Source organism: Clostridium pacaense, from assembly GCF_020709765.2.
GTDB classification, from domain to species: domain Bacteria; phylum Bacillota; class Clostridia; order Lachnospirales; family Lachnospiraceae; genus Enterocloster; species Enterocloster hominis.
In genome coordinates this window covers 57,672-115,342 of sequence record NZ_JAJFEB020000003.1, presented here as the reverse complement: position 1 = coordinate 115,342, position 57,671 = coordinate 57,672, and the positions used below count along the sequence as shown (strand labels likewise).

Sequence of the window (57,671 nt, the reverse complement as noted above, 5' to 3'; positions counted from 1 at the left end):
GCGCCCCCAGGAATCCATGCCCCAGGTCCAGGTCCCCTTTAAGCCCGGCAAAAGGAACGGTCCCATTGCATTCCTGCTGCCAAAGGGTGACAACAACAGCTCCCGCATCACCCAGCCATTTTATGCCCAGCTGTTTTACCGTGCTGAAAAGGAGTGCCACAAACAAGGCTACACCCTGATTTATTCAACCCTGGATGAGTCTGATGACTTTGACGGTCTGGTCCAGTCCCATGGTTTTTCCGGCATATTCTTTGTCAGCAATGTGGCCCACAGGCATCTGGACCGGGCAATCGGGCTGGGAATCCCGGCCATCCTGGTCAACAGCTATTACAACCAGATGACCTCCATCCTCTCCGATAATTTCTGCGGCACCTACAATGCCTGCCGCTATCTCATCGAAAGGGGGCACAGGACCATTGGAATCATCAACGGGGACAGCCGTTATACCACCAGCATTGAACGCCGCCGCGGCTGTGTCACCGCCCTGCGGGAAGCCGGGCTGACCCTGAAAAATGAATACTGCCTGGGCGGCACGTCCTGGGAGTTTGAGGCCGGACTTGCCGCCGTGGAGCAGATGCTGGCAAAAAACGCCTCTTACCCCACCGCCCTTGTGGCCTTCAACGACCGCCTTGCGCTGGGAGCCATCCAGGCCATCCGTCAGGCAGGCCTGAAGGTCCCTGATGATATCAGCATCATCGGATATGACAATTCAGACCAGGCAAAATACTCGGTCCCCAAGATAACCACAGTGGAAATCCACGCATCCCTCATGGCCCAGACCGCTGCCCGCATGCTGTTCCAGCAGATTGACGACTACGAAGTACTGCCCGTGAAGATATTGACACCGGTAGAACTGGTGGAACAGGACAGCGTATGCCAAAGGGAATCATAACAGAATATTACAGCACGATATAATGGGGAATGATATCCTCAAAGCTGCCGTCCTTCATCAGGAATCCGCCGGGTATGACGCCCAGCTGGGTAAATCCCAGCTTTTGGTACAGATGGAGGGCGGCTCCATTGCTTTTGACCACCGCGTTAAACTGGAGGATTCCATATCCCAGCGCTTTCCCCTGTTCCATACAGTGGCGTACCAGCTTTTCGCCAATCTGACAGCCGCGCATGTCCCATCTGACCGCGTAGCTGGCATTGCATATATGGCCGCACCTTCCCACATTATTGGGGTGCAGGATGTACAGGCCGGCAATCTCCCCACTGTCCCCGTCAACCCCAATCCCGGTATAGGACTGTCCCATGAAAAATTCCTCTCCCGTGGATTCTGTGAGACATTCCATTTGGGGAAATGCATTCCCCTCCTCTACGATATAGTTCCATATCCGGATTGCCTCTTTTGTGTCTTCCTTTGTATATTCCCTTATCTGTATGTCCATGTGATATCCCTCCCTGTGATGTGTCGTGATGCGCTGTAAGCTTTAACATATCGTGATGCGCCGTGATGTATCCCGATGTACTCCCATCCGTAATATATCATGGTGGGCCGTGATACATCATGAGGTATCACATCAAACATTTAAAAACACGATATGGTCAGCGGTACAGCACGTAATCGTTCATTTCCCTGGAAAACCCAGCCCTCTTCAAAGTCTCCCCTGTCCCTTCAGGATATTCCCGGACAATCAGCCGCTTCAGCTCCGGGAACAGACGTTTTCCCTTGAAATCGTTGACAAATACCTGAAGCGTCTGTTCCAGGCCTTGGGATTCAAACACCCGTAAAACCCTGCCCTGCCGCTCCAGAACAGCCGTTACCCGCCCGCAGTGAAGGGCAACGGCCGTGCCGGGCACATTGAGGAAATCCCTTTCCCCAGGCTGGACCAGTATTTTGCCCCATATCTGGGCCGGATCAGCGGCGTTCAGCCAGATAATCCCATCTTCCGGAGCCTTCAATGCCGCCGTCACTCCTTCATACTCTTCTTTTCTGATAAACTGGGCACCTGACATTCCTTCCACAAAGTACCCGCGGCGCACCTGGCCTGTGTATTCCCAGATGCGAAGAAGTTCCATGGCGTTCTGATAATTCATGTCTGACCAGGCAGCCCCGGCCTGACTAAATCCCGGCAGATAAGGCGAACCTGCAAGCCCTGCGGCCGCCCTTCGGAAAGTTTCCCTGCACATGACGGGCTGTTCCTGGAAAATAAGCTCCAGCCACTCTTCCATTTTCTTTGGCTTCAGCGGACGCACAATATCCCATCGGCCCGCGGAAAGCGCCATCACCCTGGCGCTGACCCGCTGTCTGGCCGTGGCCTTCTTTACTTTTTCCCGGTTCTGCCACTGCCTGACCGGGACAAAACTGTCCGCACAGACCAGGCCTTTTTCCGCCAGGCCAAGCAGCAGCTCCTGGGCGCTCTTTTCCTTTGGGATATCTGCCAGGAACTTTAAGAAGCAGGCCCCCCTTCTCTTCAGTTCCCTGTAAATCTGCAGTTCCTCCCCACCAAGGATTCCTTCCATATCCGGCAGCGGCGCGTCCCAGTCAATGTCCTCGTAGCGGCAAAAACAAAGGGCACCGTCCGGGGACATTTTCCAGTAATAATCCCCTTCCGCAAGCAGGCGGTCCAGCATTCCTTCCGAATAATTGCGGACACGGCGGGGCAGCAGGACATTTTCCCAGAAACGGACCGGGAACATCCTCCCGCAATACAACTCAAGTGTTTTCTTCAGCTGCTCATCGGCCTGGGTGTATGGCTTTGCCCTCCCGGCCAGAAGCGCGGCATAGTGGGCGCCCGGCTGGGTAGCTGTCTCACGGCGCAGGTTCTTAAGGGTGGACTGCCTGGCCCTGTCATAGAGTTTCCTGTGATAGTAAATCCCGTCTGCCTCCACGATTTCACCGCGGCTGCACAACAGCTCCAGGATTACCCCTACCTTTTCCTCCGGCAGGAAATACCGCTCCCCTATCTGCCCCGGTGTGTGTCCTTTGCGGTAACGCAGAAGACGGCGCACAATTGCCGCGGCTTCCTCCAGCCCGTCCATGGAAAATGCCTTTTCATACTCTTCTTCCTGTTCCGCGGCAATCCACAGGCCAGGTTCAATATAGAGGGCGCGCCCCTGGGCTGCCAGGCTTGCCAGCCACTCCACAGGCACGTCAAGCTCCCCTGCCTCCAAATCCCCTTCTGTCATCAGCAGGGAATGAAGCTGTGCCTCATCCTGGGGAAGTCTGGTGCGTTCCTGCTGTTTCTCCAGAGCCTCTGGCGCGGGACGGATTCCCTCCAGGTATTTAAGTTCATCATAAACAGCCTGGCGGATGCCGGGTGTGGCAGGGGCATATTCGTACATTTCCGCGGCCTCCACCTGCCATTGCAGGGGCAGGGACATGGGGGAAGGCACATCCGTGCAGACCTCCCTCACGTGAATCAGGCCGGCCCGTATCTCGTGAAGGATCTGGATGACGCCGTCTATATCCCACTGGTCTTCCAGACATTCGCGTTTTGTCTCCCGGATCAGGGGATGGTCCTTTTCGTTCATCAGCGAATCCAGCATTTCCGTGCTCTTTAAGCGCTGCATCCACAGCGGCTGCCGGCCCCCCTGCTTCATCCCCATCATCAGCGCCCTGGCAGCGTTATAGCGGAAGGCCATGCCGAACAACGGGGTGAGGGGAAGCATGGCTTCCAGGGTTTCCCTCACCTGGTCAGGTTCCAGCCGGTACAGCAGCCCCTCAGGCATCACCCCGCTGCCATAGGGATACAGAAGGAAGCCGTCCTCCTCGTCCACGCACCCGATATCAAAACCGCAGATATTCCTGACCATGTGCTGAAGCAGAAGCGACAGGGGGCCGTTCACCCTGCGCCCAAGCAAGGCGTGGAGCATGACCTGATGGCACCCGGTGTGGTCGGTAAAATGTTCCACCACGATGGTTTTATTGTCCGGAAGCCCGCCCGTTGACTGTATCTGGCGCTCCAGAAAACCGGATGCATTGATAACCGCCGCCTCATCCATTCCCAGCGCAGACAGTTCTTCCCGGAGCCGTCCCTGCTCATGGGCGGCTTCCAGGCCAGCCAGGATTTTCCCGAATTCCCGGCTGGTCTTTAAGGTGCGCCCCCTGATTTCCCCTTTCCAGAAGGGCAGCCTGGCACCCTCTGCCGGCACCTGTGACACATAGACCGTGTCCTTGTCAATCCCAGTAATCTTCCAGCCAAATGACCCCAGCATGAACTTGTCTCCCAATTGGGATTCATAGACAAATTCCTCATCCAGTTCCCCAAGCTTTACACCGTCCTCCGTCTTGGCAGTGTATAGGCCTTTGTCCGGTATGGTCCCTCCAGCCGCCGTGGCCAGCATACGGCTGTAGGCATCCCCTTCCACCCTGCCATGGATCCGGTCATACAGCACCCTGGGACGGACCGGGATGTCCCGCCTGTGTTCATAATCCCCGGCCAGCATGGACAGGACTGCCTTTATGTCTTCCCCGGTCACATCCCGGAAAGGATAGGACCGTTCCAGGACAGCCATGACATCTTCCACGCAGTAGCCTTCCCCATTTGCCATGGAAACCAGATGCTGTGCCAGGACATCCAGGCACATTCTTGGGGGCTTTGTGTGCTCCACACCGCCCTGTCTTGCCACCTGGGCCGTCATCCCGCAGTACACGCTCTCCGAAGCCGTCCTGGGATACATGTACATGACGCTGACCCGGCCTGGGCCATGACCCGCGCGTCCCAGCCGCTGCATGGTACTGGAAACCGTACGCGGACAGCCCACCTGGATTACCAGGTCCAGTTCCCCCACGTCAATACCCAATTCCATGGACGAGGTGGCGCACAGAAGGCGCAGCCTACCGTCCCTCAGGTCCTGCTCCACCTCTGCCCGCTGTTCCTTGGACAGGCTTCCATGGTGTACCCTGGCAAATCCGTCCCCGCCCAGGAGATTTACGTAATAGGCTAATTTCTCCGCATACCGGCGCCCCTCTGAAAAGGCAATGACACTGCGGCAGAACAGACACTGCCGGTACACGGCCTGTCCCAGTTCTTCCCACACAGGGTCCTTGCGCCTGCCCTGTGACGGTGTGGTTCCAAGGATTTCAATCCGAATCTGTTTTTCCATGGCCGGCGCGCAGATGACCGCCGGTTCCGGGGACAGGTACGCGGCCGCCAGTTCCAGAGGTTCTATGGTGGCGGACAGGCCGATGCGCTGAAGCGGCCTCCCGCAAAGGCGGTCCAGCCGTGCAATGGACAGCATGAGATGGGCACCCCGCTTCGTGTCAATCAAGGCGTGAAGCTCATCAATGATTACCGCCCTTGCTGTCCTTAATACCTTCTGCCCGGTCATGGAAGTGAGCATCAGGTACAGGGATTCAGGGGTGATGATCAATATGTGGGGCGGGTGTTTTACCATCCTCTGGCGGTCCTTCTGAGGGGTGTCCCCGGTGCGGATCCCAACCTGGATATCCAGGCTGGTGGTTCCTGCCGGATGGACATCTCCTGCCGGATGGATTTTTCCTGCCGGATGGACATTTCCTGCCAAATCAGCATATCCTGTCTGCCGGGCAGCACCCACACGGCGCTCCATCTCCTGCCGGATTCCCTCCAAAGGCCGGTTCAGGTTCTCCCGTATGTCTCCTGCCAGTGACTTTAATGGGGATACATAAATCAGGTACAGTTCCTCCTTAAGGGTCCCCTCTTCTGCCATGGCATACAGACGGTCTATGAAAACAAGGAAAGCAGACAGTGTCTTACCGGTTCCGGTAGGTGCGCTGACCAGGACCGGGTGCCCGGAAGCAATGGCTGGCCAGGTATCCTCCTGGACTTTTGTAGGCCTGCCCAGCGTATCCTTAAACCATTGGGCTGTGGGTTGTGAAAATAGGGTTAATGTATCTGTGGGCATAGTCCCTCCATTTTAGCTTGTATCTGTCAATCGTACCTCTTCCCGTTCCTAAAACATGCCGGTGCTTACCAGATTATATCATTCCCACATTAAATATTCAATCTGCATCAGACATGCAGAAAATCCCCGGCCAGCCGGAAGAACCACCTGTCTTCCGCCGCTGTCCGGGGATTATCATTGATAACCATATGATATCTTCGTTTTATAATTCTGGCTGAACCAGTTAAGGAAACAAACTTATATTACAGTGACTTCACAGCCTCCACCACGTTCTCAACCGTGAACCCGAACTTCTTAAACAGCAGTCCTGCGGGAGCGCTGGCGCCAAAGCCCTTCATGGTGACCGCAGCTCCGTCCAGGCCAACATATCTGCCCCATCCGAAGTCTCCCAATGCTTCCACTGCAACCCTCTTCCTCACTGCCTTTGGAAGAACCTTTTCCTTGTATTCCTCAGACTGCTCCTCGAATATATCCATACACGGCATGCTGACAACACGCACATCCATGCCTTCCTTAGCCAGCTCAGCCTTTGCGCCTACGGCCAGTTCAACTTCAGAGCCTGTGGCAATGATGATTGCGTCCGGAACTTCCTTGGAAGAATCCTCCAGGATATATGCCCCCTTCAAGGCTTCCTTGCTGGAGCCTGCCAACTGGGGCAGGTTCTGCCTTGTAAGCACAAGGGCGGTAGGTGTCTTCTGGGAGGAAACCGCGCTGTACCAGGCTGCTGCTGTCTCTGTCGCGTCAGCCGGACGGAATACGTGGAAGTTAGGCATGGAACGCAACATGGCCAGCTGCTCAATCGGCTCATGGGTAGGTCCGTCCTCGCCCACGCCAATGCTGTCATGGGTAAATACAAATGTCAGCGGCACGCCCATCAGTGCGGACAGCCTTGCCATCGGCTTGGTGTAATCACTGAACACAAAGAAGGTGGAGACAAATGCCCGCAGTCCTCCGTGAAGCATCAGGCCGTTTCCAATGGCTGCCATGGCCAGTTCGCGCACACCGAAGTGCAGGTTGCGTCCGGCATAGTTATCCTTGGAGAAATCCCCCATATCCGACATATAAGTCTTGGTGGACGGTGCCAGGTCTGCTGCGCCGCCAATCAGGTTAGGCATCAGGTTCTTAAGCTTCTGAAGCTGCTTGCCGGATAAGCTTCTGGTTGCATCCGGTTTCTCATCATATGCCCAGTATTCCTCACAGTCATATGCGGCCTTAGCCAGTTCCGGATTATGGAACTTGTCCCACATATCCTTCATCTCCGGATACTTCCGGCAATATTCATCAAATAAGGCATTCCACTCTGCCTCTGCCTTAGCACCCTTTTCAGCGTGTGCCTTATAATTGGCATACACCTCATCCGGTACATAGAACGGCTCCATGGATGGCCAGTTTAAATTCTCCTTCATGGCAGTAACATTATCTTCGCCCAAAGGCTCGCCGTGTGCGCTGGCCTTGCCCTGCTTAGCCGGGCAGCCGTAGCCGATCTGGGTCTTAACCGTGATGAAGGAAGGACGTGTGGTATCTGCCTTTGCCTCCTCGATGGCCTTGCCGATGGCATCCAGGTCATTGCCGTCCTCCACGGTCAGCAGCTGGAATCCAAATGCCTCCATGCGCTTTTGTACATTCTCTGTAAATGCGATGTCCGTGCTTCCCTCAATGGAAATCTTATTGGAATCGTAGAACACGATCAGCTTGCTAAGGCCCAAGGTTCCTGCCAGTGAAAATGCTTCTGAGGAAATGCCTTCCATCATACAGCCGTCTCCGCCCAGCACGTAAGTATAGTGGTCAACCACAGGATATCCGTCCTTGTTAAACACAGCAGCCAGATGGGACTCAGCCATAGCCATACCCACAGCCATACCCATGCCTGCGCCCAAAGGTCCTGTTGTGGCCTCAACGCCAACCGTGTGGCCGTATTCCGGATGTCCTGGTGTCAGGGAATCCATCTGACGGAAATTCATCATGTCTTCCTTGGTCAGGCCATATCCAAACAGATGGAGCAGGGAGTAAAGAAGGGTTGAGCCGTGGCCTCCTGAAAGGATGAAACGGTCCCTGTTCTTCCACTGGGGATTCTTAGGATTATGGTTCATATGGTTGGCCCAAAGCTCGTAAGCCATGGCTGCTGAACCCAGAGGAAGTCCCGGGTGGCCTGATTTTGCCTTCTGTACAGCGTCTGCTGCAAGAACGCGGATTGCATTGACTGACATGGTATCAATCTGATTCATAGTTCCCTCCATTCCGATGCACTGAGGCATCACAATACATCTCATTGTGTTATTTTTTTACCAACTGTCCTATATTATACCAACTGATGCAATGCAGGGCAATACCCTTTCTTGCATTTTTCTGTGCAATATTTTGCGCCTTTGTGCGTGATTCTGCGAATTTAGAAACTATTATTAAAAAAATAATATTTTCAACACAATTTTATCACATTTTAATTTTAAAACTATTTGGTAAATATGCGTATAAATAACAGACGGGAGGAAACAACCAGTGATTGAAGTGAAAAATCTTGTAAAGGATTATGGCGGCCATCTGGCAGTGGATCATCTGAGCTTTACAGTGGAGGACGGGCAGATTTACGGCTTCCTTGGTCCCAACGGCGCCGGAAAATCCACCACCATGAACATCATGACAGGTTATCTGGGCGCCACAGAGGGGGAAGTGTTAATCGACGGCCATAATATACTGGAGGAACCGGAACAGGCAAAAAAATGCATGGGTTATCTTCCTGAGGTACCGCCCCTGTATACGGACATGACCGTATATGAGTACCTTGTATTTGCCGCAAAATTAAAAAAGCTTCCAAAAGACAGCCTTAAGGCTTCCATTAACGAGGTCATGGAACTGGTAAAAATCGAGGACGTGAAAGGCCGCCTGATACGCAACCTTTCCAAGGGCTACCGCCAGCGGGTGGGTATGGCCCAGGCCATCCTCGGCAAACCGGATGTAATCATCCTGGATGAGCCCACCGTCGGACTGGATCCCAAACAGATTATCGAGATTCGGGATATGATCCGTGATTTGGGCAGGAAACATACGGTCATACTCAGTTCCCATATCCTCTCTGAGGTCAGTGCTGTCTGTGACCACATCATGATCATTTCCCAAGGGAAGCTGATTGCCAGTGACACGCCGGAGAACCTGGAGCGCCAGCTGGAGGGGTCCGCGGGACTGGAACTGGATGTAAAGGGCGCCAGGGATGATATCATGAACCTGCTGATGCCCATTTCCGCCATCACCGTAAGCAGCGCCCTTCAGGAGGAGGGAAATCCGGTCTGTCACCTGAGTCTCCAGGCGGACAGACATTCCCTTAACCAGACGGAAGATATACGCGAGACCTTGTTTTATACATTTGCACAAAACCACATGCCAATCCTCTCCATGTCCACATCAAAGGCATCTTTGGAAGAGGTCTTCCTGGAACTGACGGGGGAAGATTCATTTAAGGGAAAGAGTTCCTTGGAGGAAAAGAGTTCCTTGGAGGAAAAGAGTTCCTTGGAGGAAAAGAGTTCCTTGGAGGAAAAGAGTTCCCCAAAGGGAGAACAAGGCAGAGAGGAGGGCAACATCAATGAAAGCGATTTATGAGCGTGAACTGAAATCCTATTTCCATTCCATGACCGGTTATGTGTTCATTGCCTTTGTAACCATGTTCATAGGCATTTACTTCATGGTTTTCAACATGATTAACGGATATCCGTATTTTTCCTATACCCTTAGTTCCATCCTGATGATCCTGATGATTGCAGTGCCCATACTGACCATGCGCAGCATGGCGGATGAACGCCGTTCCCGCACCGACCAGATGCTGCTTACAGCGCCTGTGTCTGTATGGGACATTGTCCTTGGCAAATACCTTTCCATGGTCACCATTTTCGCAATCCCCATGGCCATTGCCTGTCTCTGTCCCTTAATCATCAAAGCAAACGGGACCGCATACCTGGCGGAAGACTACGCCTCCATACTGGCATTTTTCCTCATGGGCTGTGTATACATTGCCATCGGACTTTTCATATCCTCCCTTACGGAAAGCCAGCTGATTGCGGCAGCGGGAACATTCGGGGTACTCCTGCTTTTAATCCTGTGGCCCGGGCTTTTAAACTTCCTGCCCTCCACCGCCTATGGCTCCCTGACCGGGCTTCTGATTCTCTGGAGCCTTGTAAGCTTCGTCCTGTACCGTATTACGGGCCACGTTCCCCTGTCCCTTGGACTGGAAATACTGGGGGCGGCCGGACTTATCGGAACCTATCTGCTGAACCAGCGCCTTCTGGAACATGCGCTGAAAGATATCCTGGAGAAAATTGTCCTGACCGATGTATTTGATTCCATTGTCAACACCCATATCCTGGATATCGGAGGACTTGTGTACTATGTAAGCATGGCCGGCATACTTCTTTTTCTCACGGTGCAGGCCACCCAGAAACGAAGATGGAGCTGACAGACAGGTCAGGCAGCAAGGAGGAAGAAATGACAAGAAAACTAAAAAAGGGCAGTTACATGGCGGTCTTCACCATTGTGGTCATTGCCGCCATCATCATCATGAATATGATTATAGGGAAAATTCCGGCAAAATACATGAAGCACGACTTAAGTTCCAGCCAGATTCTTACCCTGGGGGACACTACCAAAGATCTGCTTAACCAACTTGACAAGGATGTGACCATCCATATCGTAGCCAGCCCCGATACCGTGGATGACCGGATTACGTCCTTTGTAAAGCTGTACGCAGACCAGTCCAGCCATATCAAGGTATCAGAGGATGACCCGGTACTGCACCCGGATATCCTGACCACCCTAGATACGCAAACCAACCAGATCCTGGTAACCTGCGATGCCACCGGCAAAAAAACCGCCATTCCTTTCAGCGATATCATCCAGATTGATTTAATGGCCTACTACCAGTACCAGCAGGTACGGGAGACAGCCTTTGACGGGGAAGGACAGATTACCAGCGCCATCAACTATGTGACAAATGAAACCCGGACCACCGTATATACCCTGTCCGGCCACCAGGAAGCAGCCCTGTCCCCAACGGTCAGCGATGCCATGGATAAGTCAGGCATGGAAACCAAAGAACTGAACCTCCTGACCGACAGCGCCGTCCCCGGAGACTGCAGCCTGCTGATCATAAACAATCCCCAAAAGGATATCAGCGAGGATGAGAAAACCACACTCACCGATTACCTGAAGAACGGCGGGCACCTGCTGCTCCTGGCAGGCACCACCCAGGACACACTTACCAACCTGACCTCCCTGTGTTCCATGTATGGAATGGATTTAAAGAACGGTTTTGTAGCAGATTCAGCGCCGCAGCATTTTTATAACAACAATCCGTTTAATGTGATTCCTGACTATGATTTCTCAAGCGGTCTTTTAACCGGAGTGGACTCCGGTCAGGCGGCCCTGGCCGTACAGCCCTCTGGCATGACCATCCAGGATAACCTGCGGGACGGTCTGACCGTTTCCCCGTTCCTCACCACCTCTGATTCCGGGATCCTGGTCGACCCTGTCACACAGGAAAAGACAGACGGCACCTACACACTTGGCGCCACCGCAGTAGAGACAGTCAATGAAGAACAGGATACGTCCTCCGTATTCACAGTCATCACAGCCCCGGCTTTCATTGACAATGATATACTGATGCGTTTCCCGAATATTTCCAACCTGGCCATATTCATGAATGTCGTATCCTACAAAATGCCGGGCATCACCATCCTGTCCATTCCAAGCAAAAGTCTGGATATTACCTATAATATGATAACATCCGGTGGACTCTGGAGCGCCCTGTTCATCATCGTCATTCCGGTCATCTTCCTGATTGCTGGTTTTGTAATCTGGATGAAGCGCCGTAAGCTGTAAGGAGGCAATCTGAATGAAAAAGAAAGTAAACCCACTGGTCCCTGCCGCCGTTGTCCTGGTCGTCCTCTGCGCCGCCTACGGACTTATAACCTGGAACCAGCACAAGAAGGCAGATGCGCTTGCAGGGCAGACAGAAGACAGCCAGATTTATGTGACCAATCTCCAGGGACTCACTTCCATCAGCTGGGAGAAGGATGGACAACCGGGCCTGGCTTTTAAAAAGGAGGGCGATACCTGGTATTACCAGTCTGATAAGGACTGTCCCATCCGCCAGTACACGGTTACCACGCTGGCGGATACGCTGGCACGTTTAAGTGCCGGGCGGCAGCTGGAAACACCGGACAGCCTGGATTCCTATGGACTTAACCCTCCTGCCGTAAAATTCTCCATGACATCAGAAGACGGGACATCCCAAACCCTGATGATTGGAAACCAGGTGGCTGGTACCGGTGACACCGCGGCCGGATATGCCAGTACTGCGGCTGAATACTATGCATGTCTGGAAGGCGGCAGCCAGGTATATACCATAGGAAACTATCTGACAGAAACATCCGGCAAAGGCCTCTATGACTTTGTGGAAACCGAATCCCTGCCCTATGTTGCCGGGACCGACATAAAGGAAATCACGGTTACCAGGAATGGCGCCACCAGGGTATTTTCCAAAAAGACTGTGGATGCGGATAACAATATTGCCTGGTATAAGGGTTCTCCTGATGATGAGGCAAACCGTCTCCCGGATAATTCCGACCTCAATAACCTGGCCGAGGCCATCAGCGGGCTGTCCATCCAATCCTGCACCACTTATAAGGCAACGGATGAGGAACTGGGAAGCTACGGACTCTCCACCCCCGACATGACGCTTTCGTGGACATACGAAAAGGGCGGGGATACCGGAACCGTCACCCTTTTCATCGGAAGCCCAAATGACGAAGGAACCGGATATTATACCAGGATGGATGACTCCCGGGCCATTAACCTGATTTCAAAGGATGCTGTTGAAAAATGCCTTAATGCCGTGTATCCGGAATAGGCTACTATATACGGAATAAGCTACCCTATCCGGGATAAGCTACCCTATCCGGGATAAGCTACGCTATGCAGAACAAGCCATTATATACAAGCAATGTCAAAAGACGCCCTGCTGAAAATGCTGAGCGTCTTTTCTTTTCCATTCACCCTTATACCGAGTCCTTATATCCTTATGTTTTTATATCCTTACGTTTTTTATATCCTTACGTTTTTATATCCTTATACCTTTACGTCCTTATGTCCTTTATCTCCCCCACCGTTCTTCCCCCATACGCTTTCACCTCAGGCACCTTCCCTCTGTTCCCCGTCATAACGGTCATACAGCACAAAATGGTTTTTCTGGAAATCCAGGATTCCCTCGGTGCGCATCTTGCTCAGTTCATTGGACATGGCGCTCCGGTCCACGCACAGGTACTCTGCCAGCTCCTGCCGGTTATGGGGAATATCAAAGGCCCTTCCCCCCTGGGAGATGGCCTGCTCCGACAGATAGGACAGCAGCTTTTCCCTGGTTGACTTCCTGCACACATGTTCCAGTTTGTTCTCCAGCTTCACATTATGTTCCGACACAAGCCGCAGCATATTATGGATGAACCTGGTATGGAACTCGCAGGCCAGGGAACAGAATGTAATCATCCTCTGATAGTTCAGGAACAATGCCTCACACGGCCCCTCGGTCACCACACTCACAGGCAGCACCGGGGTCCTTGCACATGAATAAGACTCCCCGAACAGCTCCCCTTCCCTGATATGGTAAATCATCTCCTGGTGTCCCCAGAAATTCTCCTGTATCACGCGCGCCCTGCCTTTTAACAGAATCAGCACCTTATTGACCGACTCCCCCATCCGGAAGATATATTCCCCGTCCTCATAGGGCACCTGCTCTGCTGCGCAGCACTTTAAAAGCGTGTAAAGCTCGTTATCATTAATCCCATAGAATAATGGAGATTTTTTCACACGGTGAAGATATTCCTCCATACTCTCCCCTCTTTCCGTTGTTTTTACAACTAGCGCGATGTAAATATTATATATTTAATTATAAAATACGTCAAGACAATGTTTTTTAAGGACAGTTATGTCTGTATAGCCGGCTATATCCACAGGACCAGCCACATCCATCCAACCAGCCATGTCCATCCAACCAGCCACACCAACACAACCAGCCACACCAACACAACCAGCCATACCAACACAACCAGCCATACCAACACAACCAGCCATACCAACACAACCAGCCACACCAACACAACCAGCCACACCAACACAACCAGCCACACCAACACAACCAGCCACACCAACACAACCAGCCATGTTTGCCAACCCCATCACCACACGGATATAGCCCCCATACATCCATAACCAAAAGACACCAAAGGGATAAAGCCCCTTAATCCCTCAAATTACAGATTCAGGTTCTTTACCCCTTTGTCTTTTGAATCACATTACGGCTTTAACCGTTTCAACTGTGACCGTTTCAGTCCTAATCATTTCAGTCCTAATCATTTCAGCCATAATCATTTCAGCCATAACAGTTTCAACTCCTGCCGCTACGGCTCCAGCTGCCACTTTTCATCCACACCTGCATTTCCATTGGCCGATATACCCGCCAACGCGCTCCCCAGGGCGGTTACTCTGCCAGCATTTTTTTATAGATCCCAATCACCTGCTTCATGGCATCCTGTCCCGGAGCGCCGATGGTGATACGCTTTTCCACACATGTTTTCATGCTGATGGCATCATACACGTCCTCCTCGAATACAGGGCTTATCTGCCTGTACTCCTCCAGGGAAAGGTCGTCCAGGGCAATGCCTTTCTGGATGCACAGAAGGACCAGCTGGCCTACGATTCCATGTGCATCGCGGAAGGGGACGCCTTTGCCCACAAGATAGTCTGCCGCGTCCGTTGCATTGGTGAAACCGTTCTTTGCGCTGGCCTCCATCACGTCCTTACGGAAGCTCATGGTGGATATCATGCCTGTGAATAGGGCCAGACAGCCTTTCACCGTATCAATGGCGTCAAAGGTAAGCTCCTTATCCTCCTGCATGTCCTTATTATAGGCCAGGGGAATGCCTTTCATGGTGGTCAGGAGGGATACCAGGGCGCCGTAGACCCTTCCGGTCTTGCCTCGGATCAGCTCCGCAATGTCCGGGTTCTTCTTCTGGGGCATGATGGAGCTGCCTGTGCTGTAGGAATCATCAATTTCCACAAAACGGTATTCGTTGGTGTTCCAGATGATGATTTCTTCACAGAACCGGCTTAAATGCATGGCAATGGTGGACAGGGCGCTTAACAGCTCAATCAGATAATCCCTGTCTGCCACGGAATCCATGGAATTCAGGGTCGGGCCGTCAAACCCGAGAAGGCTGGCTGTATATTCCCGGTCCAGGGGATAGGTGGTGCCCGCCAATGCGCCGGAGCCAAGGGGACAGTAGTTCATACGCCTGCGGATGTCCTGAAGCCTTGAGCGGTCCCTTGAGAACATCTCAAAGTATGCCCCCATGTGGTGGGCCAGTGTGATGGGCTGGGCTTTCTGGAGATGGGTAAATCCAGGCATGAAGGTATCTGTGTTGGCCTCCATGATGACCAGAAGTTCCTTTAACAGGTCTTTAACCAGCTTTTCTATCTCATCTATCTCATCCCTTGTATAAAGCTTCATATCCAGGGCCACCTGATCGTTACGGCTGCGTCCTGTGTGAAGGCGTTTTCCAGCCTCCCCCACGCGCTCCGTCAAGGTTCCCTCCACAAAGGAGTGGATATCCTCATATCCGGAATCGGGGGATATGGTCAGCCGTCCATTCTCCAAATCGGATAATATGCTTTCCAATCCGCGGATAATATCATCCCTGTCCTGCGCTGAAAGGATTCCCTGCTTTTCCAGCATCTTCACATGAGCAATGCTGCCCTCTATATCCTGGTGATAGAATTTCTGGTCAAAGGACAGGGATTCGTTAAAATTGTGCACCAGCTGGTTTGTTTCCTTGGTAAAACGTCCACCCCATAATTTCATGGCTGCTATCTCCTTACTTTTTCGTATTTTTTCTGCTCTTTGCGTCTGACTGTGTATCCTGCCAGCACGATGATTCCCAGCACTGCGGCCGATGCCCCGGTTATCCATGCCCCGGTGCGAAGCCCCTCCGGCTCATATGTCATGCTGATTTCATGGGTTCCCCCGCTTAAGTCCACGGCCAGGAAGGTATCGAAAAGCTTTCTCGGTGCCACTTGATTGCCGTCCACCATTATGGTCCATCCCTTGTCATAGGGAATGCTGGTATACATGACGCCGGAACCATCTGCCGTGATACTGCCCTTAAGGGATGTATCGGTCCAGTTGGTCAGCGTAATGGGATTGGCGTTCATCTGTCCGTAAACAGCCTTCAGTCCCTCGGGATTGAATCTCCACACTTCAGCCTGCAGGGTAGGGTTCCCGTCGTCCCGGGATTCCATATAAACCTGCTCATCCTTGGTAATACGGCCCAGTTCAAGGAAATATCCCCTGTCCACATTGTCAAAGCTGTCCGAATGTTCTCCCACGGTAACGGATACTTCCTTTACCTTTTTATTGGTCACATATACGTAGTAATCCCCGGTTGCCTCTGCTGTAAATGACAGCTTCTTGCCTTCCGTGACACTCTCATTGGGAATCAGCACGTGTTCGGTTCCCAGCACATCGCACAGGTCATTCTGTACCAGGGCCGGATTCCCGGAATCCGTAATCCAGTTGGCCTCCACATCCTTCGGCAGCATGAAGGCGACCGGAAGCGTGAATGCATTTTCATAAAGCCATACACCGCCCTTGCGCCCTGCCTGCTCCATCAGGATTCCCGTGGGCTGCTGGTCCGGGTAAAGTCCGTACCGCACGGAGAACAGGCTGTCCACCAGAGGGGTGCTTCCTGTAATGCTGTACGCATTGGTAGAACTTTCACATCCCAGCACCCGGAAGAAGTCCGACAGGGACGCATCCGCCGTGGAGGAGAACAGGGATACCGATGGGAAATTCATCCATGCGCCGTCGTTCTTAGTCTTCCTGTCTGATTTTTCCACCCTGTAAAATGTATTCGGCTTCAGGTTCCACACCAGATCCTGCACATCCTGGTTATCCTTCACATAGGCGGTCCTGCTGGTAGTGGGGACACTGGTAACCGCTGTATTGACAGCAGCCTCAATGGACACCACGGCCAGCGCGGTCAGGACGATGGCATCCAGGCTCCATCTCCCTTTTTTATATTGATACACCAGTCCTGCGTACATGGCAATGAACAGGATGGCAACATAAAACACGGAGAAGTGATACTGTTCCGGGTTCTCCACCAGCTTCTCTGCCAGAAGTATGAATATGACGGCGCCCCAGAAAGCCAGGCAGATATGTTTCCACGGCGTTTCCCTAAGGCCCGTATATGCCTGATAACACATCACCAGCATCAGTGCGATATAAATAAAGGACTGCCTGCAGGGAAGGCTGTTGGGAAAATGGAAGCCGTGCCATATGAAGTTCAGCATATTAACGGAAAAGCTGGCATAAAACAGAAGAAGCAGGCCGCAGTACACTGCCTTTTCCCTGAACGCGATCTTCCGGCTGCCCAGATACAGAAGGAAGAACATAAGCACGGCAACACCGCAGTAAATATTGGGCCAGTGGTCCAGCCCAATTTCCGTGCCCACATTCCCTATATGTCTGGCAATCATGTCGAAGATGGAAAAATAGGAGGAAACGGTCTTGGGGAAATCAAAATTCCCGGAAGCAGTTGCCTGGAGCGCATATATCTCCGGCAGCAGCACAACCGCCGCCAACCCTCCGGCCAAAAGGGAATATACGGCAAAGCGGACACCTGTCAGCACCAATCTTCCCAGTCCTTTGGGAGGATTCATGATTACCTGGGCAATGACATAGATGACCATGAAAATACATATCATGATGGATATATAATAATTGGAAAGGATGGACAGGCCCAAGGTAATACAGTAGAGCAGTCCGCTCTCCCCCTTAACCAGCCGCTCAAGCCCAAGAAGGATCAGCGGGAACAGGAGGATGCAGTCCAGCCACATGATGTTCCAGCTGTACGCCGCCATATAACCGCTCAGCGCATAAAAAATCCCGAAAAGCCCAACACCAAAATCCCTGGTGCCGAAATGCTTTTTCAGATACCATGCAAAGCTAAGCCCTGACAGTCCAATCTTCAGCACAATCACCAGCGTCATGAATTCTATGATGAACTGCTTGGGGCAGAACATCAGAAGCCAGTTCACCGGGCTGGCCAGATAATAGGCATAAAGGGCTGAAAAATTCACACCCATGCCGATATCCCAGCTGTACAGCAGGCTTCCCCCGTGGGTCAGCTTATACTGGAACTCCGAAAAAAACGGGGCATACTGGTGGTACATATCCGTCCTTAAGAAGCTTTCCTCCCCAAAGGGGAAAATGCCTCTCTGGGCAAATATGATGATCATCACAATGACAGGCACGAAAAATGCCGCAGCCAGGCCATCCGACGGCTTCAACAGCCGAAGGCTGCGTATGGGCCGGACCCTTCCCTGGCCGGAATATCCGTCCATTTTCACATTTGGCTGGTCGTCCCGATTCCATTCCGGCTGGTCGTCCCGATTCCACTCTACCCGGCCGTCCTGGGACCACTCCGTCCCATCGTCCATATCCCAGTCATCCTCGCCATCCGGGCCGTTGTCCTGCTGCCAATCCGTTATACCGTCCCGGGCCATTGCCCCTTCCGGCCGGCCGTCCCGGGCCGGATTCCAAAAGCCATGCTTTTTCCCTTTATCCGCTTTTCCCTGCGTCCTTTTCCGCCCTGACTGGCTTTCTTTTTTTTCTTTCCCTGAATCCGTAACAGTTTCCTCCGGCGCATTTTCCTGCGAAGGGAGCTGTTCCTCATTCTTTATCTCTTCTTCACCGGGAGCCTTATTCGGCATAGTCTGTACTCCAATCTCTTCCTGCTCCCCGGAAAAAGCCCATTCCTCCCGGGCCATTTCCTTTGAGCCTTTTATCTTCTGTTCTCCTGCTGCCTCCTGGTCCGTATCCATCCCCGGAGTTTTATCCTGCATGGGCGCTTCCGGCTGAACAAGCTTTAAGATTGCATCCAGCTCACGTTCAACCCGCTCAATCTCATCACGTTCCATCACAGTCACCTTTCCCTACTCAGGCTTATTCTTGAATATCCACAGCTTGCTGAAAACATAATTCAACACCATGTTAAGCACAGAGGATGTGAATTTACAGAATAACTCATATACAAACCCCCTGTCTCCCCCCAGTTTCACCATGACCACCATAAGGACCCATGTAACCACGCCGGAAAATGCCCTGGCTGCCACAAACGCCCCTGCCTCCTTCACCAGATAGGAGGGCCTCATGTTATAATTGCGGAAGACAACCAGCTTGTTCACCACATAGGCAAACAGGACAGCCGCCATCCAGGACAGGGCCTGGGATATCCCAACCCCTATATCCATCTGTCTTAAAACCGTATATACGGCAAAGTCCACTGCCGTGGTAAGGAAACCACATATCAGGTAACTGACCGTTTCATAATTCACACATTTTTCCCATATCTTATGCAGCATTTTTGCTCCTTTGGAAATCAAGGTATCCTTTCCTTATTATATTCATGGAATCCAGCCTTCCTGAAACGGCCGCACATTCCCATCCATCATACCATACCTTTTCCAGCCTTTCAATATTGAGGTGAGGAATCTGAGGCCAAAAAACTTCAGTCCAAAAAACCTTCTGCGCCCTCGGTATAGTGCAGCGTCCCGTCTTTGGTCATGAATACCGCATATATCCCATCCATGCCATCAATCAGCTCCATCCCCTTCTCTAAGCCAAGGGCAAAACAGGTGGTGCTTAAACCATCGCCGTCCACGGAAAGAGGCGAGATGATTGAAACCTGTATCAGGCCGTTCTCATAAGGATAACCAGTGGAGGGGTCCAGTATGTGATGATAGTTGACGCCGTCTTTTATGAAATGGCGCTCATAGACACCGGACGACACCACGGACATGTCGGTAATATCCAGGGCCGCCACTGTTTCGGTATGGGTGGCATAGGGCTTTTGGAGTCCGATCTTAAAGGGGCTGCCGTCAGGACGGCTGCCTACGCACAGGACGTTGCCCCCCAGGTTGATGACGGCGCTGTTTACGCCCTTTTCCTTCAGGTAAGCCTTCATCTCGTCTGCAATGAAGCCTTTTGCAATGGCGCCAAGGTCAATGGTTGTCTCATCATTTGAGAAGGTCACCTGGTTTCCATCCAGTGTGACATTTTCATATCCTACCTTTTTCAGGTCCTTTTGGATTTCATCCGGCCGGGGAACCTGGGAATCCCTGCCTGTGAAGTCCCAGAGCGTGCTTAAGGGTTCGATGGTAATGTCAAAGGCCCCCTCTGAAATACGGCTGTATTCCAGCCCTTTCTGCAGGACACGGGCCGTGCCGCCGGATACCGTGAAGGTGCGCTCCCCTGCTTTTCTATGGTTCATCTGGTAGATTTCACTGCTTTCCAGGGTTTTGCTCAGAAGCTTTTCATAATCAGAGCACAGCTCCATGCAGCCGTCCAGGATGGTCTCGTCCTGAGAATCATACAGGGTCACTGTAATGAACGTGTTCAACAAAAAAGACGACCGACTGACAGGATCCGCATTCTTCCTGCTGCATCCTGCCAGCCAAGCCGTACCTATTATGATTATACTGATTAATAATGATATCCTTGCGCCTGTCTTTTTCATGCCTTTCATTCTATCACTGCACCTTGTAAAAGTCAAGGCAGCCAAACCCTTGCCTTACACAATTAACTGAGAAATATAGCACCCTCTATCTTCCCAAGGCAGTACCGGTTTCCTCAAGGAATTCAGACTTCACCGCATCCTGTATCCTCTTAAGGAGTCCCGGCGCCTTTCCTCCTACGGGCCTGCCGTCTATCTCATCCGCCGACATGCACAGCTTGGTGGATGAGGTGACCAGCACCTCGTCGGCATCCATCAGCTCCTTGAGGGTATATGGCGTCTCGCTCACAGGAATCCCCAGCTTCTTACAATTACTAATCAGATGCGCCCTTGCAATGCCGGGAAGGATCAGGTTGTCTGCCGGGGCCGTGTACAGGATTCCTTCCTTTATTATATGGCAGTTGCTGTGCGCACACTCCGTCACGCGGCCGCCGCGGTGGAAAATGGCTTCCTGGCACCCGGCCTCGCTGGCTTTCTGGGCAGCCATGACGCTGGGAATCAGGTTCAGGGTCTTTATATTACAGTGGAAGAAACGTGTGTCCTCCACTGTTATCAGTTTGATTTTCGCTGTCAGCTCCGGTGCTTTCTGGGGTTTTAACATGACCCATAGATTGGCCGGACAGTCCGCCGGGAACTCATGGGAACGCGCGGCCGTGCCTCTTGTCACCTGATAATATACGAACAGGTCGCCTGTGTCCATCTTCCTGACCAGGTCATTTAACAGGGCCTTCAGCGCCTCCTTGGTACAGGGCATCTGTATCTTCAAAAGTCCTGCGTTGTTAAAGAAGCGGTCCACATGCTCGTCCAGGGCAAATATATGATAGTTGCGGCAGGGGCCCGCGTCATACACGCCGTCCCCGAACCAGCATACCCGGTCATTCATGGGGATGGTCATGTTATCAATTTCGTCATACCTTCCATTATAATAGCCCAATGTCTTCATTCTTATTATCTCCAATCATTCATGTGTTCAGAAGCGCTTCTTTTCCTCTTCCGGGATGGCGGAATATACATTTTTGATTTCTTTTAATACAAAATGCGTCCTGGTGGCCGAGACGCCTGGTATGCTTTTGATGGTCCTGTGAATGCTTTCCAGTTCATCTGAGGAGGAGCAGGATATCTTCAGCACAAAATCATAATCCCCTGTCAGATAGTAGCAGTCCAGAATATTGGGATGTTCCAGGATTATCTCCGTGAAGGAGTCATGGAACCTGGGATGCTCCAGGCTGATTTCCATCAGGGCCGTCACATCATTGCCCAGGGCCTTTGCATCCACCCTGACCGTGTATCCCTTTATGATCCCGGCTTCCTCCATCTTCTTAATACGGTCCAGCACAGCTGACACAGACAGATGGATGGCCTTGCTGATATCGGATGCTGTCTCCCGTCCATTTTCCTTTAGTATGTTCAGTATTCTGTAATCCAGTTTATCCATGTTAACCCCCTGCTGTTTTCCTTTTCAAAATTCCGGTTCTGGTATATACTGGTATAGTATAACATAAAAATACCAGGAGTTGTATATGAATCTTTCTTATTTGAAGTACGCCGTTGAAGTGGAAAAAACCGGTTCCATCACAAAAGCAGCCCAGAATTTTTATATGAACCAGCCTCATCTGAGCAAGATTATCCGGGAACTGGAGCGCGAACTGGGATGCCCCATATTCGACCGCACCAGCCGCGGCATGGTCCCCACCAGACGTGGGGAGGAATTCCTCCGGTATGCCAAGGCCATCCTGGTCCAGGAGGAACAGATTGAGGCCCTCTGTGTCAAAAACAGCGAACGGGCCCTGGAGGTCAGCTTAAGCGTGCCCAGGGCCACCTATATTTCCTATGCGTTTACCGATTATTTGAAGGACATGCGGGCCTTCCCCAGCGTAAGCCTCAGCTACAAGGAAACCAATTCCAAAGATACCATACGCGGCGTGTCCTCCAAGGCCTTTGACCTGGGGATCATACGCTGCCAGGCCCTCTATGAGAATTATTACATGAAAATGCTTCAGGATGAAAACCTGGACTGGAAGGAACTGTGGGAATTCTCCTGCAACGTGCTCATGTCCCCCAATCATCCCCTGGCGGACAGGGACAGCCTTACCTATCTGGACTTTACAGACTGCCTGGAGATTGTCCAGGGCGATATCCAGAACCCGTCCTTTACCTTTGAAGCGCAGGACGCCTCTGCCACAGGCGGAAATTCGCGTAAAACCATTTCCATCTATGACAGAGGCAGTCAGTTTGAGATATTGAAGCAGATTCCCGGTTCCTATATGTGGACCTCCCCGGTGCCTTACAGCTGCCTGGAAAGCACCGGCCTGATCCAGAAGCACTGCAGCTATCCCGGCAATGTCCACAAGGATATGTTAATCTACAGAAGCGGTTACTCCTTCTCAAAGGATGAGAACGAATTCCTTCAATGCCTGGCCCGGATGATCAGCCGCCTGTCGGAACGGTAAGGCGGCTTTTACTTTGCTCCGGACTGCCAGTAAGGCGAGACCTGGTCCAAAGGCATTTCCACAAGTCCCAGCTTACTCACATAACCATAGACCACAAACCCCCGCTTACACCAGAACGTGCATTCCAGGCATGGGTCTTCATCACAATAAGAAAATGCATCCTCATCCGCCAGGGCAAACACGCATGGGGACCGTTTTCCAGGCCCTATATATTTCATGTAGCCCCCGGTAAAGGTTTTCAGATAGAGCCACTCCAGTTCATGGCCCTCTTCCATATCAAAGAATACCTGGACAGCGTTGTCGTTATAGCCGCCCACAATCTTATAACTCAAGGTGCCGCACCTTCCCATGACCTCAGTCCGCACAGGTACCAGCGGCTCCATCCTGATGCCGCAGCAGCTTATATCAGGTTCTGTCTGGGTCCATCCGGTGCGCTGGTAGACACTTCCACAGGTATGGCAGCGGTAAAACACCACGCCGGGACACTGGATAAGGGGCTTTCTGGCGGCCCGGCTTCTTCTGGGGCCAAAAACCTGCTCTTTCAAAGCCTCACCCCCTCTTCTTCAAGTCTTCCAGAAGCAGATATTTTTTCACCTTGCCGCTTCCGGTTCTCGGGATTTCTTTTATCTGTTCCAGCCGTTCCGGCCAGTAACGCTTGGGCACGTGTTTTTCCTTCATGAAGGTCAATACCTGTTCCAGGCTCACGGATATCCCCTGTTCCGGAACCACATACGCACATATACGCTCGCCCAGCCGTTCGTCCGGCATTCCGATTACAGCATGGTCCGCCACACCAGGACATCCCTCCATGGCTTCATCGATATAGTTAGAATTCAGGTTTTCCCCGCCTCTGACAATCATGTCCTTCTTTCTGCCCACAATGCGGATATTACCCGCTTCGTCCATGACGCAGAGGTCACCGCTGTAAAACCAGCCGTCATCGGTAAGGACCCGGTCCGTTTCCTCCCGGTCCTTAAGGTAGCCCACAAACACATTGGGTCCCCTGGATATCTCCTCACCCACGGTTCCCGGCGCCACATCCCTGCCCCGTTCATCCACGGCCCGGACCTGGATTCCCTCAAGGGGACGGCCCGATGTCCTTTCTTTTAACGTCAGCGCTTCCCGTGGCCTGACAAACACATGAGGCACGCTTTCCGTAGATCCGTACACCTCGCACAGACAGATACCAAAGGACGATGCCCGCAGGACCATGTCCTCAGGCACAGGCGCCCCGCCGCACAGATAGAACTTCAGGCTCCCAATGCCTCCCCCCTCCTTCTCCAGATATTTTAAGATATCGTAGATAAACGGGGTGGACCCCATGGAATACGTGCATTTCTCCCGGTTCATAAGCTCAATCGCCTCAGGGCATTTAAACTTTTGCTGAAGCACCACCTTTGCCCCCAATAACATGGGGGCAATGATGCCGTGGTGGAAACCAGTGGCATGGTTCAGGGGCGCGGGCATGAACATGATATCATTTTCGTCCAGTCCAAGCTCCCGGTTGAATTGTTCCTCGCTGAATATGATGTTGCTGTGGGTCAGCATCACACCCTTATTACTTCCGGTTGTTCCCGATGTGCCCAGTATCAGCGCCACACAAAGCCCGTCCATCCGGCCGTATTCCTCCTTTGGAAGCGGGCCGTAGGTTTCAAGTATTTCCCTGTAGGTTGTAAATCCGCCTTTGACCGGGCCTAAGCTGTCCAGGAATACCACATGCCGTAAGGATGCTATCCTGTCCATGACTGCCAGGAGCCTTGCCTCATAATCCTTGCCGCGAAACCAGGCAGTGCCGAAATATATCTTTGTATCGGCTTTGTTCATGGCATGGATCAGATCAGGCTCTTCGTAGCACATGGCAATGGGATGCATCACGGCCCCCGCCTTAAGGCAGCCGATGGCGATTACAATGAACTCGCTCCACACCGGCACCTGAAAGGATACACAGTCTCCCGGCACAATCCCCATATCCTTTAAATAGGAAGCTATCCTGGAGGAAAGGACATCTATCTGGCTGTAGGTATGACGGTTCCCCCTGTCATCCACCACATATTCCCTGTCCGGGAACCGCTCCGCGGTCCGCATGAAGCGGTCCAGGAGGGTTTCATGTCCCCAGTATCCCTTTTCCAGGTAATACTCCTTCTGCTTCTGGTTTACCTTCATTCCATCCATCACATTCCTCAGGCCTGCTTCCTGGCTTTTAACTCCTTAATCAGGGCAGGGACAATCTCAAACAGATCCCCCACCAGGCAGTAATCCGCCACCTCAAATATAGGAGCTGAGGCATCCTTGTTAATGGCTACAATGGTTCCCGATCCGCTCATACCCGCCACATGCTGGACCGCGCCGGAAATCCCGCATGCAATATATAATTTGGGCGTCACCGTGGAGCCGGTCTGTCCCACCTGTCTGGACTGCGGCATCCAGCCCGAATCCACTGCTGCCCTGGAGCAGCCCACTGTCCCGCCTAAAAGGCCGGCCAGCTCCTTGAGTATTGCAAAGTTCTCCGGATTCTTCATACCGCGTCCGCCGGATACAATCACATCCGCCTCTCCCACCGGTATGGTGCCGTCCGCACAGGCCTTTATGAAATCCACTACCTGGGTACGGATATTTCCTGCATGGATATCCTCCCGTATGACCACTGCCTGGTTCCCTTCCACAGGAGCCGGCTTCTTAAATGCGCCAGGCCTTACGGTTCCCATCTGGGGACGTGTGTCACTGCAGAGGATCTGTGCATACAGGTTGCCTCCGAAGGCAGGCCGTTCCCATACCACGTTGCCCGTATCCTCCACACTGAGGGCCGTGCAGTCCGCTGTCAGGCCGGTGTGAAGGCTTACCGCAAGCTTGGAGCCAAGGTCCCTGCCATTGATGGTTGCTCCCACCAGAATGGTGTTGGGGCTGTATTTCCTGCACAGCTGCAGGAAGGCGTATCCGTATCCGTCCGCCGAATAATGGCGGTACTCATCCCCCTGCACCACATAAATCTTATCCGCGCCGTGTCTTTGCGCTTCCTGGATGCCTTCCTCCACATCCTTTCCTATCACCACCGCGCAAAGCTGCTGTCCCAGTCCCTCTGCCAGCTTCCTGCCCTGCCCCAAAAGCTCCAGTCCAACATTTTTGGGGGTTCCTTCAAAACATTCGATAAACACCCATACGTCCTTATATTGCTCAAAACCCATGATACTTCCCCCTTTCTACAGTACCTTTGACTCTTTCAGACAGTCCAGGAGCGAGGCCGCCATCTTCTGGGGACCACCCTCTATGTGTACCCCAGTGGCCGTGCGCTTTGGGGTAAAGGTTGCTTTCACCTTGGTAGGTGAACCCTTTAAACCGATTTTCGTGGTGTCAATGATATCCTTCATGTCTTCAAGGGTCAGTTCCGGTATCTCAGCCCTCAGGGATTCCAGTTTCCCCTTAATGGTTGCATAGCGCGGCTTATTGGTTTCCTTAGTGGCAGTACACAGCACGGGAAGCCTTGCCTCAATGACCTCCACGCCCTCTTCCACCTGGCGTTTTGCAGTCACCTTATCCCCCTCTATTTCCATGGACACAATATAGGTAAGGCGTATCATGTCCAGGTGCTCTGCAATACTGGGGGCTGTCTGCCCCGTGTCACCGTCAATGGCCTGTTTGCCCCCCAGCACCACATCAAATGGGCCCAGATGCCGGATGGCGCTGGATAAGATGTAGCTGGTTGCATAGGTATCGGAACCGCCGAAAGCCCGGTCCGTAATGAGATAAGCCTGGTCCGCGCCCATGGAAAGCGCTTCCCTCAGCACTGCCTTGGCCTGAGGCGGCCCCATGGACAGGACTGTCACGCTCCCGCCGTAAGTATCCTTCAGCTGAAGGGCTGTTTCCACTGCATTCCTGTCAAAGGGATTTAAAATGCTGGGAACGCCGGTGCGTATCAAAGTATTCTTTACCGGATCAATCTTTATCTCTGTTGTATCCGGAACCTGTTTTACACATACAACAATCTTCATCATAATCCCCCTTTATCTGTATTCCTTATTCAGGACATTTGCTATGGTCATGCGCTGTATCTGGTTGGTGCCCTCGAAAATCTGGAATACCTTCACATCGCGCATCAGCTTTTCAACCGGGTATTCCCGGCTGTATCCGTATCCGCCAAAGACCTGTACCGCGTTGGATGTGACTTCCTGGGCACAGTCCGTGACAAAGGTTTTGGTGATGGAACCTTCCTTCTGGACCAGACTGCCCGCATCCATCATCCTCATCGTATTATTGACAAGACATCTGGAAGCTTCAACCTTAATCGCCATATCGGCCAGCAGCGCCTGGACCATCTGGAAATTAATAATGGGGGTATTGAACTGCTTGCGCTCCTTTGCATATTTCACAGCCTCATCCAGCGCCCTCTGCATGATGCCCACGGCCAGGGTTGCCACAAAGGCCCTGGACAGGTTAAGGGCATTTAATGCCAGTTTAAAACCGGAACCCTCCGGCCCCAGCATGCGGTCCCTGGGAACCCTTACATTTTCAAAAATCAGGTCCGTTGTATTGGAAAGCCTGAGCCCCATCTTGTTTTCATGGGCGCCCACCGATACCCCCGGCATGTTCCTGTCAATAATAAAGGCCGAGATACCTTTGTGTCCTGCCTCCGGGCTGGTCTTAAAAAAGCCCACATAGATGTCCGACAGGGCGCCGTTGGTAATAAAGGTCTTGGTGGCATTGAGGACATACTCATCGCCGTCCAGCACGGCGGTTCCCCTGATGCCTGCCGGGTCGGAACCTGCGTTGGGTTCCGTGAGGGCAAATCCTGCAAAGCTTCCCCGGTTGATGATATCCGCAAAATACTGGGCCTGTTCCGGCGTCCCGGCCAGGATGACGTTGCGCAGCGCCACAAAGGTGGTAACAAAGGTGATTGCATAACCGGCGTCCACCTTTGCCAGCTCCTCAAAAATCATGGCCGTTGTCTCATAACTTAAGCCGGTTCCTCCATACTGGGCCGGTATTTCCAGCATATGCAGGCCCATCTTAAACCCCCAGTCAAACAGCTCCCTGGGGCACTCTCCCTTTTCGTCCGCTTCCTGGACATATGGCTTGATTTCATGTTCCGCCATATCCCGGACCAGGGCAATGAGTTCTTTTTGTTCCTCTGTATATAGTAATGCCATTTTCTTTCCCCTTCCCTCTCTTTATGATGAACCGCCTTCCCCATCCCCGGCCGGCAGTCCGGCCGGAATATACATGGACAGGGCTGCCGGCCCTGTCCATACGGGATGTAAGGCTATGTGTCCCGGCCGGATACTTAGATTACATACTCTACCTGACCGCCGAATTTAACCGCGCTTTTAGCAATGGTAATGCGCTGTACGGTGGGGGCGCCTTCCTCCAGCCACATGGCGCGGCAGTCGCGGTACATGCGCTCAACCGGACCATAGGGATTGTCCTCAAAGTAACCCACGCCCCCGAAGATTTCCAGCATTTCATCGCTTACCAGCCTTACGGTATCAATGCTGAACAGCTTGCACATGGCTGCCTTTTCCTCTATGTACTTCCCGTCGGCCTGCACCTCATAATCCTTTGCAAAATCATATACCATACAGCGCAGGGCATGGATGTTCATCTGCATATTGGCAAGCTTCATCTTAATCGCCTGACGCGTGACAATGGGCTTGCCGAAGGTTACGCGGTCGGCCGCGTACTTTAAGGACATTTCCAGCATCCTCTGGGCCATACCCAGGTTGCTGGCAGCGATATGGGCCCTGGAGACAGATAAGGAGTGGAGAGCAATCTCAAGTCCCTGGCCTTCCTGGCCCAGTAAGTATTTTTTATCGATGCGGCAGTCCGTGAACTTAAGGTCGCCATGGCCGGCTCCCCTGCATCCCATCATGTGGGGCATGTTGATTACCTCAAAGCCCGGGGCATCCATGGGAACGAAAAATGCGGATAAACGGTCGGCCTTATCAGACTCCGGATTGGTCACTGCGATGACATACGCAAACTCGCAGCAGTCCGTATGGGAAATCAAGGTCTTTTCCCCGTTTAAGATGTAGCTGTCCCCGTCCCTTACCGCGGTTGTATGCAGGTCAGCGCCTGTTCCCCCGGTGGCCTCCGTCAGGGCAAAACAGGTGAACACGGATTTGTCCTGGAATTTAGGCATGTATTCCGCCTTCAATTCATCATTTCCGTAATCATCCAGTATCCTCCAGTTCAGGTCCATCGCATAATGCAGATGCATCCTCATCCCGCCTGGACCTCTGGAAAATTCCTCCTGTACCTGAAGGATCTCCAGCTCTGACAATCCGTATCCGCCGTATTCTTCAGGAAGCGCACAGCGGTACAGGTCATTCTCAATGGCCAGGTCATAAAACTCCTGCGGGAACTTGTTGGTAACTTCCACTTCTTTTTGGATTTCCTCCAAGGGGCCTTCTGCAAGCCTGCGGATCTGCATCAGATAATCCTGGAACTGCTGGGGTGATAATTTGCTCATAGGGTAATTCCTCCTTGTTATATTTATTCTTATCAATTTTTTAACAATCTCTTGATGATTCCATTATAATATATATTGTTTCACATATCCAATCGGCCTTTTCCCAAGTTTTGTGCATAATCTATAGATTATACCTATGATTTCTATTTTCTATTGTGCATATCAACATTGTATGATATATTGTCCCCATCAGAAATCAATGAAAACAGGAGGTATTGATGACATGAGACAGGATATATTGGAAGGCATCCGCCGCCATATCCAGCCCCTGGCAGGAGTGGAACATGCACAGATCCTGGAAATCGCCCCAGGCCATGCCAGACTGGCCCTTGACGTCCTCCCATGTTCCCTGAATCTTTATGGAAATCTTCATGGGGGAGTGATTTTTACACTCTGCGACATGGCGGCCGGAATGGCCACCTATGCATACGAAGTGTCCAATGTAACCCAGCAGGGCTGCATCCACTTCATCAAGAGCGTTGATTCAGGCAAGCTGTATGTACAGGCAGACGCAATCCACAAGGGAAGCAAAACCGCAATCCACCATGTGGTAATCACCACCCCGGAGGGAAAGACCGTGGCTGACGCCACCTTTACCATGTTCCTGTTCGGCCCGGTATGAATCCCTTCGCAGGAGCAACCGGAAAACCGCCTTGGGCGGGGACCTGCCTTAGGGGGGACATGCCTTAGGTGGGGACATGCCTTAGGCCGGAACATGCCTTAGGTGGGGACACCGCTGAATCCAGGCCCCTTGTCCAGCACATGCTGGATATAATTCTTCACGGCAGGCGTCAGATAGTTATTCCTGTGGTAAACCATATAAACCAGCCTGGCTTCCGCCTCCAGCTCCACCTTCAGGTGGACCAGGTTGTCAAACTGCTTGAGAAGCGGAGTGTCGGCCACAATGGCAACCACCTGGTTGATGGCCGTATAGCCCCCGATGGTGGTCTCATCATAGCCATAGTGGGTGGCTTTCAGGTTATGCTTCCTCAGTTCCTTTTTAATGATCCTGCCCACGGGGCTGTTTTCCGGATAAGTGAGGATTTCATATGGTTCCAGGTCCTCCAGCTTCATGGGCTGGCCGGCCAGGGATGCCAGGGGATGCTTTTTATTGACAATGGTGGTGTATTCCTGGGAAAGGATAGGGGTGAAGCACAGGTCTGTCTCCCCTTCCGACATGGAACAGAACCCCACATCATATGCATCCGAACGGACGCCTTCCACAATAGCCGGGGTCATTCCGTTGAATACATTGAACTTGACGGTGGGGTTGCAGTCCTGCATATAGCTGTTAATGGAGCGTGGCAGGAAATCCCCGCACAGCGTGGGTATGCAGGCCACATCAATCACGCCTCCTATGGTTCCGGAATTTTCCTTTGCATTGTCAATCCCCACCTCCAGTTCAACCAGGGCTTTACAGACATGGATATAAAAGTCACGTCCGTATTTGGTCAGCTTTACCCCCCGTCCTTCCCTCTGGAACAGGTCAATGCCCAGATCCCTTTCCAGGGACAGGATGGAGGCGCTGAGACTGGGCTGGGTGATGTAAAGCTCCTGGGCTGCCTTTGTATAATGCTGCACTTCAGCCAGTTTACGGAAATAGTAAAGCTGCGAAAGATTCATTTACAAAATACCTCCTTATTGAAGCACCTTCAGGGCTTTTGCCCCGCGCATCTTCCTGCGGGGCAAAAACCCTTTCATCAGTTTCCTGTTCCGTCAAAGCCAGGGCCATGGCTGGGTGCTGTCACACTGTCAGGAAGCGGAGGGCCGTCGTAGCATTTTACCGCCCCTTCCTGTTCCAGACGGGTGATTTCCTCCTGGCTGTATCCATATTCCTCCATCACCTTCCTGGTGTCGGCCCCTATGGGCCTGGACCGGAAAAGGACCGGGTCCCCCACGCTCCTTAACCGGATAGGGCTGGTAGGCACGCTGACCTCCCCCAGTGAATCATAGTGGATTTTCCTCAGGATATCGTTGGCATAAGCCTCCTCGTCATGCAGGATGTCATCCATGGTAAAGCATTTCTGGAAGGGGATGTCATTTTCCTTAAAGACCTGTTCCCAGTAGGCAAAATCCTGCTTTGCAAAGGCTTCCTCCATCCACGCAATCATCTGCACGTTATTCCCTGTCTCGTTCAGCACCTCCAGGGTGTCATATTCCTTATTCCCGATCAGATGCCCCAGGCCGATGACCTTCATGACCAGTTCAAAATATTTGTTGTAATGGCCAAAGCACATCAAAAACCATATCCCGTCCCTGGAGCGGTAACAGTTGTTGGTGGGGCAGGGGACCTCCTTCCTTGACCGCGGATACTCCCCTCCCTGCTGGGACACCGCCACGGCGCTTGACATTCCCCATATGGCGCAGTGGTAGAGGTTCACCACCACCTTGTCCCCCCTGCCGCACCTGAGCCTGCGCACCAGGGCTGCCAGGATACCTGCAGTAAGGGCCACGGAAGCATTCCAGTCCCCGAATGCCACAGGCACGTTGGCCGGCTCGAAGTGTTCCCCCTTTTGCGGGAACGCCATGACCAGGCCGCCCCTGGAAGAATAGGAGGTCGCGTCAAAGCCTTTGGAATCCCGTTCCGGCCCCCGCTCCCCGTATCCCCTCATCTGCCCGAAGACAATGTGGGGGAACTTACTGCTCAGCGTCTCATAGTCCAGACCCAGCCGTTTAAGGGCAGGGTCACGGAAGCTGGTAACCACGATATCCGAATCCCCTATCAGACGGTAAATAACCTCCTGTCCCTGGGCCGTCTTCAGGTTCACGCTAATCCACTGCTTATTCATGGAACTTAAATCATAAGCCTGATCGTCGAACTCCGTCTTGGACTTCATCCCCCAGCTGGCTCCCTGGGTGCGCTGTTCATCTCCCACAAAGGGTTCCACCTTGTACACGGTGGCCCCCATCTCGCCTAAGATCCGCGGACATGCAGGCGCTGCCACATAGGCAGTCAGATCCACCACCTTAATTCCCTCTAATCCAATCATTGCAACACCTCATCCTCCTCTTTCTGTTTTTGCAGATTGAACTGGTAATCCTGCCTGATTTTTTCCGGCCCGCACAAAAGGAAGTAAAGAAGGATGCCGATGCCGATCCCCCACGCCCCTCCTTTGGCCACCATGACGCCTGACATCATACCTGCAATCCCAAGGTCCGTCTTGTCCCCTGCAAGGGAAACAGCAATCTGGGTACACACATAGCCCTGGATCATGACCAGGACCGCCAGGACTGCTCCGGAACCGGCCAGCGCCACCAGGTAAAGCGGGTAACAGAACAGCCCCGCCACGGCCAGGATCATGTTGGTCCCATACCCGTCCCATATGCTGTCCATGCCTTCCCTGCCCGAGTTCTTATAACGCTGGAACGTGGAGACCGCATAGGGGGCGCTCATAGGCCCTCCCAAAGGCGGGAACGGGGTCAGCAGGCCCAGGAACAGATTGCGCAGGCCGCAGACAACATTGGTCCTGTTGGTGTTATAATCCACCAGCTCATCCTCCCGGGCAGCATCCATCCCCAGCTGCTTAACCGTGATAAAATCCCCGAAGGCAATGATATAGGCCACAAAGGCAATGGGAAGGGCCTGTAACCAGGTTGCCGCAGGAGCAAAGCCGATATAAAAGGGTGACATGGAACGGATTGCCCCTGCAAAATCAGGCGCAGCCAGAATCTGCGTAAAACTCACCATGGAATAATCAATCTCACCCGTCACCGCCCCTACCAGGAGACATACAAACACGCCGCAGGCAAATGCAAACCGCCCCATGATCCGGAACATATGGATGCGCTCCGAATGCTTCTTAAAATAAGTGCTGAACATGAAGTAGAAAACCACCATGGAGCCGGCAAAGATGGTAATGGGGTAGGTGTATAATCCCGCACCTGCCTTAAACTGGCTGAAGGCCGCGGTGACCGCCGTGCCCATCACAATACCTGCCTTGATGGAGGGCGGTACCATGCCCGTGATCTTCCTGGCGCATCCGGTCACTCCCAGCACGATAAATATGATCCCAAGCTCAATCTGCAAGGCGCCCATGGCCTGCATCCTGGGAATCCCTTCCCCATAACCATTAAGGTATACTATCACCAGGGCAAGGGCCGGGGTAATCCACCCTCCTACCGTGGCGTCCCCCAGCAGCCAGTGGAGGCAGTAGGCCAGACAGCTGAATACAATCACGGCCCATGCCTGCCTGTTTTCAATTCCCAGTATCCCCACCAGGGTGGCAATGGCCGCCAGGGAGGTAACACTGTTGCAGAGGCCGGTAATCGCTTCCGGCCCCGTAAATCGGAAATGGATGAAGGGCAGCCTTATCTTAAACATGCCGCATCCTATATAAGGCTGCTCTTTTCCATATTCTCTTTTTAACACTGACATATGTAACCCTCCAGTCCGGCGCTGCCCCTTATGGAACCAGGATGATCCTCAGTCCCTCTCTGTTATCCAGCATCTTCATGGCTTTCTCAAATTCTGAGAACGGAAGTGTGTGGCTTCCTATTTCCTTGATATCCAGGCCGTTTGCCATCATATCCAGGCCCTGGAACCAGGTCTTGCGCTCATATGCCCTGTTGCCGATGATGCTTAACTGACGCATGGAAATCGTGGTCATGTCCAGGGTGGATTTTTCTTTTGGAAGACCGGAAATACCGATTTTTCCGTTTTTAGCCAGCATCTGGACGCCCTGTTCCACGGCGCGTGCATTGCCTGCAGCATCAAAGGCCACCTGCACGCCGCGTCCGCCAGTCAGCTCCTTGACGCGCTCCACCGGGTCGCACTCATCGCAGTTAATCGGGATGGCGCCCATTTTTTCAGCAAGGGCCAGGCGTTTCTTATCAACCCCAAGTCCGGTAATCATGACCTTTTCAATACCAATGTACTTTAAGACCTTGAGCATCAGCAGGCCGATGGCTCCGCAGCCCAGCACCACGGCGCAGTCACCCATCTGGGGACTTACCCGGTCAACCGCATTGATGGCAACGCCAAGGGCTTCCAACAGCGCGCCCTCTTCATAGGATACATTGTCGGGAAGGGGAATCAGGTTGGTGCCGCGGATGGCCACATACTCTGCAAATGCCCCCGGAAGGTCCGTTCCATAGAACGGGCGGTTATCACATATGTTGATCTGCCCTTTGGCACAGTAAGAACACACATTACAGAACAGCACGGGATTTACCACAACCCTGTCCCCAATCTTAAAATTCTTTGGGGCAGCCGGGCCGATTTCCGCTACTACCCCGGAAAACTCATGGCCGAAAACCGCCGGGAACTGGATATTGTAGTTCTTGGCAATCGCCTCATTCCACCCGTAAAGGGAATGGTCCGTGCCGCATATGCCGCAGGCCTTTACCTGCACCAGGATTTCATCCTCTTTAATCTCCGGCTTTGGAAAATCGGTCACATACTCCATGCATCCTGGCTTTGGGGCTGTTTTGATGATTGCTGACATTGTCTCACTCATAGTTCTATCTCCTCTCATTTTTCCCGGAGCGGTCCGGACTGCCGGGCGCGCTCCATTTATTAGAATCCTTGTAACTGAATAACCCTTTGTCCATGGACCCTTTACTGGCAGGACCAGCCTCCGTCCAGAATGGCTGTCTGTCCTGTTGTGTAGGACGACTGGGGCAGGCAGAAGTATAATACAGCGGCCGCCATCTCGTCCGTGGTGCCCATTTTCCCCAGCGGCGTCTTATCCAGCACGTTCTTAAGCCGGGCTTCGTCCGCCAGGAGGCCGGATACCATATCCGTCATCACATAGCCGGGGGCAACGCCATTGACATTGATCTGGTACGGTGCCAGGTCGATGGCCAGCGCTTTTACCATGGCCATCACAGCGCCCTTGGTAATGCAGTAGGGGGCAATGTTCTGCATGGCGGAGATACCTCTCTGGGAAGTCATGAACACAATCCGCCCTCCGCCTGTTTTGGCCATTTCCTTTCCGCATGCCTGGGCCAGGAAATACCCTGCATCCAGGTTCAGGTCAAATATCCTGCGCCAGTCCTCCCTGGTAACATCAAAGGTATGGCATCTGGGAAGGGCCATCCCGGCATTGGATACAAGGATGTCAATCCTTCCGTAAGCAGCTATGGTTTCAGATACAATCCTGTCAACATCCTCCTGCTTTGTCACATCGGCAGAGACCGCAATGGCCTCTCCGCCCGCCTCCCTGATATCTGACACGGTTGACTCCAGTTTCTCTTTCCTTCTGGCCGCCACCACGATTTTGGCTCCGGCCGCTGCCAGTGTCCCGGCGCAGGCAGCCCCGATTCCCGTACCACCGCCTGTGACAATCGCCACCTTACCGCCAAGATGTTCCTTAGGATCCACACTAAACCAATTTTTACCCATATTCCTTATTCCTCCTTTATTGATACTTTAATAACCCCTTCCTCTGCCATCCGTTTTGCCTGTTCCCCGGTATAGCCCAGCCTTAAAAGCAGCTCCCGGGAGTGTTCCCCCAATGCGGGCGGCGGCAGGGCATCCTTCAGGGACAGGGGAAGATTGGACATTTTATGGGGGATATTTGTCTGAAGCACCTTCCCGGTCCCGGGGAAGGCATGATACTCAATCAACCCATTATCCTGTTTCAATATATCCTCGATGGCTTCCCCCTTACTGAGCACGGGAGCCATACACAGATCCTTGTCACTGAGCCATTCCTTCCATTCCGCCAGTGACCTGGAAGCCATGATTCCTTCCATCCTGGAAAATGCTTCAGGCGCCTCATGCCTGCGGCACATCTGGACAGGCACCAGCTCCGGCGCCCCGGTCAGGCGGCAGAATTCCTTCCAGAACTTCTCCTCCACCATCCCTACCGCGATTTTCCCGCCATCCTTTGTATCATAGATGTTGTAGCACACAGCCGGGTACTCCAGGTCCCTTGCCTCAAGGCTGCCTCCATAAAAGTAATACCGGCTGTCCAGCATGCTGTTCCACCACACAAAGGAATCAAACATGGAAATATCAATATAATTCCCTTTCCCGCTGACGCTTCTCTGATAAAGGGCAGCCAGAATGGCCTGGGCGGCCACCATGCCGCTGGCCAGGTCGCACAGGTGCAGCGGGCTGGTCCTGCCTCCGTTTAAGGACAGGTACCCGGACTGGGCCTGCATGTTAATGTCATGGAGGGCCTTCTGGCTGTTGGGATGGAATTGCCCGTAGCCTGACAAAGAACAATATATGATGTCCGGCTTCACAGCCTTTATCTGTTCATAATCAATGCCCAGGCGGGCCGTGACCCCCGGCCGGAAGCTCTCCAATATGATATCCGACTTCCTTGCCAGCTTACGGAATATTTCCTTTCCTTCTTCGGATTTCAGGTTCACGGACAGGCTTTTCTTATTCCTTGCAAGCGCCGTGAAATAATAGCTCTCCCCATTCATCCTCGGTTCATCATGGCGGCAGAAATCCCCCCTGCCCGTATCCTCCACCTTGATGACCTCCGCGCCCATATCAGCCAGGACCTGTGTGGCATATCCGCCCGGAAGATATCTGGACAGATCCAGGACGGTCAAACCTGAAAACTCATTCTTCATTGTACAATCCACGATTCTCCTCCTTTATGCTGCCTTTACCTGATTTGCATAACGGCCTTTCACATACATGAGAAGCAGGCATACCACAATTCCTGCAACCCCGACCCCTATGGCGATACTGTAGGCATTGGCATAGGAAGTGACCATGACCGCGCCGTCCGGTCCCAGCATCTTTGTCTTGGCTGCAATCTGGGGGCCAAAGTAGGAACCTGATGCATAGCCAAGAAACATGATTCCATAGTTCACCCCGCTGTTCTCCATTCCAAATACCTTCTGGGTAAATGGCGGGAAGCATACAAGGACGCCTCCAAAGGCCGCGCCGATAAATATAAGGCAGGTAATGAAAAGCGGGATTGTAAATGCATTCCTCATAATGAACAGGGACAATATGGTCACTATCAGTATGATCAAAACAGTCTTGGCCTCCCCCAGCCTGTCACAGACACGGCCAAATCCCATCCGTCCCACAAAGTTGGCAAGTGCGCTGATTCCCACAATCCAGGAGGCTGCCGCCGTCCCTACTCCCAGCTGGGCCTGGGCAATCCCTGAAAGCGCGCCTACAAACATGATTCCTGTCATGCTGGCCAGACACATAAGCACGATCATCAGCCAGAAGCGCAATGTCTTAAGCATTTCCAAAGGTCCGTACTCCCTGTCCGCCTTTTCAAGGTTCGTGACAGAGGCAGGGATGGGAGGCGCCACCCAGTCCTTGCCGGGAACAGTCATGATCCAGCCCACTGCCCACACCAGTACAATATAGGCCGCCCCTATCACCGACAGCCCCTTGGCCCCAAGGCCCAGGCCGTTGCACAGGATTTCGCCGAACCTGGAGGTAAGGAATGGCCCAATGGACGCCGACATGAGTAAAAGTCCTGACATGGTCCCCTTTTTCTCCGGATACCATTTAAGCCCGGTGGCAACTGAGGAATTATAGATAAGGCCGGAGCCGATTCCGTTTACCACGCCGAAAAACAGATAAAACATGGGCACCGATGTGGTAAGCCCTCCCACCAGCCAGCCAAAGCCATAAAGAAAGCCTCCCAGATAAATCACGATTCTGGGACCGATCTTATCAACCGCCCTGCCGGAAAAAATACCAAGTGTGGCCGCAAACAGCTGTTGTATGGTATAAGCAATGGAAATCTGGCTGTCCGTTCCCCCCGTGGCCTCCATAATAGAAGCTTTAAACACAGAATAAGCTGAAATTCCCGCTGCCACGAAAATGACAATCCAGGATGCCGCAAATACCTTTTTCCTTAAGCTGTAATCTTGTGCAGTTGCCATGTAATACCCTCCTTCATCATTTTGTTATTTTTTTAACAATTATTGCGCAGATGTCTCCCGGAGATTGCATCTTAGACCAGGGGGTGGTAAAAGTGTTGACTCAATCTTAGGTTATCTTTATTATATAGCCATTCATTATACATATCCAATTGAAAGCAATGTGCTTTTCGTGCACTTTTTATAGGGTTTTTCTATGAGTCCGGATTTTTATATGTATATTTTGTATTATTATCCCACCTCATTCCACGTATCCATTTGCTTTTTTAACAAACAAAGACAGGCGTATCGATGGTTTTCATCAATACACCTGTCTTTCTTCCATATATAATATCAAATATAATATCAATTCATGGCTATAACTTAATTACCAGACAATATCCGCGCAATTTCACTATCCTCGTTCAGGATAACCGTCTTGTTATCCCCCCTCAGGGAAGCCTTTATGGCATCCAGGGAACGCACGTAATTATAGAAATCCGCCTTGGCCTCATCATTATAGGCTTCGCTCAATATCTGCATGTATCTTGCCTCGCCCTCGGCCTTGATCTTCTCAGCCTCCGCATCGGCCTTGGCCACGGTTTCCTTCACGGTCTTGTCAGTCTCGTTCTTAATCAGGGAGGACTGGTATTCCCCGTCCGCGGTATACTGGGCCGCGATGTTGTTACGCTCGGAAATCATCCGCTGGTATACCGATTCCTTGTTGGAATCCGGCAGATCCAGCTTCTTTGTCTCCACTGCATAGATATGGATGCCGTAGGAATCCATGGCAGTGCCGATGTTGTCCGTGATTGTCTTTGCCAGGTCGCCGTCGCGCCCGGATATGATGTCCGCCTGGTTGGTGGAACTGAGCACGTTCTTGATTGAGTTATACACCACATTGCCCAGCCTGACCTCTGCCTTTTCCTTGCTGGCGTTTAAGGAGGACAGGTACTTGACCGGGTCGTTGATATCCCAGATGACAAAGGAATCCACGGTCATCACCTTCTTATCCTTGGTGGTCACGTCGCTGGGGTACAGGTCCGATATCATCTTGTACCTGGGTATCTTCTGTACGGACTGGAGGAAAGGTACTTTTAAGGAGGGGCCTGCGCTGTCCTCTATGCGCACCACCTTCCCGAACTGTATGATCAGGCTGTATTCATTGGCCCTTGTCACCACTACCGGGTTGAAGATGGTGACGGCCATCAGGACGATTACAACAATCCCTATGTTCCTCATAAACTTTGTCAGTGTCCTCATTCCTGGGTACCTCCCTTCTGGCTGTCACTTACAAAAGAATCCAGGGGCAGCATGGTCTGGGTGCCGTCCGAACCATTGACAATGACCTTGAGGCCCGGAAGCAGTTCCTCCATTGTCTCATAGAACATCCTCTTCTTCGTGATCAGCGGGTACTTGGCGTACTCCTCATACATGTCGTTGAAACGGGATACCTGTCCCTCCGCCTCGCTGATACGCTGCTGCCTGTAAGCCTCCGCATCCCTGGCAGCCTTATCCGCCCTGGCATTGGCCGCCGGCAGCTGCTCTGACTGGTACTTCTTGGCCTCGTTTATCTTGGTGTCCATGCCCTGTTTGGCATCCTCCACTGCCTTGAACGCATTGTTCACTGCCTCGGTGGGAGGCTCCGCATCCTGTATGGTCACATTGACAATCCCGATTCCGATGTCCTCCTGCTCCAGGCGCTCGGAAAGCAGTGCCTTGACCCTGGCCTGTATCTCGGATTTGCCGGTGGTGATGACCTCGTCCACGCTGTAGGACCCCACCGTGTCCCTGATATAGGACTGGGCCAGGTTCTTAAGGATGGATATGGCATACTGGCTGTTGATATAAGCCTTGATGGGATCCACAATCTGGTATTCAATATAGAAATCCACGTTCACAAAGTTGAAATCCTTGGTTATCATCTCTGATTCAGAAGGAATGGATACCGTGTTTTCCGGCCCTCCCTCCCCGTCATCCACCCTGCTGGACGCATTGATATGGCTGTTAATGAGCGGCGCTCCGCCTGTCTGGGCACTGTAATCCGGGTCATAGCCAATGGGCATGCCCCTGATTTCCTTGGACATCTTATACACCTTCTGTATGAAGGGATACTTGAACTTAGGTCCCGAGGTCATGACGCTGGAAGGCCTTCCGAAGGTGGTGACCACAGCCATCTCATTCTCGGACAGCGTATAAAAGGAATCCAGGGCAGCTACCGCCACCAGCACCAGGATGATTATGAACTTAACAGGGCGCAGCATCCGCTTCATCTTCTTATTGCTTTCCGCGCCATTGTCAATGACAACTTCCGGTCCGTCTTTTCCGCTTTTCCCGCCAGGACCCACAAACTTCTTACCCATAAAAAAATTCATTCAGGCTCTCCTCCTTTTGCATAATTATTATCAGTATATCACAGCTTATCTCCCCATAATAGTTTTTTTATCTTTATATTTATTACAAATTGCACAATATCCGTGGTGGAATACCGGTATTCCTTTTTCATACCTACCCATACATGGCAAACCATGCTATCATATAGTTGTTAAAGAAATAACAAATTAAATAAATTTTACATATACTGGGAGGTATTATCATGAGATTTACATTACCTAGGGATTTGTATCACGGCAAGGATGCGATTGAAGCATTAAAGACACTGACAGGAAAGAAAGCATTTGTTGTTGTGGGCGGCGGCTCCATGAAGCGTTTCGGATTCCTGGACAAGGTTGTGGATTATCTGAAGGAAGCCGGCATGGAAGTAGAGCTGTTTGAAGGCGTTGAGCCAGATCCTTCTGTTGAGACTGTCATGAAGGGCGCAAAAGCCATGGAGGCTTTCCAGCCTGACTGGATTGTTGCCATGGGCGGCGGTTCACCCATCGATGCTGCCAAGGCCATGTGGGCATTCTATGAGTACCCCGACACATCCTTTGACGATTTAATCATACCATTTAATTTCCCGACCCTGCGCACCAAGGCAAAATTCTGTGCGATTCCTTCCACATCCGGCACTGCCACGGAAGTGACCGCATTTTCCGTTATCACTGATTACAGCAAGGGAATCAAATATCCTCTTGCGGATTTCAACATCACACCTGATGTGGCTATCGTTGACCCGGCCCTGGCTGAGACCATGCCGAAGAAGCTGACCGCGCACACAGGTATGGATGCCATGACACATGCCATCGAGGCATATGTGTCAACCCTTAACTGCGAGTATACGGACCCGTTAGCCCTCCATGCCATCGAGATGATTAACGGGTATCTGATACCATCTTATAACGGTGATATGGAAGCCCGTGATAAGATGCACGATGCACAGTGTCTGGCCGGAATGGCATTTTCCAATGCTTTGCTTGGAATCGTCCACTCCATGGCCCACAAGACCGGTGCAGCATATTCAGGCGGCCACATTGTTCACGGTTGTGCAAATGCAATGTACCTGCCAAAGGTTATTAAATATAACTCCAAAGAACCTGAGGCCGCTGCAAGATATGCTAAGATTGCCAGATTCATCAACCTGGAAGGAAACACAGACGAGGAACTGACCGATGCCCTCATTGCACGTATCCGTGAAATGAACAAGGCTCTGGATATCCCAACCTGCATCAGGGACTATGAAGGCGGGATCATCGATGAGAAGGAATTCATGGATAAGCTGCCAACCGTTGCAGAACTGGCTGTAGGTGATGCGTGCACGGGTTCCAACCCAAGGGCCATCACTCCTGCTGAAATGGAAAAGCTGCTGAAATGCTGCTTCTATGATGAGGAAGTCACATTCTAATGCCCCCCTAACGTGTTAGAGATATCTCTAATACACTCCATATAAACGGTTTGTTTTTACTGCCCGAAAAGAGGCGGAAAGGATTCGACCTTTCCGCCTCTTTTCACGTCCGGATTTTTCCAGGCACCGAAACACCGTTTTACCGGCTTACCAGGAGCCGTTCCATATACCGCAGATACCCGCACAGCCCAATCACCAGGAACACTTCCAGGATGCTGGTGATAAAACCTGCCCGCAAAAGGAGCAGGCAGGCGCAGGCAGCCATAAGCCACATGATATTCCATGCCTGCCTGTACCTTGGCCTGTCCCTGCTGCTGAGGAAACGCAGGAAGCCTACAATACCCAATGCCAGAAGGATGGGGGATAAAAATGCCAGCAGCACGTGCAGATGGGCTTTTAAGGGATATTGTTCCGGGGTATAGGGAATCATAACCGCTGTAAGGAGGAATGCCGCTGCGGTGTACACCAGGCTTTTCCCGGCAATGTTCCTGTATCTTCCTATATTAAAGAGATAGCGGACATAGATGCAGTAGTATATTCCGGTAAAAATGCCCCAAACGGCAAACAGTAACTTATGGCCTGACAGATTGCCAAGAACGGAAAGGTTTGTGTCGGTCCAGCTGTCAAGGGATGCTAACAGTACCGTTGCGCCCGGTACTAAATAGATGGTAAAGAGATCGTATTTGCCTTTAAACCGTCCTGAAGCGCCTTTCATGGCCCCTGGCCTCCTTTATCAGATGTTCCTGCCGCATAAGCGGCTTATGATTGCATCGGCCTTCCTGAACAGAGCAGGCTCAGCCGCAAAAACGGAAACAGGGAGCAGGTCCCTCCGGATGGATGAACCGCTCCCTATCATTATCTGATAAAGATCCTGTTTTTACACTTGAATCATTTTCCTTAAAAGGGTACTTTAATCCATGCCCTTTAACAGCTTCTCAACACTGGAAAGCTTCACGCACAGGGCAAACAGCTCAGATGCGGTAACCAGATCGCCTAACGGCGGATAGGTCGGGGCAATACGGATGTTGTTGTCCTGAGGATCCTTTCCATATGGATAGGTTGCCCCGGCAGGAGTCATCACAACGCCGGCCTTCTTGCATCTTGCAACGATGTCCTTTGCACAGCCGTCCAGGGAATCAAAGGAAATGAAGTAACCGCCCTTTGGCTGGGTCCACTCCCCGATTCCAAGGCCGCCCAGTTCCCGTTCAAGGATTTCTTCCACTGCCTCAAACTTGGGACGGATGATGTCCGCGTGCTTTCTCATGTGTTCCACCATTCCGTGGATATCCCCGAAGAAACGCACGTGCCTTAACTGGTTTACCTTGTCATGTCCAATGGTCTGGTTCTTCAACTGTGCCTTGATGTCCTCCAGGTTGTTGTGGGAGGTGGCAAGGGCCGCAACGCCGGAACCAGGGAAGCTGATCTTGGAGGTGGACGCAAACTTATATACCAGATCCGGGTTGCCTGCGCGCTTACACTCTGCCAGGAGTTCAATCAGGTGGTCCTGGTCATGGTCGTAGAGATGGTGCACACCGTATGCATTATCCCAGAAAATCCTGAAATCAGGCGCTGCCGGCTCCAGCCTTGCAAAGCGGCGCACGGTCTCATCGGAATAAGAATAGCCCTGTGGGTTGGAATACTTGGGAACGCACCAGATTCCCTTGATGGAATCATCCGATGCCACCAGCTCTTCCACCATATCCATATCCGGACCCTGGGGAGTCATGGGGACATTAATCATCTCAATGCCAAAATACTCAGTGATGGCGAAATGACGGTCATATCCGGGAACGGGGCATAAGAATTTAACCTTATCCAGCTTGCACCATGGGGTATTGCCCATGATTCCGTGGGTCATGGCGCGGGATACCGTGTCGTACATAACGTTCAGGCTGGAGTTGCCGTACAGGATAACCGTGGAAGGATTCACTTCCATCATGTCAGCCAGCAGTTCTTTTGCCTCGTCAATACCCGTAAGCACGCCGTAGTTGCGGCAGTCGGTCCCGTCCTCGCAGGTCAGGTCATCATTGCTGCTGAGGACATCCATCAGTCCCATGGAAAGGTCTAACTGCTCCACACATGGCTTGCCTCTGGACATATCCAGCTTTAAATCCTTACCCTGCATTTCGCGGTACTGTGCCTTCAGTTCCTTGCGCAGTGCCACAAGTTCATCTTTGGTCATCTCTGCATATGGCTTCATAATATCCTCCTTGATACCCTTCATTATTCTTTTTACTCTTTTGTAGCCAGCAGGCGTACATCTGTCAGCCACCAGTTTACACTTTCGTGCATTGTACATAAGCATACACCAAGTGGGGCTTTCCGTCAATACAAAAATTTCTTATATTGGTGAAAGTTGTGCTTATGTTTCCCTTCTCTTTTTGTGCCTTTACTTATAGAGTGCCTTTTTGGGACCGTCCATTCCTTCTCTACGATCAGCGGGACAGCATCTCCTTCACGATCCGGTTCACCATGGCAGGGTCCGCCTTACCTTTCATGGCCCGCATGGTCTGGCCCACAAGATATCCCATGGCTCTTTCCTTGCCCCCATGGTAGTCCGCCACGGACTGGGGATTGGCCGCGAATACGCTTTCAATGGCACTGCGCAGGGCGCCTTCATCATTTACCACCTTCAGCCCTTTTTCCTCCACGTATGTTTCCGGCTCCACATCATTTGAAAAAATCTCCTCAAACACGGTCTTTGCAACCGTGCGGTTGATATCCCCCTGCTCCACCATCCGTATCAGGGACGCCAGGTTGGAGGGTGAAAAACGGATATCGTCCGTGTCCATCTCATGTTCCTTTAAAAGGCGCATGGCCTCCACCATAAGCCAGTTGGACACTTCCTTTGGACGGTTGCACAGTCTGACCGTTTCCTCAAACAAATCAGCCATGTGCTTGGAACTGGTAATCAGCCCGGCATCATACTGGGGAAGTCCGTATTCTTCCATATAACGGGCGATTTTCTCCGTGCGCAGCTCAGGCTGCCTTGCCCTGACATCCGCAATCCATTCATCGCTTATGATTACCGGAACCAGGTCCGGGTCCGGGAAATACCTGTAATCCTGGGCATCTTCCTTGGAGCGCATGGCTTTGGAGCTTTCCTTGTTGTCATCCCAGCGCCGTGTTTCCTGGATTACCTTTTTGCCCTCCTCCAGAAGTTCAATCTGGCGCTTCCTCTCCCCCTCAATAGCCCTTGCAATGGCCTTGAAGGAGTTTAAGTTCTTCATCTCCGTCCTGGTGCCCAATTCCCGGGCGCCCGCTTCACGGACAGACAGGTTCACGTCCGCGCGCATGGAGCCTTCCTGCAGCTTACAGTCAGAGGCGCCCAGGTACTGGATGATCAGACGCAGCTTCTCCAGGTATGCGATTACCTCCTGGGCATCCCTCATGTCCGGCTCGGATACGATTTCAATCAAAGGCACACCGCTCCTGTTATAATCCACCAGGGAACAGTCCTCCCACTCATCGTGGATCAGCTTGCCTGCATCCTCCTCCATGTGGATTTCATGGATTCCCACCTTTTTCTTTACCCCGGATGCAGTCTCTATCTCCACCCAGCCATCGTGGCATATGGGAAGGTACAGCTGGGAAATCTGATAGTTCTGGGGGTTATCCGGATAAAAATAATTCTTTCTGTCGAATCTGCAGTATTGGTTAATCCGGCAGTTGGCCGCAAGGCCCACGGCCATCGCATACTCCACCACCTGTTTATTCAGCACCGGAAGGGAACCCGGCATGCCCGTGCATACAGGACATGTGTGGGTATTAGGCGCTCCTCCGAATGCAGTGGGGCAGGAACAGAATATCTTGGTCTTGGTGGCCAGCTCCACATGGACCTCCAATCCGATTACGGTTTCATACTGTCTGCTCATGATATGGCCTCCTCTTTCCCGGAATGTACATCCAAATGGGACATATCCGGCATCTCCCGTTTTCCTGTGCATTCATATGCATAGGCTGCCCGGATGATATCCTTTTCCTTAAAACAGTCCCCAATAAGCTGCAGGCCGATGGGAAGTCCCTTTGAATCCCTGCCGCAGGGAACGCTTATCCCTGGCAGGCCTGCCAGGTTCACGGAAATGGTGTAAATGTCGCCCAGATACATTTTTAAGGGATCCCTGAGGGATTCCCCGAGGCGGGGGGCCGTGTCCGGGGACGCAGGCGCCAGGATTACGTCGAAGCGCTCAAAGGCACGGTCAAATTCCTGTTTAATCAGGGCCTTTGTGCGCAGCGCCTTCAGATAATATGCGTCATAGTAACCGGAGCTTAATACAAAGGATCCCAGCATGATACGCCGCTTCACCTCAGGCCCAAAGCCCTCGGAGCGGCTCTTTTTATACATGCTGTGAAGCCCGTCATAGTCCGGCGTGCGGTATCCGTACTTCACGCCGTCAAAGCGTGAAAGGTTGGAACTGGCTTCCGCGGATGCGATAACATAATAGGCAGGGATGGCATAGTCCACCAGCTTCAGATCAAAGGTTTCCACCACGGCTCCCTTTTCCTTTAACACCCGGGCCGCTTCCAGCACCGCTTCCCTTACCTCAGGATCCAGGCCCTCTCCCAGATAGCTTTCCGGGACGCCGATGCGCATGCCCTTCACATCATCCACAAGGGCGGAGGTAAAGTCATAGCTGTCCCGTCTGACAGAGGTGCTGTCCTTGGGGTCGTGGCCTGCCAGCGTTTCCAGTATGGCCGCGCAGTCAGATACATCCTTTGCCACAGGCCCGATTTGGTCCAGGGATGAACCATAGGCAATCAGGCCGTAGCGGGACACGGTCCCGTATGTCGGCTTGATTCCCGTGACGCCGCAAAAAGAACTGGGCTGGCGGATGGAACCGCCGGTATCCGAGCCAAGGGCGTAAAAGCATTCACCGGCAGCCACAGCCGCACAGGAACCGCCTGAGGAACCGCCCGGAACATGTTCCGGGTTCCAGGGATTCCTGGTGACGCCAAAGGCCGAGGTTTCCGTGGTGCTCCCCATGGCGAACTCATCCATGTTGGTCTTTCCCAGGATCACGGCTCCTGCCTGTTCCAGGTTAAGGACTGCCTGGGCCGTGTAGGTGGGTATGAAATTGTATAGTATCCTGGAACTGCAGGTGGTCTTAAGTCCTTTTGTGCACATGTTGTCCTTCACGGCCATAGGCACCCCGGCCAGGGGGCCGGTAAGGGTTCCTGCCTCAATCCGTCCCTGTACCTCTGACGCCCGTTTTAACGCTCCCTCCTCATCCACGGTCACATATGCGTGGATGGACGGCTCCAATGCCTTTATCCGCTCCAGGGCCGCCTGGACGGCCTCCACGGCCGTCACCCGGCCCTCCTTAATATACCTGCCCAGTTCAAGGGCGGTTAATTCTGATAATCCCATTCTTCCTGTCCTCCTGCTCTGACTCCCTATACGGTCTTCGGGACCTTGAACGCCCCATCCTTCTGTTCCGGCGCATTGGCAAGGATATTGTCACGGTCCTCCCCGCCAGACACCACATCCTCCCGGAACACGTTGCTCACAGGAAAGATATGGGTCATGGGTTCCACTCCCTCTGTGTCCAGTTCATTCAGCTTGTCAATATAATCCAGCATGCGTCCCATATCCTTTTTGGCTTCCTGCTTTTCTTCCTCTGAAAGCTCCAGCTTGGCCAGGATACCCACATACTCAATGGTCCCGTCATCTATGATATTTGCCATGATTTTTACTCCTTTCTATCTGCAGACTGCTGCGCATCCATACCATCTACGGCTCCAGCCTTGTCACATCGCGCTACGGTTCCAGCCTTGTCACGTCACGCGGGAACATACAGGTCTCCCTTACATTCTGTTCATCCAGAAGCCGCATGGTCAGCCGCTCAAGGCCGATTCCAAGGCCGCCGTGGGGCGGCATTCCATATTTAAAAATCATCAGGTAGGATTCTATATCCTTTGGGTCCATATCCCGCTTCCCCATCTTCTCAAGGATAGCGTGGTAGTCGTGGATCCGCTGTCCGCCCGTGGTAACCTCCAGCCCCTTAAACAGAAGGTCGAAGCTGAGGGTAAACCTGGAATCCTCCGGGTCATCCATTGCATAGAAGGGGCGCTTTTTAGAAGGGTAATGGGTCACAAACACAAAATCGCTTCCATACTCTTCTTTGAAGTAACGGCCAATCAGCAGCTCCTCCTCAGGTTCCAGGTCATATGGGTTGCGTATTTTCCTGTTGTATTTCCCAGACACCAGCTTCTTAGCCTCGTCAAAGCGCACTGCGGGGATCCGGCTCACATCGGGAAGCCCTGCCTTCAGTATATCCAGTTCCTTCCCATACTCCTTCCTTAACAGTTCCATGACATACTGGAGCATGCCTGTCTCCATGTCCATCACGTCTTCAAATCCATCGATATAGCCCATCTCAAGATCCAGGCTGGTGTATTCGTTCAGATGGCGGGTGGTGTTATGCTTTTCCGCCCGGAACACAGGCGCTGTCTCAAACACACGGTCATAAACACCCACCATGGTCTGTTTATAAAACTGGGGACTTTGTCCAAGCTCCGCCTTTTTATTGAAATAATCCAGCTTGAACACATTGGAACCGCCTTCCGCCCCCCTGGCCACGATTTTAGGCGTGTGTATTTCCGTAAAGCCCTGACTGAACAGGTAATCCCTGAATCCCCTTACGATTCCTTCCTGAATCTTGAATTTTGCCCGCTCCCTTATATTGCGCAGGGAAATGGGCCTCAGTGCCAGCTTTGTCTCCAGGGAAGTGTTAAGCTTCCACTTGTTCACCGGGATAGGCATGGTGTCCGCGGGACGGGACAGGATCCTTATATCCTCCAGACGGATTTCAAATCCATGGGGCGCCCTTTCCTCTTTCCTCACAGTGCCCTTTACCTCTACCGCGCATTCTTCCTTTAAATCTTTTATATCCACATCCCCGGCAGCTCCCTCGCACACGCACTGCACCAGCCCCTCCGCTTTCCTGAGGATTACAAATGCCACCTCGCCCATGTGGCGTATGGTGTGCACGGTTCCGTTCATGCGGACCGTCCTGCCCTCATGATTCCCGCTTATCACTTCCTGGATTCCCAGGACTTCCTTTTCCCTTACTCCGCTGATAAATTCCATGGTATTCGCTCCTTTCGGAACGTCCGGCATGTGCATGAGGATAGAAATCCCCTATCTGGATAAAGACCTCACACCGGTACGTTCTGGCCTGCAATCTGGCGCTGGATTGGTTTTATTATTTTGTAACGCGCCAGTGACATCCGGTTCCGGGACATTTTCCTGCAAGAACATTTGCCTATAAGAATATTTTCCTGAAAGAACATTTTCCTGCAATAAAAAACGCCCCGGAACACAGTAACTGCATTCCGGGACGGGATTACATCCATAAGACATTCCCGCGGTACCACCCGCATTGAGACCTTGACCTGTATGACAGCGCTGCACTGCGCAAATCAGCGCCATTCTTCATAAGGTGTCCGTTCTCCTCTCTCTGCACGTAACGTGTGCAACGGGTATACCTACTGTCAGTCCTGGCCGTGTACGGACAGAACCGCTTCAATATACCAGCTCCAGAGTGTTCCCTTCGCCCAGTCCTGCGCGGCGGCGCTCTCAGTCGGTGACGCCCCCTTCCTGTTACATTCCTCAGGCAAGAGTCTCTTTCATTGCTTTTAATTATTTATCTACTAAAATAGTACATCGGCGTGATAAAGTCAAGAACTAAAATTTGTCACTTTTCATTTTTAGAAAATTTGTATATTCAGACGTCCTTTTTCATACATTGGACTATGGAATCTTAATATCATAAAGGAGCATAGCATGTTATCCATGGACGATTTCCGGTACACAGCCGACCTTCCCTATCCGCCCATTAAGGTCGAAATGAAAAATCCCGCCTATGCCAAGGCCATGTTGGACAACATCGGAGGCCTTAACTCTGAAATGTCCGCCATCAGCCTGTATGTGTATAATAACCTGATTATGGAAGAAAAGGATGAGATTGCCACTATATTCCGCAAGGTAAGCATTGTGGAAATGCATCATTTGGAAATTTTCGGAAAACTGGCGCTGCAGTTGGGGGAAGACCCAAGGATGTGGACCCATTACGGCTGTAAAAAAACCTACTGGTCCCCCAGCTACAACCAATACCCCAGCGAACTCCCGGCGCTGATGCACAATGCCATCAACAGTGAGAAGGCCGCCATCAGCAAATACCAGCATCAGATTGCCTACATACGGGACGAGAATATCACAGATATCCTGCGCCGTATCATACTGGATGAGCGGCACCATGTGGAGATTTTCGAGCAGGTTTACAGGACATACTGCTAATCAGGCATGCCTTATATTGGTAAATCCAGAGATTTCCCGGTTGATGGTGCACAGGTCATCCACATCCATATCATGGATATCGTCATGGCCTGTAATTCTTGCAAACGTCTTAATCTCATCCAGGGATACCCGCAGGAAATTAGCGACCCTCATGGCGGCGGCTTCTCCTGGCAGACGGCGGCGCAGCTCCTCATCCTGGGTCGCCACGCCCACCGGGCACATACCGGTGCCGCAGATACGGTACTGCTGGCAGGCAGCGGCAATCAGGGCCGCAGAGGCAATGGCAACCGCATCCGCTCCCATGGCCAGGGCCTTGGCAAAATCAGAGGATACCCTGAGTCCCCCTGTAATCACAAGGTCAATGTCCGCCCCTGCTTCATCCAGATACTTCCTGGCGTGGTACAGGGCATATATGGTGGGGACACTGGCGGCGTCCCGGATCAGCTTCGGGCTGGCCCCAGTGGCGCCGCCGCGGCCGTCAATGGTTATGAAATCCGGCCCGGCAAACACACAGTACTCCAGATCCCGCTCAATCCGGCCCGCCGCAATCTTAATGCCTATGGGCCTTCCGTCTGATTCCTCACGAAGCTTTTCCACCAGCGCCTTCAGGTCCTCCCTGGTGTCAATCCCCGGAAAACGTGAGGGACTGATTACATCCTGCCCCAGGGGCTTGTTCCTGACCGCCGCAATCTCAGGCGTCACCTTTTTCCCCGGCAGATGGCCTCCCATGCCAGGCTTTGTCCCCTGTCCAATCTTAATCTCTATGGCATCCGCGTTCTTTAAGTTCTCCTCTGTCACACTATAAAGGTTGGGTACATATTCAAAAATATACCGGTATGCGGCCTCCCTCTCTTCCGGAAGGATTCCTCCCTCGCCAGAACACATGGCTGTACGCACCATTGCGCTTCCCTTTGCCAGCGCGGTCTTGGTCTCCTTTGACAGGGCGCCAAAGGACATATGGGAGATATACACCGGATGCTCCAGTACCATGGGTTTTCTTGCATGTTTCCCGATAATGGTCTCCGTCTTAACCGGGGCATGCTCATCTAACGGCATAGGATTTAACTGTGCCCCTAAAAACAGGATGTCGTCCCACCCCGGCATAGGCATCTGGGTACCCATGGCGGCAATGATGGACTGGCCCTTTACCGCCATCTCATGAATCTCATCCATGTACCGGCTGTCCGTCCCCACCCTGGCATATTCCGGGTCATACCCGGGCGCTTCCCCGGTAATATGACCGGAAGAAGCCGTATCTGCCGGTGCGGGCTGTGTCCCATTCCGCCCTGCCGCTGCTGTTTCCTGTCCCAGGCCGTGTACTGACTGGCCCGGCCCTCCGGAGGATTCCTCATCTGACGCAGGCTCATCTGCCCCGCCGCCAGCCAGCACCATCTTGTCAGAAGCCACCCTGCACACAGGACAGACCAGAAGTTCACTGACCTTTGTTCCTTCTTTCTCCTCATCATACACTGAACCACAGAACCTGCAACGGTATACTGCCATAACCCTACCCCTTTCTCTTACTGATTTTCGTTTGCTTAATAATAGTAATTATTACTATTTTATGATATCACAGATATTCCGCCATGTCCAGCATATATTAATCAAATGTCACCTGTTTTACATAACATCAGATAATACCTGGACAAGACCTTTTCATGCCATTGACTTTACCATATAGAAAATGCTACAATAGCTTTCATGTACAAACGAGAAAGGATGTCATTACATGTCACAAGAGAATAAGATGGGCACCATGCCCGTTAAGAGGCTGTTGGTTACCATGTCCCTGCCAATGATCATTTCCATGCTGGTCCAGGCGCTTTACAACATCGTGGACAGTGTTTTTGTATCCATGATTAACCAGGCAGCCCTCACTGCTGTTTCCATGGCATTTCCCATCCAGAACCTGCTGATTGCAGTGTCCGCAGGAACCTGTGTGGGTGTCAATGCCCTTCTGTCCCGCTCCCTGGGGGAACGGAATGCAAAAAATGCCAACCTGGCCGCTGTCAATGGCCTGTTCCTGGCATTCGTAAGCTTCCTGTTCTTTGCCCTGTTCGGAATATTCGGGGCGCGTATCTTCTTCGAGAGCCAGACGGATAACCCGGTCATCATTGAATATGGAATCCAATATCTGCAGATTGTATGTATCTTCAGTTTCGGCCTGTTCGGGGAAATGATGTTCGAGCGTATCCTCCAGTCCACGGGCCAGACCTTCTACTGCATGATTACCCAGGGCACCGGCGCCATCATCAACATCATACTGGACCCGATCCTGATATTCGGGCTTCTTGGCATTCCTGCCATGGGAATCCGTGGCGCTGCCGCTGCCACTGTATTCGGCCAGATTGTTGCCATGGTCTTAGCCGCCATCCTGAACCATGCCAAAAACAAGGATGTGCGCATCAGCTTCAAAGGATTTTCCCCACACGGCAGGACCATTTCCATCATCTATCAGGTGGGTGTTCCTTCCATTATAATGCAGTCCATCAGTTCCGTCATGACCTTTGGACTGAATAAAATCCTTATCAGCTTCTCGGAAACAGCCGTAGCCGTTTTTGGCGTATATTTCAAGCTTCAGAGCTTTATCTTCATGCCCATATTCGGCCTGAACAACGGTATGATTCCTATTATTGCTTACAATTACGGCGCCCGTAACAAAAAGCGTATCATGGAAACCATCCGCCTGAGTATCGGTATCGCAGTTTTTATCATGCTCATCGGCCTGGCCGTATTCCAGCTTATGACGCCCCAGCTGCTTGAGCTGTTCCAGGCGGACGCGGACATGCTGTCCATCGGAGTACCTGCCCTCAGGATCATAAGCCTCAGCTTCCTCTTTGCAGGCTACTGCATCATCGTGGGTTCTGTCTTCCAGGCCATGGGCAACGGCGTATACAGCCTGATTGTATCCATCGCCAGACAGCTGGTATGTATCCTCCCGCTGGCCTACTTCTTTGCCCGGGCATTCGGACTCCATGCCGTATGGTATTCCATCCCCCTGGCTGAGATTACCTCCGTGGTACTGAGTTCCATCCTGTTCAGGAAAATCTATGTGGAGAAGGTGAAACCACTGGGGGAGTAGTCCTTCTGCATAAGGAATAGAAAGGTACCATGTACCACCGCACAGGCGGCGTTTACTAACTTCCATATAGGAAGATAGGAACGCCGCTTTTATTTCCATATGTTCCTTGACAGGGGGCAAGGAAACGGCCCGCGGATACTTCCCGTTGCGTTACCAGAAAGATATAGCCGCAGGATGGGACAAAATAGGTGTTGCCGGATATCAGAGGGCTGATTTGGGGGATACCGAATATATATGCTATTGAGCTGGAATTGAAATGGATGATTATTTCTGGAAATGCGCCAATTAAGATTGGATTGAGAAAGTGAAAGTCTGCAATGGATTGGAAAACGCGCAGGAGTTAGATACATATTAATAGTAGCGCCAAGAGCCCGACTTGACACTACCGCAAGAGGAGAATCCCACACAAGCCAAATTGGTGATAATAACACTATGTATTACCCACTTTTCATTCGATTCCAGTGAAAATAGTCCGGGCTTAACTCTCTACTGATATAGATAAACCACACTGGAACTTAATATATTCTGGTTTACGGTATCGCGAAAAAAATGTGGAATTCCTTTAAGGAGCCAATTTTTCACTTATACAATTTAGCCTTGGCTATGTTTAAAAATTTCTTTAACATATCATACCTCCTCTTAATTATAGTGTAATATAAAGAAAACCAAATGTATACCAAAAAATTTTAATAGATTTCTATAAATAAAAATTATTATTGACAGTTAATAAATATGATGCTATCCTGCCCATAACAAGCATCTGGTCATACAAGAGGAGGTAAGTTTTGAAAATAAAAATCATTAAAGGAACACTCGGACATCTGAAGGACTGTAGAGAGGCGCTTATGAAATCCTCACTAGGAAATCATTATTTCCAAAGCGTTGAAAGTGCGGATAAAGCAATTGAAGAAGGCTTGAATCAAGGGACCCTGTTTGTTGTATTGGCAGAAGATGAATGCATCGGGTTTATGTACTATATTGAAAATGGTGCGTTTCACAGCTTTCCCTTATTGCATCTTATAGCGGTTAAAGAATCATACAGGGGGCAGGGAATCGGAAAACATCTTCTTGAGTATTTTGAAGGAATATCCGCAAGAAATAAATTCTTTTTAGTAGTTGCTGACTTTAATCCGGATGCAAAACGGTTTTATGAAAACAATGGATATTGTCAGGTTGGTAAAATTCCCGGTTTATACCGCGATGGAATTACTGAATATTTAATGATGAAAAAATAGCCCATCCATGCATGATAATTCTGTTATCCATCAACCTACCCTCCAAAATACAGACTGTCCCCCAGCAGATACATATCTGATCCAGCAGCTATCAATTGCTCAGATGAATTTTTGTATTGGACCAGATATTCCCTGTCATCCATATCCTTATATAGGTAATACCATCTCCATCCTAACTGCACCTCCCCTACATCATCTTCATAGATTTCAACCACATCTCCTCCATCAGAAACATGGTATATATGCAGCATCCCAGAAAAATAGTCTGTTTCCAACCGTTCAAGTACAATCATTTCATCGCGATTGTCATGGGTCAGGTCTGCCATGATTACCTTGATATCCCCGGCAGGGTAATTCTGACTTAGAAACTATTCGTATGCCGCGGAATCGTTGGGCGGGATTTTAGTGATTACCATAACCAGTATGGCTGCCAATATGAGCAGGGCGGTTAAAAAGAGCTTTTTCATTCATGCCTCCTAATATTATCATGAACCTGCAATTATCCGCCGAATGAATTCAATAAATGCCGGAAAGCCTGCGAACCCAGGCCATTCCGGCATGTAAGCACGTCTAAAAAGATAAGGAACCACCATCTGGCCCAGATTACCGGCCCGGCCAGCTACACACTTTCCAAAAACCCATACCGGTCCTCACTGTGCGCTGTAATTCAGCCGGACCGTGATCATCGCGGTCTTAGACCTTGAACTGGTATCCAGCACCCCGTCATAGCTGTACGACTCGGAACTGGAATTCTTCGCCGTAATCTGGAACACGCCCAGGTTGGCGCTCAGAAGCTTTCCGGGGGCTCCGCCCGTTCCCGCCGCCATGATATCAATCCGGTTCTTAGCATTGGCCGTTGCCTTCTCAATTAAATCCAGCTTCATTTCATCCAGCTTTGTGTAATAGTATTCCGGCTGTTCGGATTCCAGTTCCACCCCTGCCTCAATCAGCGTGGTGATATCCCTGGAGATTTCCTCTACCTTGTCAATATCATGGGAGGTGACCGTCATGCCCTGCGTCAGGTCATAGCCGTCCTGTTCCTCTCCCAGATATCTTCCCTCTTCATCATATCTTGATGTATAGGTCTGGGAAATGTTGATGGAGCTGAATACCATCTCATCTTCGTCCACACTGTTTTCTTCCAGGTACTTTTTCACCAGCTGCGCATCCTTTTTAATGGTGCTGTATGCCTCCTTCGGCGTATCTCCGTGGACAGAGAAGCTTCCCCTCCACACAATCAGGTCAGATTCAAAATCACAGCTTGCTGACCCGGTGGCCGTAATCCCGCTTCCCCCTCCCGTTTTCTTGTAGTCCACCAGACCTCCTGTAAAAATGCTCACACAGGCAACTGCACTGACAGCTGCAATCAGGGCGATTACAACGGACTTATATTCCCGCATCTGATATTCTCCTCCTTTTCCATTATCTTCTATCTCATGGATTCAGTATAACATGGCAAAAAACAAAAACAAGAACGGTTTTCTTAATTATTTCTGGCAAATAACCTACCATGCGGTTGCCTCTTTCATGATAAATGTGATAGAATAATCCAATAGTGTAGTCTATGGTATGAGGTGCTGACATGGAAAAACGTCACCGCGGTGCGGGTACAATTATAATAATCATGGCTCTTGTCCTTTCCCTGTCCCCATTGTGGACAGGCATTATTTATGCTTCCAGTCCTTCTTCTGCCCCGGCAGCCTACAAAGACATACCGGATGCGGATGCGCGGACCCTTACCGTGGCATTTTCACCCGTACCTGGCATATGTTACCCGGATGCATATGGCAATTACAAGGGACTTATGGTTGATTATCTCAATGAAATCGCAAAATATAACAATTGGGATTATGAATATGTAAGCGTTGATCCGGAGTTCCTCCTGGATGAATTCCTTGCAGGAAAATATGACTTATTAGGGGGTATCTTTCATCTGAACGGCTATGAGTCCCAGATTGCCTACCCCAAATACAGTATGGGCAACAGTAAGGCAGTACTTCTTTGCCACAAAGATGACCCTGACATAAAGAGCTATGAACTCAGTACCCTGAACGGCAAGATAATCGGCGTATATGAAAATGCCCTTGAGAAACGCCAGCGGCTCCGCAATTTTCTCCAGATTAATAACCTTCAATGCGGTATCCGCACATATTCCTCCAAAGAAATCGGCGGGGACGGCAACATGTACCGTTTCCTGGAAACAGGGGAAGTGGATCTCCTTCTGGGCAACGAGTCAGAAGCCGACCATTACCGGGTTGCTGCGGAATTTCCGGCACAGCCCTATTATATCGTAACCCATGCGGGAAATGATGATATACTGGACGGCCTGAACCTGGGCCTTGAGAAAATCCTTAATTCCGACCCTAAATTTGCCGAGGAGCATTATGACCGGAACTTTAACAATATAAATAATTCCAAAATCCAGTTCACCAGCGGGGAAAAAGACTATATCGCATCCAAACAGACCGTAACCGTTGCCGTGGTAAATGCTTGGCATCCATTCTACTGCCTGAGGGATGATACGGAGCATCACAGCGGAATCATTCCTGACCTGCTTGCGAATATCTCAGATTATTCCGGCCTGGCCTTCGACTATGTGTTTACAGATACCTACGAGGAGGCCGTCCAGCTGGTCAGGGAACGGAAGGCGGATATGCTTGGCTATTATCTGGATTCCCAGGAGTCAGCCGCTGCCAACGGCCTTGCGGTTTCCAAATCCTATATAACGCTTAATAATATCATTGTCAAAAACAAATCCGCCAACTATCCATCCGATGGCCTGACAGCGGGCATCATGTCCGGATGCCGGCTTCCTGATTCGATCTCCGCCGCACAGGTGCGCTGCTTCGCCACGCCGCGCGATTACCTGGACGCTGTCAACCGGGGGGACGTTGATTTTGTATATGGTATATCCCCCGCAATTGAGCATGAGATGCAGATTCACAGGTATACCAACATCATACCGTTAAGCAGCATCAATAATAATATGGAAATCAGCTTTGCAATGGACCGCCCTATCAATCCGGACCTGATGACAATCCTGAATAAATCCATCTCCAGCCTGTCGGAGGAGGAAAAGATTTCCCTTTCTGACCGCAACCTGGTATCCATGGCTTACTCCTCCATGACA

Annotated in this window: 47 protein-coding genes (2 of these 47 cut by a window edge); 13 read left to right on the top strand and 34 right to left on the bottom strand. The window is 51.7% G+C overall.

What is annotated here, in order from left to right:
- Window positions 1–892, top strand: the 3' portion of a protein-coding gene (locus LK536_RS36625) for a GntR family transcriptional regulator (RefSeq protein WP_008721403.1). 224 nt of this gene lie to the left of the window's left edge; 892 of the gene's 1,116 nt are visible here — the last part of the coding sequence; the start codon falls outside the window, past its left edge; the stop codon is at window positions 890–892.
- 7 nt (window positions 893–899) lie between these two features.
- Here the strand turns inward: LK536_RS36625 and LK536_RS36620 are convergent, their stop codons facing one another.
- The 3 genes from LK536_RS36620 to tkt form a co-directional block, all read right to left on the bottom strand.
- Entirely contained in the window at window positions 900–1,391 is a 492-nt protein-coding gene (locus LK536_RS36620; RefSeq protein WP_227795226.1) for a GNAT family N-acetyltransferase, read from the bottom strand.
- 157 nt (window positions 1,392–1,548) lie between these two features.
- Window positions 1,549–5,832: a DEAD/DEAH box helicase gene (locus LK536_RS36615; protein WP_227795225.1), complete on the bottom strand. Its 4,284-nt coding sequence runs from the start codon at window positions 5,830–5,832 to the stop codon at window positions 1,549–1,551.
- Between the two features lie 242 nt (window positions 5,833–6,074).
- Entirely contained in the window at window positions 6,075–8,057 is a 1,983-nt protein-coding gene (gene tkt, locus LK536_RS36610) for a transketolase (protein WP_227795224.1), read from the bottom strand.
- 271 nt (window positions 8,058–8,328) lie between these two features.
- On the opposite strand from tkt, the gene LK536_RS36605 reads away from it, so the two are divergent.
- Genes LK536_RS36605 through LK536_RS36590 form a run of 4 tightly spaced genes read left to right on the top strand, consistent with a single transcriptional unit; the run spans window position 8,329 to window position 12,724 of the window.
- Complete coding sequence (locus tag LK536_RS36605; protein ID WP_227795223.1) at window positions 8,329–9,423, top strand: ABC transporter ATP-binding protein; 1,095 nt, start codon at window positions 8,329–8,331, stop codon at window positions 9,421–9,423.
- Window positions 9,407–10,273 (top strand): ABC transporter permease, encoded by an 867-nt coding sequence (locus LK536_RS36600; RefSeq protein WP_227795222.1) that lies wholly within the window; start codon window positions 9,407–9,409, stop codon window positions 10,271–10,273. Before LK536_RS36605 ends, LK536_RS36600 begins: the two co-directional genes overlap by 17 nt.
- 29 nt (window positions 10,274–10,302) lie before the next feature.
- The gene (locus LK536_RS36595) at window positions 10,303–11,694 is read left to right on the top strand and encodes a DUF7088 domain-containing protein (protein WP_227795221.1); all 1,392 of its coding nucleotides are present in this window, start codon (window positions 10,303–10,305) and stop codon (window positions 11,692–11,694) included.
- Between the two features lie 13 nt (window positions 11,695–11,707).
- A complete protein-coding gene (locus LK536_RS36590) occupies window positions 11,708–12,724 on the top strand; it encodes a DUF4340 domain-containing protein (RefSeq protein ID WP_227795220.1) in 1,017 nt (338 codons plus the stop codon).
- 281 nt (window positions 12,725–13,005) lie between these two features.
- On the opposite strand, the gene LK536_RS36585 is transcribed toward LK536_RS36590, so the two are convergent.
- On the bottom strand, window positions 13,006–13,698 hold the full coding sequence (locus tag LK536_RS36585; RefSeq protein WP_008721384.1) for a Crp/Fnr family transcriptional regulator: 693 nt from the start codon (window positions 13,696–13,698) through the stop codon (window positions 13,006–13,008).
- 78 nt (window positions 13,699–13,776) lie between these two features.
- Here LK536_RS36585 and LK536_RS36580 point away from each other — a divergent pair, with 78 nt between their 5' ends.
- Window positions 13,777–14,079: a hypothetical protein gene (locus tag LK536_RS36580; RefSeq protein ID WP_227795219.1), complete on the top strand. Its 303-nt coding sequence runs from the start codon at window positions 13,777–13,779 to the stop codon at window positions 14,077–14,079.
- Window positions 14,080–14,347: 268 nt separating this feature from the next.
- Here the strand turns inward: LK536_RS36580 and argH are convergent, their stop codons facing one another.
- The 6 genes from argH to LK536_RS36550 all read right to left on the bottom strand — a co-directional run bounded on the left by argH (window position 14,348) and on the right by LK536_RS36550 (window position 21,876).
- Entirely contained in the window at window positions 14,348–15,727 is a 1,380-nt protein-coding gene (gene argH, locus LK536_RS36575) for an argininosuccinate lyase (protein ID WP_227795218.1), read from the bottom strand.
- A gap of 5 nt (window positions 15,728–15,732) precedes the next feature.
- Entirely contained in the window at window positions 15,733–18,846 is a 3,114-nt protein-coding gene (locus LK536_RS36570; RefSeq protein ID WP_227795217.1) for a YfhO family protein, read from the bottom strand.
- Between the two features lie 15 nt (window positions 18,847–18,861).
- The gene (locus LK536_RS36565) at window positions 18,862–19,290 is read right to left on the bottom strand and encodes a GtrA family protein (protein ID WP_025483495.1); all 429 of its coding nucleotides are present in this window, start codon (window positions 19,288–19,290) and stop codon (window positions 18,862–18,864) included.
- Between the two features lie 146 nt (window positions 19,291–19,436).
- Window positions 19,437–20,330: an FAD:protein FMN transferase gene (locus LK536_RS36560; protein ID WP_506092093.1), complete on the bottom strand. Its 894-nt coding sequence runs from the start codon at window positions 20,328–20,330 to the stop codon at window positions 19,437–19,439.
- Window positions 20,331–20,529: 199 nt separating this feature from the next.
- Window positions 20,530–21,384 carry a D-amino acid aminotransferase gene (locus LK536_RS36555; protein ID WP_227795216.1) on the bottom strand — a complete coding sequence of 285 codons (855 nt, stop codon included), beginning with the start codon at window positions 21,382–21,384 and terminating at the stop codon, window positions 20,530–20,532.
- Between the two features lie 27 nt (window positions 21,385–21,411).
- Entirely contained in the window at window positions 21,412–21,876 is a 465-nt protein-coding gene (locus tag LK536_RS36550) for an Lrp/AsnC family transcriptional regulator (protein ID WP_008721373.1), read from the bottom strand.
- Window positions 21,877–21,961: 85 nt separating this feature from the next.
- Between LK536_RS36550 and LK536_RS36545 the strand changes: the two genes are divergently transcribed.
- Entirely contained in the window at window positions 21,962–22,891 is a 930-nt protein-coding gene (locus tag LK536_RS36545; protein WP_040381224.1) for a LysR family transcriptional regulator, read from the top strand.
- Window positions 22,892–22,899: 8 nt separating this feature from the next.
- On the opposite strand, the gene LK536_RS36540 is transcribed toward LK536_RS36545, so the two are convergent.
- The 6 genes from LK536_RS36540 to LK536_RS36515 all read right to left on the bottom strand — a co-directional run bounded on the left by LK536_RS36540 (window position 22,900) and on the right by LK536_RS36515 (window position 29,351).
- Window positions 22,900–23,436, bottom strand: coding sequence for a hypothetical protein (locus LK536_RS36540; protein WP_008721369.1), 537 nt, complete (start codon window positions 23,434–23,436; stop codon window positions 22,900–22,902).
- 4 nt (window positions 23,437–23,440) lie between these two features.
- Window positions 23,441–25,063: an AMP-binding protein gene (locus tag LK536_RS36535; protein ID WP_227795215.1), complete on the bottom strand. Its 1,623-nt coding sequence runs from the start codon at window positions 25,061–25,063 to the stop codon at window positions 23,441–23,443.
- A gap of 8 nt (window positions 25,064–25,071) precedes the next feature.
- Complete coding sequence (locus tag LK536_RS36530) at window positions 25,072–26,073, bottom strand: electron transfer flavoprotein subunit alpha/FixB family protein (protein ID WP_025483501.1); 1,002 nt, start codon at window positions 26,071–26,073, stop codon at window positions 25,072–25,074.
- A 15-nt stretch (window positions 26,074–26,088) separates the two neighbouring features.
- Window positions 26,089–26,877 carry an electron transfer flavoprotein subunit beta/FixA family protein gene (locus tag LK536_RS36525; RefSeq protein ID WP_025483503.1) on the bottom strand — a complete coding sequence of 263 codons (789 nt, stop codon included), beginning with the start codon at window positions 26,875–26,877 and terminating at the stop codon, window positions 26,089–26,091.
- 12 nt (window positions 26,878–26,889) lie between these two features.
- Window positions 26,890–28,032 carry an acyl-CoA dehydrogenase family protein gene (locus LK536_RS36520; protein ID WP_120057710.1) on the bottom strand — a complete coding sequence of 381 codons (1,143 nt, stop codon included), beginning with the start codon at window positions 28,030–28,032 and terminating at the stop codon, window positions 26,890–26,892.
- Between the two features lie 134 nt (window positions 28,033–28,166).
- The gene (locus LK536_RS36515; protein WP_008721360.1) at window positions 28,167–29,351 is read right to left on the bottom strand and encodes an acyl-CoA dehydrogenase family protein; all 1,185 of its coding nucleotides are present in this window, start codon (window positions 29,349–29,351) and stop codon (window positions 28,167–28,169) included.
- 223 nt (window positions 29,352–29,574) lie between these two features.
- Here LK536_RS36515 and LK536_RS36510 point away from each other — a divergent pair, with 223 nt between their 5' ends.
- Window positions 29,575–29,973 (top strand): PaaI family thioesterase, encoded by a 399-nt coding sequence (locus LK536_RS36510; protein WP_008721358.1) that lies wholly within the window; start codon window positions 29,575–29,577, stop codon window positions 29,971–29,973.
- 98 nt (window positions 29,974–30,071) lie between these two features.
- Here LK536_RS36510 and LK536_RS36505 read toward each other — a convergent pair whose 3' ends face one another.
- From LK536_RS36505 to hflK, 9 genes are all read right to left on the bottom strand, one after another.
- Complete coding sequence (locus LK536_RS36505; protein ID WP_008721357.1) at window positions 30,072–30,974, bottom strand: LysR family transcriptional regulator; 903 nt, start codon at window positions 30,972–30,974, stop codon at window positions 30,072–30,074.
- A 77-nt stretch (window positions 30,975–31,051) separates the two neighbouring features.
- Window positions 31,052–32,341 carry a CaiB/BaiF CoA transferase family protein gene (locus LK536_RS36500; protein ID WP_227795214.1) on the bottom strand — a complete coding sequence of 430 codons (1,290 nt, stop codon included), beginning with the start codon at window positions 32,339–32,341 and terminating at the stop codon, window positions 31,052–31,054.
- Complete coding sequence (locus tag LK536_RS36495; RefSeq protein WP_227795213.1) at window positions 32,338–33,726, bottom strand: hypothetical protein; 1,389 nt, start codon at window positions 33,724–33,726, stop codon at window positions 32,338–32,340. The genes LK536_RS36500 and LK536_RS36495 overlap by 4 nt, the downstream gene beginning before the upstream one ends.
- Window positions 33,727–33,754: 28 nt before the next feature.
- Complete coding sequence (locus tag LK536_RS36490) at window positions 33,755–34,807, bottom strand: zinc-dependent alcohol dehydrogenase (protein ID WP_008721349.1); 1,053 nt, start codon at window positions 34,805–34,807, stop codon at window positions 33,755–33,757.
- A gap of 101 nt (window positions 34,808–34,908) precedes the next feature.
- Window positions 34,909–35,694, bottom strand: coding sequence for an SDR family NAD(P)-dependent oxidoreductase (locus LK536_RS36485; protein WP_008721347.1), 786 nt, complete (start codon window positions 35,692–35,694; stop codon window positions 34,909–34,911).
- A 5-nt stretch (window positions 35,695–35,699) separates the two neighbouring features.
- Window positions 35,700–36,893 (bottom strand): CaiB/BaiF CoA transferase family protein, encoded by a 1,194-nt coding sequence (locus LK536_RS36480; protein ID WP_227795212.1) that lies wholly within the window; start codon window positions 36,891–36,893, stop codon window positions 35,700–35,702.
- 12 nt (window positions 36,894–36,905) lie between these two features.
- Window positions 36,906–38,165: an MFS transporter gene (locus LK536_RS36475; RefSeq protein ID WP_227795211.1), complete on the bottom strand. Its 1,260-nt coding sequence runs from the start codon at window positions 38,163–38,165 to the stop codon at window positions 36,906–36,908.
- A 360-nt stretch (window positions 38,166–38,525) separates the two neighbouring features.
- Window positions 38,526–39,404 (bottom strand): protease modulator HflC, encoded by an 879-nt coding sequence (gene hflC, locus LK536_RS36470; RefSeq protein WP_008721341.1) that lies wholly within the window; start codon window positions 39,402–39,404, stop codon window positions 38,526–38,528.
- Complete coding sequence (gene hflK, locus LK536_RS36465; RefSeq protein WP_008721339.1) at window positions 39,401–40,516, bottom strand: FtsH protease activity modulator HflK; 1,116 nt, start codon at window positions 40,514–40,516, stop codon at window positions 39,401–39,403. Before hflK ends, hflC begins: the two co-directional genes overlap by 4 nt.
- A 218-nt stretch (window positions 40,517–40,734) precedes the next feature.
- On the opposite strand from hflK, the gene LK536_RS36460 reads away from it, so the two are divergent.
- Window positions 40,735–41,925 (top strand): iron-containing alcohol dehydrogenase, encoded by a 1,191-nt coding sequence (locus LK536_RS36460; RefSeq protein WP_207301992.1) that lies wholly within the window; start codon window positions 40,735–40,737, stop codon window positions 41,923–41,925.
- 139 nt (window positions 41,926–42,064) lie between these two features.
- Here LK536_RS36460 and LK536_RS36455 read toward each other — a convergent pair whose 3' ends face one another.
- From LK536_RS36455 to aspS, 6 genes are all read right to left on the bottom strand, one after another.
- The gene (locus LK536_RS36455; protein WP_008721336.1) at window positions 42,065–42,640 is read right to left on the bottom strand and encodes a hypothetical protein; all 576 of its coding nucleotides are present in this window, start codon (window positions 42,638–42,640) and stop codon (window positions 42,065–42,067) included.
- A gap of 195 nt (window positions 42,641–42,835) precedes the next feature.
- A complete protein-coding gene (locus tag LK536_RS36450) occupies window positions 42,836–44,125 on the bottom strand; it encodes an aspartate aminotransferase type Ic (protein WP_008721335.1) in 1,290 nt (429 codons plus the stop codon).
- Window positions 44,126–44,360: 235 nt separating this feature from the next.
- Window positions 44,361–45,800 (bottom strand): Asp-tRNA(Asn)/Glu-tRNA(Gln) amidotransferase subunit GatB, encoded by a 1,440-nt coding sequence (gatB, locus tag LK536_RS36445; RefSeq protein ID WP_008721333.1) that lies wholly within the window; start codon window positions 45,798–45,800, stop codon window positions 44,361–44,363.
- The gene (gene gatA / locus LK536_RS36440) at window positions 45,797–47,293 is read right to left on the bottom strand and encodes an Asp-tRNA(Asn)/Glu-tRNA(Gln) amidotransferase subunit GatA (RefSeq protein ID WP_025483511.1); all 1,497 of its coding nucleotides are present in this window, start codon (window positions 47,291–47,293) and stop codon (window positions 45,797–45,799) included. The genes gatB and gatA overlap by 4 nt, the downstream gene beginning before the upstream one ends.
- Window positions 47,294–47,319: 26 nt before the next feature.
- The gene (gatC, locus tag LK536_RS36435) at window positions 47,320–47,610 is read right to left on the bottom strand and encodes an Asp-tRNA(Asn)/Glu-tRNA(Gln) amidotransferase subunit GatC (RefSeq protein WP_008721329.1); all 291 of its coding nucleotides are present in this window, start codon (window positions 47,608–47,610) and stop codon (window positions 47,320–47,322) included.
- A gap of 73 nt (window positions 47,611–47,683) precedes the next feature.
- Window positions 47,684–49,015 (bottom strand): aspartate--tRNA(Asn) ligase, encoded by a 1,332-nt coding sequence (aspS, locus tag LK536_RS36430; protein WP_227795210.1) that lies wholly within the window; start codon window positions 49,013–49,015, stop codon window positions 47,684–47,686.
- Between the two features lie 696 nt (window positions 49,016–49,711).
- Between aspS and LK536_RS36425 the strand changes: the two genes are divergently transcribed.
- On the top strand, window positions 49,712–50,224 hold the full coding sequence (locus LK536_RS36425) for a ferritin-like domain-containing protein (protein ID WP_008721323.1): 513 nt from the start codon (window positions 49,712–49,714) through the stop codon (window positions 50,222–50,224).
- Here LK536_RS36425 and LK536_RS36420 read toward each other — a convergent pair whose 3' ends face one another.
- The gene (locus LK536_RS36420; RefSeq protein WP_227795209.1) at window positions 50,225–51,727 is read right to left on the bottom strand and encodes a glutamate synthase-related protein; all 1,503 of its coding nucleotides are present in this window, start codon (window positions 51,725–51,727) and stop codon (window positions 50,225–50,227) included.
- Window positions 51,728–51,953: 226 nt separating this feature from the next.
- On the opposite strand from LK536_RS36420, the gene LK536_RS36415 reads away from it, so the two are divergent.
- Window positions 51,954–53,306, top strand: coding sequence for an MATE family efflux transporter (locus tag LK536_RS36415; RefSeq protein ID WP_008721319.1), 1,353 nt, complete (start codon window positions 51,954–51,956; stop codon window positions 53,304–53,306).
- A gap of 785 nt (window positions 53,307–54,091) precedes the next feature.
- Window positions 54,092–54,541 (top strand): GNAT family N-acetyltransferase, encoded by a 450-nt coding sequence (locus tag LK536_RS36410; RefSeq protein ID WP_120057705.1) that lies wholly within the window; start codon window positions 54,092–54,094, stop codon window positions 54,539–54,541.
- Between the two features lie 35 nt (window positions 54,542–54,576).
- Here LK536_RS36410 and LK536_RS36405 read toward each other — a convergent pair whose 3' ends face one another.
- Window positions 54,577–54,867, bottom strand: a complete 291-nt coding sequence (locus LK536_RS36405; RefSeq protein WP_120057704.1) for a hypothetical protein — start codon at window positions 54,865–54,867, stop codon at window positions 54,577–54,579.
- Between the two features lie 324 nt (window positions 54,868–55,191).
- Entirely contained in the window at window positions 55,192–55,941 is a 750-nt protein-coding gene (locus LK536_RS36400; protein ID WP_120057703.1) for an SIMPL domain-containing protein, read from the bottom strand.
- A gap of 182 nt (window positions 55,942–56,123) precedes the next feature.
- On the opposite strand from LK536_RS36400, the gene LK536_RS36395 reads away from it, so the two are divergent.
- On the top strand, window positions 56,124–57,671 hold the 5' portion of the coding sequence (locus tag LK536_RS36395) for an ATP-binding protein (RefSeq protein ID WP_227795208.1). It continues 1,293 nt past the right edge of the window; only the first 1,548 of its 2,841 coding nucleotides appear in the window; it begins with the start codon at window positions 56,124–56,126; the stop codon falls past the right edge of the window.

Excerpts from the sequence above, each read along its gene's own strand:
- LK536_RS36620 (WP_227795226.1), bottom strand. The coding sequence starts at position 1,391 with ATGGACATACAGATAAGGGAATATACAAAGGAAGACACAAAAGAGGCA.
- LK536_RS36615 (WP_227795225.1), bottom strand. The coding sequence starts at position 5,832 with ATGCCCACAGATACATTAACCCTATTTTCACAACCCACAGCCCAATGG.
- tkt (WP_227795224.1), bottom strand. The coding sequence starts at position 8,057 with ATGAATCAGATTGATACCATGTCAGTCAATGCAATCCGCGTTCTTGCA.
- LK536_RS36600 (WP_227795222.1), top strand. The coding sequence starts at position 9,407 with ATGAAAGCGATTTATGAGCGTGAACTGAAATCCTATTTCCATTCCATG.
- LK536_RS36595 (WP_227795221.1), top strand. The coding sequence starts at position 10,303 with ATGACAAGAAAACTAAAAAAGGGCAGTTACATGGCGGTCTTCACCATT.
- LK536_RS36590 (WP_227795220.1), top strand. The coding sequence starts at position 11,708 with ATGAAAAAGAAAGTAAACCCACTGGTCCCTGCCGCCGTTGTCCTGGTC.
- LK536_RS36585 (WP_008721384.1), bottom strand. The coding sequence starts at position 13,698 with ATGGAGGAATATCTTCACCGTGTGAAAAAATCTCCATTATTCTATGGG.
- LK536_RS36580 (WP_227795219.1), top strand. The coding sequence starts at position 13,777 with ATGTTTTTTAAGGACAGTTATGTCTGTATAGCCGGCTATATCCACAGG.
- argH (WP_227795218.1), bottom strand. The coding sequence starts at position 15,727 with ATGAAATTATGGGGTGGACGTTTTACCAAGGAAACAAACCAGCTGGTG.
- LK536_RS36570 (WP_227795217.1), bottom strand. The coding sequence starts at position 18,846 with ATGGAACGTGATGAGATTGAGCGGGTTGAACGTGAGCTGGATGCAATC.
- LK536_RS36565 (WP_025483495.1), bottom strand. The coding sequence starts at position 19,290 with ATGCTGCATAAGATATGGGAAAAATGTGTGAATTATGAAACGGTCAGT.
- LK536_RS36555 (WP_227795216.1), bottom strand. The coding sequence starts at position 21,384 with ATGAAGACATTGGGCTATTATAATGGAAGGTATGACGAAATTGATAAC.
- LK536_RS36550 (WP_008721373.1), bottom strand. The coding sequence starts at position 21,876 with ATGGATAAACTGGATTACAGAATACTGAACATACTAAAGGAAAATGGA.
- LK536_RS36545 (WP_040381224.1), top strand. The coding sequence starts at position 21,962 with ATGAATCTTTCTTATTTGAAGTACGCCGTTGAAGTGGAAAAAACCGGT.
- LK536_RS36535 (WP_227795215.1), bottom strand. The coding sequence starts at position 25,063 with ATGGATGGAATGAAGGTAAACCAGAAGCAGAAGGAGTATTACCTGGAA.
- LK536_RS36530 (WP_025483501.1), bottom strand. The coding sequence starts at position 26,073 with ATGGGTTTTGAGCAATATAAGGACGTATGGGTGTTTATCGAATGTTTT.
- LK536_RS36525 (WP_025483503.1), bottom strand. The coding sequence starts at position 26,877 with ATGAAGATTGTTGTATGTGTAAAACAGGTTCCGGATACAACAGAGATA.
- LK536_RS36520 (WP_120057710.1), bottom strand. The coding sequence starts at position 28,032 with ATGGCATTACTATATACAGAGGAACAAAAAGAACTCATTGCCCTGGTC.
- LK536_RS36515 (WP_008721360.1), bottom strand. The coding sequence starts at position 29,351 with ATGAGCAAATTATCACCCCAGCAGTTCCAGGATTATCTGATGCAGATC.
- LK536_RS36510 (WP_008721358.1), top strand. The coding sequence starts at position 29,575 with ATGAGACAGGATATATTGGAAGGCATCCGCCGCCATATCCAGCCCCTG.
- LK536_RS36505 (WP_008721357.1), bottom strand. The coding sequence starts at position 30,974 with ATGAATCTTTCGCAGCTTTACTATTTCCGTAAACTGGCTGAAGTGCAG.
- LK536_RS36500 (WP_227795214.1), bottom strand. The coding sequence starts at position 32,341 with ATGATTGGATTAGAGGGAATTAAGGTGGTGGATCTGACTGCCTATGTG.
- LK536_RS36495 (WP_227795213.1), bottom strand. The coding sequence starts at position 33,726 with ATGTCAGTGTTAAAAAGAGAATATGGAAAAGAGCAGCCTTATATAGGA.
- LK536_RS36490 (WP_008721349.1), bottom strand. The coding sequence starts at position 34,807 with ATGAGTGAGACAATGTCAGCAATCATCAAAACAGCCCCAAAGCCAGGA.
- LK536_RS36485 (WP_008721347.1), bottom strand. The coding sequence starts at position 35,694 with ATGGGTAAAAATTGGTTTAGTGTGGATCCTAAGGAACATCTTGGCGGT.
- LK536_RS36475 (WP_227795211.1), bottom strand. The coding sequence starts at position 38,165 with ATGGCAACTGCACAAGATTACAGCTTAAGGAAAAAGGTATTTGCGGCA.
- hflC (WP_008721341.1), bottom strand. The coding sequence starts at position 39,404 with ATGAGGACACTGACAAAGTTTATGAGGAACATAGGGATTGTTGTAATC.
- hflK (WP_008721339.1), bottom strand. The coding sequence starts at position 40,516 with ATGAATTTTTTTATGGGTAAGAAGTTTGTGGGTCCTGGCGGGAAAAGC.
- LK536_RS36455 (WP_008721336.1), bottom strand. The coding sequence starts at position 42,640 with ATGAAAGGCGCTTCAGGACGGTTTAAAGGCAAATACGATCTCTTTACC.
- LK536_RS36450 (WP_008721335.1), bottom strand. The coding sequence starts at position 44,125 with ATGAAGCCATATGCAGAGATGACCAAAGATGAACTTGTGGCACTGCGC.
- gatB (WP_008721333.1), bottom strand. The coding sequence starts at position 45,800 with ATGAGCAGACAGTATGAAACCGTAATCGGATTGGAGGTCCATGTGGAG.
- gatA (WP_025483511.1), bottom strand. The coding sequence starts at position 47,293 with ATGGGATTATCAGAATTAACCGCCCTTGAACTGGGCAGGTATATTAAG.
- gatC (WP_008721329.1), bottom strand. The coding sequence starts at position 47,610 with ATGGCAAATATCATAGATGACGGGACCATTGAGTATGTGGGTATCCTG.
- aspS (WP_227795210.1), bottom strand. The coding sequence starts at position 49,015 with ATGGAATTTATCAGCGGAGTAAGGGAAAAGGAAGTCCTGGGAATCCAG.
- LK536_RS36425 (WP_008721323.1), top strand. The coding sequence starts at position 49,712 with ATGTTATCCATGGACGATTTCCGGTACACAGCCGACCTTCCCTATCCG.
- LK536_RS36420 (WP_227795209.1), bottom strand. The coding sequence starts at position 51,727 with ATGGCAGTATACCGTTGCAGGTTCTGTGGTTCAGTGTATGATGAGGAG.
- LK536_RS36415 (WP_008721319.1), top strand. The coding sequence starts at position 51,954 with ATGTCACAAGAGAATAAGATGGGCACCATGCCCGTTAAGAGGCTGTTG.
- LK536_RS36405 (WP_120057704.1), bottom strand. The coding sequence starts at position 54,867 with ATGGCAGACCTGACCCATGACAATCGCGATGAAATGATTGTACTTGAA.
- LK536_RS36400 (WP_120057703.1), bottom strand. The coding sequence starts at position 55,941 with ATGCGGGAATATAAGTCCGTTGTAATCGCCCTGATTGCAGCTGTCAGT.